This is a genomic window from Paenibacillus sp. OSY-SE (genome assembly GCF_000283315.1).
GTDB classification, from domain to species: domain Bacteria; phylum Bacillota; class Bacilli; order Paenibacillales; family Paenibacillaceae; genus Paenibacillus_B; species Paenibacillus_B profundus.
The window spans coordinates 1-42,105 of record NZ_ALKF01000154.1; the positions used below are offsets into that span (position 1 = coordinate 1).

The 42,105-nt window shown below is 43.0% G+C and carries 40 protein-coding genes and 3 pseudogenes; 33 read left to right on the forward strand and 10 right to left on the reverse strand.

Going from position 1 to position 42,105, the window contains the following annotated elements:
- Positions 1-687: 687 nt before the first annotated feature.
- The 7 genes and pseudogenes from A372_RS38450 to A372_RS35325 all read left to right on the forward strand — a co-directional run.
- Positions 688-795 (forward strand): annotated as a pseudogene (locus A372_RS38450) (SDR family NAD(P)-dependent oxidoreductase); the annotation flags it as partial.
- Positions 796-951: 156 nt separating this feature from the next.
- Positions 952-1,902, forward strand: a complete 951-nt coding sequence (locus tag A372_RS0105740; RefSeq protein WP_026010917.1) for a helix-turn-helix transcriptional regulator — start codon at positions 952-954, stop codon at positions 1,900-1,902.
- 902 nt (positions 1,903-2,804) lie between these two features.
- A complete protein-coding gene (locus A372_RS0105750; RefSeq protein ID WP_157259453.1) occupies positions 2,805-3,608 on the forward strand; it encodes an aminoglycoside phosphotransferase family protein in 804 nt (267 codons plus the stop codon).
- Positions 3,609-3,676: 68 nt separating this feature from the next.
- Entirely contained in the window at positions 3,677-4,459 is a 783-nt protein-coding gene (locus A372_RS0105755; protein WP_019419876.1) for an alpha/beta fold hydrolase, read from the forward strand.
- A 47-nt stretch (positions 4,460-4,506) separates the two neighbouring features.
- Entirely contained in the window at positions 4,507-4,737 is a 231-nt protein-coding gene (locus A372_RS38455; protein ID WP_019419877.1) for a histidine phosphatase family protein, read from the forward strand.
- A 17-nt stretch (positions 4,738-4,754) separates the two neighbouring features.
- A complete protein-coding gene (locus tag A372_RS0105765) occupies positions 4,755-5,537 on the forward strand; it encodes an arylamine N-acetyltransferase (RefSeq protein WP_019419878.1) in 783 nt (260 codons plus the stop codon).
- Positions 5,538-6,255: 718 nt separating this feature from the next.
- A complete protein-coding gene (locus tag A372_RS35325) occupies positions 6,256-6,492 on the forward strand; it encodes a hypothetical protein (RefSeq protein ID WP_051004466.1) in 237 nt (78 codons plus the stop codon).
- Between the two features lie 762 nt (positions 6,493-7,254).
- Here A372_RS35325 and A372_RS0105775 read toward each other — a convergent pair.
- The 6 genes from A372_RS0105775 to A372_RS0105800 form a co-directional block, all read right to left on the reverse strand.
- Complete coding sequence (locus A372_RS0105775; RefSeq protein ID WP_019419879.1) at positions 7,255-7,890, reverse strand: response regulator transcription factor; 636 nt, start codon at positions 7,888-7,890, stop codon at positions 7,255-7,257.
- 179 nt (positions 7,891-8,069) lie between these two features.
- Positions 8,070-8,705: an ABC transporter ATP-binding protein gene (locus A372_RS0105780; RefSeq protein ID WP_019419880.1), complete on the reverse strand. Its 636-nt coding sequence runs from the start codon at positions 8,703-8,705 to the stop codon at positions 8,070-8,072.
- Positions 8,706-8,719: 14 nt separating this feature from the next.
- Complete coding sequence (locus tag A372_RS0105785; RefSeq protein WP_019419881.1) at positions 8,720-9,421, reverse strand: hypothetical protein; 702 nt, start codon at positions 9,419-9,421, stop codon at positions 8,720-8,722.
- Between the two features lie 15 nt (positions 9,422-9,436).
- Entirely contained in the window at positions 9,437-9,925 is a 489-nt protein-coding gene (locus A372_RS0105790) for a hypothetical protein (RefSeq protein WP_157259454.1), read from the reverse strand.
- A gap of 214 nt (positions 9,926-10,139) precedes the next feature.
- Positions 10,140-11,015: a hypothetical protein gene (locus A372_RS0105795; protein WP_019419883.1), complete on the reverse strand. Its 876-nt coding sequence runs from the start codon at positions 11,013-11,015 to the stop codon at positions 10,140-10,142.
- Between the two features lie 78 nt (positions 11,016-11,093).
- A complete protein-coding gene (locus tag A372_RS0105800; RefSeq protein ID WP_019419884.1) occupies positions 11,094-11,492 on the reverse strand; it encodes a hypothetical protein in 399 nt (132 codons plus the stop codon).
- 734 nt (positions 11,493-12,226) lie between these two features.
- On the opposite strand from A372_RS0105800, the gene A372_RS33355 reads away from it, so the two are divergent.
- The 3 genes from A372_RS33355 to A372_RS0105815 all read left to right on the forward strand — a co-directional run bounded on the left by A372_RS33355 (position 12,227) and on the right by A372_RS0105815 (position 13,815).
- A complete protein-coding gene (locus tag A372_RS33355; protein WP_019419885.1) occupies positions 12,227-12,643 on the forward strand; it encodes an isochorismatase family protein in 417 nt (138 codons plus the stop codon).
- An 86-nt stretch (positions 12,644-12,729) separates the two neighbouring features.
- Positions 12,730-13,221, forward strand: a complete 492-nt coding sequence (locus tag A372_RS0105810; RefSeq protein WP_019419886.1) for a MarR family transcriptional regulator — start codon at positions 12,730-12,732, stop codon at positions 13,219-13,221.
- A gap of 18 nt (positions 13,222-13,239) precedes the next feature.
- Entirely contained in the window at positions 13,240-13,815 is a 576-nt protein-coding gene (locus tag A372_RS0105815) for a nitroreductase family protein (RefSeq protein ID WP_019419887.1), read from the forward strand.
- A gap of 95 nt (positions 13,816-13,910) precedes the next feature.
- Here the strand turns inward: A372_RS0105815 and A372_RS0105820 are convergent, their stop codons facing one another.
- On the reverse strand, positions 13,911-15,407 hold the full coding sequence (locus tag A372_RS0105820; RefSeq protein ID WP_019419888.1) for a class I adenylate-forming enzyme family protein: 1,497 nt from the start codon (positions 15,405-15,407) through the stop codon (positions 13,911-13,913).
- A 287-nt stretch (positions 15,408-15,694) separates the two neighbouring features.
- Between A372_RS0105820 and A372_RS0105825 the strand changes: the two genes are divergently transcribed.
- From A372_RS0105825 to A372_RS0105885, 13 genes and pseudogenes are all read left to right on the forward strand, one after another.
- The gene (locus A372_RS0105825) at positions 15,695-16,558 is read left to right on the forward strand and encodes a MurR/RpiR family transcriptional regulator (RefSeq protein WP_019419889.1); all 864 of its coding nucleotides are present in this window, start codon (positions 15,695-15,697) and stop codon (positions 16,556-16,558) included.
- Positions 16,559-16,739: 181 nt separating this feature from the next.
- Entirely contained in the window at positions 16,740-17,654 is a 915-nt protein-coding gene (murQ, locus tag A372_RS0105830) for an N-acetylmuramic acid 6-phosphate etherase (protein WP_019419890.1), read from the forward strand.
- A 33-nt stretch (positions 17,655-17,687) separates the two neighbouring features.
- Complete coding sequence (locus tag A372_RS0105835) at positions 17,688-19,121, forward strand: ABC transporter substrate-binding protein (protein WP_019419891.1); 1,434 nt, start codon at positions 17,688-17,690, stop codon at positions 19,119-19,121.
- A gap of 85 nt (positions 19,122-19,206) precedes the next feature.
- Positions 19,207-20,109, forward strand: a complete 903-nt coding sequence (locus tag A372_RS0105840) for a carbohydrate ABC transporter permease (protein WP_019419892.1) — start codon at positions 19,207-19,209, stop codon at positions 20,107-20,109.
- Positions 20,110-20,129: 20 nt separating this feature from the next.
- A complete protein-coding gene (locus A372_RS0105845; RefSeq protein ID WP_019419893.1) occupies positions 20,130-20,990 on the forward strand; it encodes a carbohydrate ABC transporter permease in 861 nt (286 codons plus the stop codon).
- An 84-nt stretch (positions 20,991-21,074) separates the two neighbouring features.
- Entirely contained in the window at positions 21,075-22,040 is a 966-nt protein-coding gene (locus A372_RS0105850) for a GNAT family N-acetyltransferase (RefSeq protein WP_019419894.1), read from the forward strand.
- 2 nt (positions 22,041-22,042) lie between these two features.
- Positions 22,043-22,747 (forward strand): PIG-L deacetylase family protein, encoded by a 705-nt coding sequence (locus A372_RS0105855; protein WP_019419895.1) that lies wholly within the window; start codon positions 22,043-22,045, stop codon positions 22,745-22,747.
- Positions 22,748-22,817: 70 nt separating this feature from the next.
- Positions 22,818-23,960, forward strand: coding sequence for an exo-beta-N-acetylmuramidase NamZ family protein (locus tag A372_RS0105860; RefSeq protein ID WP_019419896.1), 1,143 nt, complete (start codon positions 22,818-22,820; stop codon positions 23,958-23,960).
- Between the two features lie 49 nt (positions 23,961-24,009).
- Positions 24,010-24,930: an N-acetylglucosamine kinase gene (locus A372_RS0105865; protein ID WP_026010920.1), complete on the forward strand. Its 921-nt coding sequence runs from the start codon at positions 24,010-24,012 to the stop codon at positions 24,928-24,930.
- Positions 24,931-25,345: 415 nt separating this feature from the next.
- Positions 25,346-25,555: pseudogene (locus A372_RS0105870) on the forward strand (GNAT family N-acetyltransferase); the annotation flags it as partial.
- Positions 25,552-26,373: a DUF2785 domain-containing protein gene (locus A372_RS0105875; RefSeq protein WP_019419899.1), complete on the forward strand. Its 822-nt coding sequence runs from the start codon at positions 25,552-25,554 to the stop codon at positions 26,371-26,373. The pseudogene A372_RS0105870 and the gene A372_RS0105875, both read left to right, overlap by 4 nt.
- A gap of 183 nt (positions 26,374-26,556) precedes the next feature.
- A complete protein-coding gene (locus tag A372_RS0105880) occupies positions 26,557-28,536 on the forward strand; it encodes an AraC family transcriptional regulator (protein ID WP_019419900.1) in 1,980 nt (659 codons plus the stop codon).
- Between the two features lie 261 nt (positions 28,537-28,797).
- Complete coding sequence (locus tag A372_RS0105885; RefSeq protein ID WP_019419901.1) at positions 28,798-29,004, forward strand: hypothetical protein; 207 nt, start codon at positions 28,798-28,800, stop codon at positions 29,002-29,004.
- Between the two features lie 108 nt (positions 29,005-29,112).
- Here the strand turns inward: A372_RS0105885 and A372_RS0105890 are convergent, their stop codons facing one another.
- Positions 29,113-29,997: a LysR family transcriptional regulator gene (locus tag A372_RS0105890; RefSeq protein ID WP_019419902.1), complete on the reverse strand. Its 885-nt coding sequence runs from the start codon at positions 29,995-29,997 to the stop codon at positions 29,113-29,115.
- A gap of 168 nt (positions 29,998-30,165) precedes the next feature.
- Here A372_RS0105890 and A372_RS0105895 point away from each other — a divergent pair, with 168 nt between their 5' ends.
- From A372_RS0105895 to A372_RS0105920, 6 genes are all read left to right on the forward strand, one after another.
- On the forward strand, positions 30,166-30,918 hold the full coding sequence (locus A372_RS0105895) for an SDR family NAD(P)-dependent oxidoreductase (protein ID WP_019419903.1): 753 nt from the start codon (positions 30,166-30,168) through the stop codon (positions 30,916-30,918).
- A gap of 167 nt (positions 30,919-31,085) precedes the next feature.
- The gene (locus tag A372_RS0105900) at positions 31,086-31,571 is read left to right on the forward strand and encodes a DUF4358 domain-containing protein (RefSeq protein ID WP_019419904.1); all 486 of its coding nucleotides are present in this window, start codon (positions 31,086-31,088) and stop codon (positions 31,569-31,571) included.
- A gap of 6 nt (positions 31,572-31,577) precedes the next feature.
- Positions 31,578-32,963, forward strand: a complete 1,386-nt coding sequence (locus A372_RS0105905) for an MBOAT family O-acyltransferase (protein WP_026010921.1) — start codon at positions 31,578-31,580, stop codon at positions 32,961-32,963.
- A 21-nt stretch (positions 32,964-32,984) separates the two neighbouring features.
- Positions 32,985-34,127 (forward strand): DHHW family protein, encoded by a 1,143-nt coding sequence (locus tag A372_RS0105910; RefSeq protein ID WP_019419906.1) that lies wholly within the window; start codon positions 32,985-32,987, stop codon positions 34,125-34,127.
- A 141-nt stretch (positions 34,128-34,268) separates the two neighbouring features.
- Positions 34,269-34,862, forward strand: coding sequence for a TetR/AcrR family transcriptional regulator (locus A372_RS0105915; protein WP_019419907.1), 594 nt, complete (start codon positions 34,269-34,271; stop codon positions 34,860-34,862).
- A 93-nt stretch (positions 34,863-34,955) separates the two neighbouring features.
- A complete protein-coding gene (locus A372_RS0105920) occupies positions 34,956-35,192 on the forward strand; it encodes an alpha/beta fold hydrolase (RefSeq protein ID WP_192813591.1) in 237 nt (78 codons plus the stop codon).
- Positions 35,193-35,317: 125 nt separating this feature from the next.
- Here A372_RS0105920 and A372_RS0105925 read toward each other — a convergent pair whose 3' ends face one another.
- Entirely contained in the window at positions 35,318-36,523 is a 1,206-nt protein-coding gene (locus A372_RS0105925) for an MFS transporter (protein WP_019419909.1), read from the reverse strand.
- 253 nt (positions 36,524-36,776) lie between these two features.
- On the opposite strand from A372_RS0105925, the gene A372_RS0105930 reads away from it, so the two are divergent.
- From A372_RS0105930 to A372_RS0105945, 4 genes are all read left to right on the forward strand, one after another.
- Positions 36,777-37,358: a TetR/AcrR family transcriptional regulator gene (locus A372_RS0105930; RefSeq protein ID WP_019419910.1), complete on the forward strand. Its 582-nt coding sequence runs from the start codon at positions 36,777-36,779 to the stop codon at positions 37,356-37,358.
- Positions 37,359-37,702: 344 nt separating this feature from the next.
- Positions 37,703-38,251: an RNA 2'-phosphotransferase gene (locus tag A372_RS0105935; RefSeq protein ID WP_019419911.1), complete on the forward strand. Its 549-nt coding sequence runs from the start codon at positions 37,703-37,705 to the stop codon at positions 38,249-38,251.
- Positions 38,252-38,443: 192 nt separating this feature from the next.
- On the forward strand, positions 38,444-39,271 hold the full coding sequence (locus A372_RS0105940) for an AraC family transcriptional regulator (protein ID WP_019419912.1): 828 nt from the start codon (positions 38,444-38,446) through the stop codon (positions 39,269-39,271).
- A gap of 268 nt (positions 39,272-39,539) precedes the next feature.
- The gene (locus A372_RS0105945) at positions 39,540-40,844 is read left to right on the forward strand and encodes an NtaA/DmoA family FMN-dependent monooxygenase (RefSeq protein ID WP_019419913.1); all 1,305 of its coding nucleotides are present in this window, start codon (positions 39,540-39,542) and stop codon (positions 40,842-40,844) included.
- Between the two features lie 863 nt (positions 40,845-41,707).
- Here A372_RS0105945 and A372_RS0105955 read toward each other — a convergent pair.
- Positions 41,708-42,105: pseudogene (locus A372_RS0105955) on the reverse strand (phosphotransferase enzyme family protein); the annotation flags it as partial.

The following is a 42,105-nucleotide window of genomic DNA, read 5'->3' on the forward strand; positions in this document are numbered from 1 at the left end:
AAATAATTGACCACCTATATTTACCATGTCTTTTTACGAAATGTAAATAATTGACCTTGCAAAAGAAAGGGATGTCCAATACCACCGAAGGCTCCGAAAGTTAGGAGGACTGGATTCGAGGGAAAGATGATGGCGTGACCCAAGGAGATCTTATCCTCTCTGTGTAGACGCGGTAAACCCTGAACAAGTCCGTGACGGACAAGACAGGCTTACGGACGTTGAGGAGTCATACGAAGGGATAGTAGCGAGAAAGCTTGCAGAAAAATCCGCAATGGCAAGTGAGCCTTGAAGGATGCGATCGACACGGGGGCTTTCACGGTTTCGATGCAGCCGCAGGAAGCAGATTTTCTATGTGGGGGTTCGAGTCCATTCACCAGTACCACAAAACAATAAATAAACTCTTTAGGTACTTCTACCGTAGAATCGACAAACAATGAATAAAAAACAAATGCACGAAGTACAAGACACGTTATGACAATAGCAATTGTGTAAAGGAAAAAATAACTTTCCTCATACCAACAATTATGTGATGGGTGCATTTCTTCTGTAATATGACAATAGGCGACATATATCAATGGTTATACTAGACATGAATAGGGATTTGATTTTAAATAAAAAGGGGTAGAGACATGATGAAACATTTACAAGGAAAAGTGGCAGTTGTGGCAGGCTCAACTCGTGGAGCTGAGCTACTACGCCGCACCTTTAAGGACCGCGAGAAAACAGGGATTGATCGTTGAAATTACGGATGGTGTTAATTACAGGTATCGAGGAAATTTGTACTACAGTTTGGCTAATTCATTCATCGCTCGCAGTCAATGTCGAAGGAACTAGGACGGGCAGTAGTGGCGCTTGCTACCGAGGCCAATTTTTGGCTAATGCTTCACTTTCTTCTTAGCGTTCGGGTGAGCGTGTTCGAGTTAGAATTTTGAAAGAAGTGAGGGATGGAAACTGAGGGCGGATCGACTGATTTCCATTTTGTTGTTCTTGCAGAATCGTGGCCGGATGACATCCCGGGAACTAGCAGAAAAGCTGGAGGTATCTGAAAGAACCATTCATCGTGACATGGAAGCTTTAAGTGCGGCTGGCATTCCTGTCTTTGCAGAGCGGGGATCAAATGGAGGATGGGCATTATTTGAAGGATATCGCACAAATCTGACCGGGATGAAAACGGAAGAGATGCAATCGCTGTTGCTTGCGCATTCTTCGAGACTGTTGGGAGATTTGGGACTGGGCGATTTTTTTGATGATGCCTTTCAGAAGCTTCTGGCAGCGTTTCCTGCAACGATGCGCGGAGATGTGGAAATTGTTCGTCAGCGCATTCATGTAGATGGAGCAGGTTGGCATCAGTCTGATGAGTTGTTACCTGAATTGCCTATTGTTCAGGAAGCTATTTGGGAAGAAAAAAAGCTATTTATACAATATCGTCGAGATGACGCTATTGTTGATCGGGTTGTCGAACCCTTAGGTTTGGTAGCCAAAAGCAGCATATGGTATCTTATCGCTATTGCGGAAGGAGGAGATATGCGCACCTATCGGATTTCCCGTATGGTGAGTGCCCGGATGTCAACGGAGTCTTTCGAGCGCCCAGATTCTTTTGATTTGGCCTTATACTGGGAGCAATCCACCAAAAAATTCAAAGCGAGTCTGCCTCAATATCCTTCCCGAGTGCGATTCAGCGATAAAGTGTTATCTCGCATTTCTCAGCAGCGTTATATGAAGATTCTACACACCGAGTCTGTGGACAGCCATTGGTTGGATGCCGACGTTGAATTCCATACGCTCGATTCAGCATGTGAAATATTGCTTGGTTATGGTCCGTTAGTGGAAGTGTTGGCACCGGCTGAGTTGCGCGAAAAAGTATTATCCCAAGCAAAAGCGATTCTCTTGATGTATAGCTAAGGCTGAAAATCCTTTATACATAAAGCCCCCTCGTTTTCACCAATATGACAATAGATGTCTATAACGGTCGTTACACTATATCTATATTTGGTATAAACGACTGGAGGGAATGCATTTGTACCTTTTTCTGTGAATCAAAACAATAATTCAGATCAAAATCACTATAATATATGGTGTATGAAGGAAGGAGAAATGAGTAATTATTTAAAGAGAACAACAAGTAGTAATGGTAACAAATCATACCATTTCTTTAGAACAATTCAAACAAAACTCGATTACTTGGAAGTACTATTTGATTCATATGACGACACATATTTTACTTATAAACGAAATCCCCAAATTAAAATTGAACTAAATAAAGCATTCTATGAATATAAAGGCTTGCCTGAGGAAAAACCATCGGGGTGTGAATATGCTGGATGCATTCACTAAAAAGAGAATTGAAAAAATAATGTTGAGAATAAACGATAGAGGATGTACACAAAAAAGATAAATGAAAGGAATACACAAACATTGAGTTTATTTGTATTTTTAGCAACTCTAAACCATCTACAGAAATGAATCCTACTCGTTACATTAAAATGACAGCAAAAGATATTAAACACATGGAGAATCCACCTAAGGGGCCTGTTCCATAATTACTTAATGGAAGACGTGCCTAATGGAAGTCAAATCGAGCTTTGGTCATTATGGATTGGAGATGATGAACAGAAAATCGATCGTAAGAAATTAAAACTCAAGGAACTAACCGTCATGGATATTGAAATGATAAAGAATCCAAGCTGGTGTATGATGATGGAGTGAATGTGAAATGTGCTCTGATAAATAAATATCAGGGTCATTTTTATATGTAGTATACACAATATTCTAAAACCATACTATGTACGGAATTCGGAGATGAAATGATGAAACCGATTGGTCAGGGCAGAACAGCCGATATTTTTGAATATCAAAAAGACAAAATTATGAAGCTCTATCATCAGGGGTTTCCAGAAGATGCTGTTAATCAGGAGTTTCTTATCAGCAAGTTTATCTATTCTCTGGGCATTCATACACCACAAGCCTATGAATTAACCGATGTTGACAGCAGGCAAGGCATTGTGTTCCAACGCATAGCAGGGTCTTCTTTATTGAATATAATAACGAAGAAGCCTTGGCAAATTAAAAAACATGCTAGAACTTTAGCAAGTTTGCATGCTAACATACATACTCATCATGCTGCAGGGAATTTGAGAAATCAGAAGCAAGTATTGAGCGGCAGCATCCAAGCTACGCCACTCTTAACCAAGGAAGAGAAGAAAAAAACGATTCATTATTTAGAGCAACTGCCTCCCGGTGATATGCTATGTCATGGTGATTTTCACCCTGATAATGTTATGGTCGGCGAGGAGCACTGGATTATCGACTGGATGACTGGCATGTCCGGTAATCCTGCCGGCGACGTTGCTAGAACATTCCTATTGCTCAATCATGGAACGATGCCCGATGGTACTCCAAAGTTATTGAAGGCGATTATTAACTTTTTAAGAAACAATTTGAAGCATGAATATATGAAGCATTACTTAAGTGCATCGGGGCTGGCTTACTCGGAGATTGACAGATGGATATTGCCTGTTGCCGCTGCCAGATTGGTCGAGTGGATACCTAAGGAAGAAAAAGATACGTTAATCATGTTGGTTAAAGATCGATTGAGGGCTTTATCATAGAAGGGAAGGGCAGGGGCCTTACGGCTTCCTTCGCCTATCCATTGATTTAATTGGGGGTAATGGTAAGGATGGGCCTGTACGTTAAAGAATCGGGAAATAAGAATGCTCCAATCCTTGTATTTTTACATGGCGGGGGAGTAAGCGGTTGGATGTGGGAGAAGCAGGTACAATATTTTAAAGAGGACTACTATATCTTGATTCCTGATCTCCCTGGTCACGGTAACAGCGGAAACGAGGAATTTGTATCTATCAATAAAACGGCTGAGGATATAATCAACATCATACAAGAAAGGAAAAATGGTCAAAAGGTTACGATTATAGGCTTTTCTCTAGGGGCTCAAATCGCTTTAGAAATCTTAAGTGTAAAGGAAGATATTATTGATCAAGCGATTATTATGAGCGGGCTTGTACGGCCCTTGAAATATTTCCAAGCTATCTTGAAACCTTTGATCCGGATTTCGATGCCGTTAACCAAGAGCAAATCCTTTGCAAAGCTTCAAGCAAAAGTATTATATGTCGGCGGGGAGCAATTTGATTTATATTTTCAAGATACTATTCAAATGAGCGTAGAGGATCTGCTTAGGGTCTTAGAAGAGAATATGTCTTATCGCATACCAGACGGATTTAAACGTAGTAAAGCAAATATTTTGGTGTTAGTGGGGGAAAAAGAGAAAAAAACAATGGGAAAATCAGCCGTCGTTATCACCAGAAGCAATCGAAATTGCCAAGGATATATGATTCCGAGGATTGGACACGGAATTTCTCTAGCTAACCCCGATTTCTTCAATAAATTAGTAGAAGCATGGATGAATGAAAAAGAATTGCCGAAGGGAATGCGATCTATCGATTAGATATGACACGAGTTGGATTAATAAGACATGGAGAGACGGATTAGAATATGGAGAGACGAGCGCAGGGGCAGAGTGACATCCCTCTAAATGACGTTGGCAGATTACAAGCACGTGCATTGGCAAATCGACTGATGAACGAACAATGGGATTTCCTTTTTTCGAGTGACCTTTCACGAGCAAAGGAAACGGCAGATATTGTGGCTGGAACTTTAAGACGTCTACTCAAGCGGAATATGTCTATTAAAGTATTCGGCATGCAAGCGATGAGATTTATTTAATGAGGGGGTTGATTCACATGAATTCAAATGAAATCGTTGACAACTTCTTAAACTTCCTAGATGTACCGAAACGAGAAAATGATATTAGCTTTTTGAATGATCTGATTAAAAGTCATCAATTAAAGGTTAGATGGGAAAACCTGACTAAAATATTGGACTATGAACGCGGTTATGCAACGGGCGATTATATTCCGCCGATTGAAAAATATTATGACCGCATCATGAATCACGGGTATGGCGGCACTTGCTGGACGATATCGATAGGCTGTTATTGGCTGCTGAAGCAGTTGGGATTCGATGTGCATTATTTGTATATGGACCCTGGCCACTTATGTTTGCGCGTAAATTTAGAGCAGCCTTATTATGTCGATCTTGGTTTTGGCGCTCCGTTGTTCCAAGCTTATCCGCTGCATGAGTCATTCGTCGCCAACGACAACAGGGAAACGTTCGAATATACCGTCTCAACAGATAGCATCAAGATTATCCGAAATCCAGGTCCTGCTAAAACCTTAAATACGAACCCTGTCCTTATCGAAGAGATGCTGCCAATCATCAAAAGCTCCAACAATTGGAATTCGTCTTTTGCGCTTAAAGATATAATGATTTTTGGATATGTCGAGAATATTCCTACTTCATTAACCAACTATACATTAAAACAGTACTTTCCTACCCATAAAAGTGAACAAGAACTGAGTGGAGAAGAGTTGGAGTATTGGATAACAAATCGGTTTCATATGAATTATGAATTATATAAGGCAGCAGTTGAAATATTTAAAAGAAGCCGCACAAACACTGATTGATGGGCAATTGCAGTATACAGATAGCCTTGTCCACTAAGGGCTTTTTCGGTTCTTCGTCTCGATGTTGCCGCGTTGTTATCCAAGGAGAGGAATTTAAAACAGCCTTAATCCAGACTCGGATAAAGGCTATTTTAATCCTTCATAATATGCGCGTGCGGCTTTTTATATCTGGTCTAACCTTTTTCATTTATACAGATTTCTTCACATCAAAACTTACACTTCACAATAAGCAGCTTAACACTTACAGAAGCGGGGAAACCTCGTTCAAGTTGAAAATAATGGCATTTATGGCTGTTATAACATTGTCAAGAATGTGGCGATCTCCGCGTACGTACAGGTATTGCCGTTCACTCTCCCCACAATTCCGTTCAGCGTAAGGTGATATGCAGGATCGTCCGCAGTTACGGTTAGGCACTTGGCTTTCCCGCTGTTGCATCGGTTAGAAGCGGAGCAAAATATTATACGGACGCTGCGGTTATCCAAAGTGGCTTGGTGTACATGTCTCTAGTAATCTTGCTCGCCGGACGATTCAACAACATCACCTTTAGATCACATCGCCTAGCGCATGAGGCAAGCGGGAATCGTGGTTACTGATCGAAGGGGAGAGTGATCGGCAAGGCCGAATGGCGAGAGGATCATAGAAAGTATCAGACTTTTGATTATACAGGGATACCTGAAAATAGAGTGACTGAAAACGAATAAAAATTGGGGGAATTCAATGGACAATATATTAGTTGTTGGTGGTACAGGGATGCTCTCAAAAGCAACTCAATGGTTAAACGCTAGAGGAAGCAGATTAACTATAATTGCACGAAATGAAGAGAAACTAGGAAAAGTATCCGAATGTTGTGAATACCCAGAAAACAATACTATTATCTCTTTGGATTATCAGGACAGTGATAAACTTCAAAATAGTATACAGGAAGAACAAAAGAATATGGAAATTACAATATGATTGTAGCATGGATTCATTCTACGGCCCCTAATGCGCTTAGAATCATAATCGACGAGATTGCTAATGCACAAAAACCATATAAATTGTTCCATATATTGGGGAGTAACAGTGATGTAAAAGAGATTCAGAAGAGATTATGTGTTCCGGCAGAATGTTCTTATCGCCAAATTCAATTGGGCAAAACATTATATTTTCGAAGGATGAGAACAGTGAAAGATGAACTTACATTAGTAGTATTAAATCGATGGAGCATCCATTGGTTTTTTGCCGTCTCTAAGAACGGATGGTGCAATAAAATACTGGCAAGAAATTATTCAACCTGGAGTAAATGTCTGGATAGCTATAAAGAATGATAAATTTGCAGGGACCGTATAATTACATGCAGCATTGAAGCAGAATGCATTCCATGCATTCCATAGAGCTGAAGGGAAGAAGTTTTCGATATTACGAGGAAATACCGAACCCAGACCGATGGCATAAGTTGAATCGATCTGGGTACATTGTCATTATGTAAGGTCATTATTCAGTCTATGTAAGTAGTGCATTTCGATAGCAAATGATCAGGCAATTGTGAGGAGAGCGTCTGCATAGCTTTTGCCCAAGATCACACATTTCATCCAAGTTCTTAAACACGGGCTAATCGTTCTTATATCGGAGGGCGCGAACGCGGAGAGCGGAATGTCAGTTTGCAGAACTCGAACGAATCTCGCATTATGAACGTTTTTTCAAACGGTAAATGTGGTTGTCGATAATATTTTTATTTTATATGATTCCTATGTCGCGGCATTTCTTAACGGCTTCCGCCCGGGATTTCACATTTAGTTTTTTATAAATTTTAGATAAATTAGTTTCAATGGATCTTATGCTCAAATGTAATTCGGTTGCAATTTCCGCATTCGTAAACCCATTGGACACCAAGTCTAATATCCGTTTATCTCGATCAGAATAATGTTCGTTTCCCACGATTGGGTTGGGCGGCTTTCTAGAGCGGTATTCATTGATCAACCAAAGAGGGATGATAGTTTCCCCATTCATAATACAATGAAACAAGCGCTTTATTTGCTCGGGCCGAGAACTTTTTACGATTACCCCGCTAACGCCGGCAACCAGCAAGTCATGATATAGATAAATGTCCTCCTCGTCGATGCAGGTTACAATATGCAAATTAGAATAAGTTTTTTTGATAGTATGTATCATACGAAAGTCTTCAAAATAAGGTACGCTTAACCCCGTAATGACAAATTGAGGATGATGGATAGATATCAAATCGGTCGCTTGCTCGATGTTTTGTACGATATCCAGCACGGTAACATGTCCTATTTGTTCCAAAACCGCTTTTATCCCCATACCTGCGGCAGGACTTTCACCCACAATGACTACTTTCAGTATGATGTTCATAATCGGCGCACTCCTTTCCAACCACTGAAATTATAAAATAGGCCTGTCTATAATCGAAGACGAGGGAAGGGAGGGGAAGGTTATACAAGTAAATTCGGCTATTCCCAAACTGCAAGCAGAGCCACTTTATGAAGTGACTCATTTGCAACTCAGAGCATGTATCTGCTTGGCCTCCTGGATTACCCGCTTACCATACCCGAGTTCACTTTATATACTTCATGGCATAACGTTTCAACATCTGCTCTGTGATGGGAAGTGATTAAAATCGTCGCGCCTCTTTCGTTTTCTTTCTTTACGATGTCATATACATTTTGTACGGAATCCTCGTCCAAACCGTTCATTGGCTCGTCCAATAAAATTAGATCGGGTTCTTCCATAATCGCTTGCGCGATGGCCAACTTTTGCTTCATGCCAAGTGAATATGCTTTTACTCGGCGCTTGTCTTGCGGATCAAGCCCTACACGCTGGATAGCCGATTTAATTTGCTCATCGTTAATTTTCTTTTGAATATCGGCCAGAAATTTTAAATTATCGAATCCGGAATATTGTTCCAACAAGCCGGGTTTTTCCAAAACTACGCTCGTATTTTTCGGGAATGAACTATCTTTATGCAGCCTTTCCCCGAAGACGGATATTTCCCCCGATGAAGGCTTTACAAGTCCTGCGATAATCCGGAACAGCATGGACTTGCCTGAGCCGTTGTGCCCCACAAATCCGACGACCTTCCCTTGATCGATAGAAAGAGTTACATTGCTTAGAACTTCTCTGCCCTTTATTTTTTTGGTTATTTGATGGAGACGAACTTCAGAAGTCAATCCATTATCCCTCCCTAGAAATAATCCATTTTTTTTGCCTTGCGGAGAATCAGCATCCCGAGAACAGCAATCGCCATGCATTCCGCGATAAGCGTCATGATCGGAAAACGGTGGATATTGTCGAACATGCCGTAATAAAGGGGGATAAAAGGTTGCGCCACTCGTACACCCGCATAAAATAAAATCATGACGACGATGTTCGCTGCTTCCACGAGCGAATACACTTTAATCGTTAACCATAACAACGCATGCCAATATAAAGTTAACGTGACATACAAGAAGATGATCAACCAAGCGGGATCCCATATCATCCTCGCATGCAGCAGAAGACAAGATATCCATGTAACGAGAAGTGAACAGCACACATAAAAGCAAGTAAACAGAAAGCCCGTCACGAATTTGATCAGCCAAAACCAATTTGTGTTTTTATAACGCAGCAACTGGTTTATTTCAAACCTATCGATACGTGATTTCCAGACGATCTGCAAAAGGAGCAGATAACCTACGCATAAAATAATCCAATAAATCCAATTCATATAAAGATGATAGGCCGAACCAAATAATGAGCGCAGCACTTCACTGGAGGAGGCGCCTGAATGAATGATGCCATTTCTCGCATAAATCATGATGTTCAAAATAGAGACGACAAGGGTTGAAAATATGATTTTAATGAAATCCTTTCGTAAAAGGCGGTACTCTAACAGGAGGAGCTTCAATCGTTTTCATCCTTACTATAGGAAATCTTTGTATTTAAGTTGCACCCGAGCAATTCCAATCAACATAAACATCAGAAGCAGCAAAGCACTAATCAATTGAAACGGGAAGTGCTGATACCCCAAAGTAAACATAATCGGAATCACAGACAGGGTGAACCGATCGATAACGGTTAAAGCAATGACCAGGATTGCCGCTATAAAGCTATGATTTGTCAATCCTTTCAACAGCACATACAATATCCCGATTGATGACATAACGAGATAAAACAGGATGATAAACAAGATTACAGCAGGTTGCTCCGTTCGTTCCGGGTGATACAGAAAAATAGCGGAATATCCAGGGAAATTCGGATAGATCAAAAATTTGATTATCGTATGGATAAGAAGTCCGAATCCAAAAACGATGAGCGTAAAAAAACCGGCAGTTGCCATTACGAGCACGGTGTCATAAACGGCGATGCGCTCTCTTCGTTCATATCTCCTTACCAAAATCCAATCGTTCAAGTTCGTTAACGATCCAATGAGCAGAATGAACAAGGGACAGTAAAAAAACTCGAAACGAAACGAAAGTATAAATTCGTATAAGGATGACCAGGTTCCAAACGAGCTGGAACTCAGCGGCAGTACGCTCATCACCAAAAAAAAGGGAACGACACTGAGTAAGATGATCATTGTGCTTCGCTTGTACCTCACATCTTGAAGAATACATCGAGTTAAGTTACGAATGGACATCACCATGCTTCCTCACTCCCGCGATATACAGTAAGACCGTAACGAACAGCAACACAATGAAGTCAATGATGAAAGGAAGATAGCTTAAACCAATGACAGGCTGTCTCGGATCCAGGAAATTAAACGGGTCCCAAGCCAACAAACCAAGAAGGGAAAATGTAATCCAGCAACCCAGATAGAGACAGATGGGCATGAACAAAATAAGATAGCGATTGTTAATGAATAATGACGCGGAAAGACCAAAGCACGTATACACACCTGCATACAACCCGCCAATGATGTAGTAGACGATGATATATAAATAAGGAGAAGTTCCGATATATTCTGAAAATAATATTCTAAATTGAGATGATAGAACGTTGTCTGGAAGTACAACGGTTCCATTCATTAATTTATTGTAAACCTGGGAGTAACCCGAAAAATCCCACTGCCCGGTCATTACGTTCATCAAAAGTATCCCTATCATTAAGGGGAAAATAAAAAACAAAAAGGATGCGATAAAAACAAATAAAAATTTCTTGGAAAAATACGAAAAACGGCTCATCCGAATGATCTCATAATGAAGATTGCCGCTCATCTTCTCATTGTAAATCGTATCCACGATCGGCAGAGCAATAAGCAGGGGAAAGATAAAATAATAGAGCGATGAGAAAAAAACATTAGATAGGCCAACCCAATATTGATGGGGCGAAACGAAAGCCAAAGCATCCGGATAATTAGCATACAATTTTTGCGCCAAAGCCCGTTCTTCTTGAAATTCGCCTGCTCCCGACCAGACGGCTGCAATAACTATGAGCAATAACGAACCCATGCTAATGTAGGTGATTTTGTTCTTCACTAACTTCTTGAATTCAATGATCACGCTTAAGCACCTCGTCATTAAAGCGTTTGACTCTCAAGGAAATGAGAGCCAAACGCAATTTAATTACCCAATTTTTAGTTATGAATCCGCTCTAAATTTTCCTCTTATTTCCACGCGAACAATAGTCCAATTGTTCGTTTGTCCTTTTAATGTTACTGACTGGCCGACCGCGCTTGAATCGACTGTAAATGTTGCTTTTTCGCCTTCATCAATCCCCACATATGTGCTGGACACCTTATTACTGCCCTTATAAATCGCTAGGTTGGCTTTATAGTTGCTTCCGATATAGTCTACTTTTGCTTCAGCCTTACTACTGTTTTCTTTTTTATCTGATTTTAATGCTACCCAACCTTGGTATTTAGGCAAGTCATCATTAAAATTTATCCAACTTGTCCCCGCAAATACAGGCAAAGCGCCTAATGACACCGTCGCTAACAATCCGAGCGAAATAATTCCTCTTTTTACTGTTTTATTCATATCCAACACCTCTTTAATCAAGTTATTGGTGCAAAAAAGGAATATCTACCTTTTTAGCAGATTCCATAAAAGAATCTATAAATGATACGGTTAACCTGAGCGTTGCAGCGGGCCCGTAAAAACATGTTTTTTGAGAGAAACCTCTTTTTGCAACAATGTCGACATAATATTCCAATTATAGCGCTACAATCACATTATACTACATATTTCCATTTGCGTGTCCACAAACCTCAATGTGGTTTTCCACAAAGTTTTCATTGAGGGCAATAAGTCGAAACCGTATTTGCGGTATTTCATAAAAAAGTACTTGCGAAACTCGTGTTCATAATGAATCTGAGCGCAGTCTTAGAATCCGGAGATGAAACAGAATGAAGACTCAGGGAGGATACCCGATATTTTTGAAAAAATAACGTTATGAAGCTATAACATGAGGGGTTTTCAGAAGATGCCGTTAATTAGGAGTTTCTTATCAGCCAGTTTATTTATTTTCTAGGCATTTATAACGATTAACCTATGTATTGGTCGAAGTCGACAGCAGGCAAGGCATTGTGTTCCAACGTATAGTAGGGGCTTCTCTACTGAAACCCCAAAAATATACTTGCCTGCACTGTTGGCGCTTTTCTTGCTTCTGCCAACGGCAGTACCTGGAGTGTACAAAGTATTACAATTTTTGCAGGAAATCACGATCTCAATATAGAAGCATTTACCTATCGTAAGAATAGGTAGGTGAGAAAATGAAAGCACTATTAGTAATTGATGTACAAAACGGAATAGTTAATCTTGGTGATTTCCAAGAAGAACTTTCATTGATTGAATATGTCATTAAAGATTTCAAAGAAAGTAATAGTCCTGTAATCTTTATGAGGCATTTGGACGATATGGAAGAAAGCCCACTGTATAAAGAGTCTGTTGGTTCTGAACTACATTGTTCCCTTAACGATTACGCAGACTATGTACTTGAGAAGCAAACGCCAAGCTCTTTCTACAAGACTGAACTATCCAAAACGTTAGAAAGATTAAGTGTAAAGCACCTTTTTATAACAGGTTTTAACACTGAATTTTGTTGCATGTTTACGGCTATTTTGGGATTCGATAGATCAAATGATATTGATTATTATTATCAATATTGCTACAATAAAATTGTTAACTAGTAAACAATATTTATAAGATGATGGCTTTCGTGAAGTGGACAAGGCCATTGGTGGGGAATATATGAGGATAGGAGCAGAGACAAGGAATGGGGTATCCTGAACCGAACAAGCAGTTCATTTTTGGACTGTATTGGAAATTTGCACACTTAAGAGAGCAGTATGAAAGCAGAGAAATCACGGTGTTTCTTGAAAAGGCCTTAGCGTCCGGTGTAACTGACTGTCCGAAAAACATCACCAGCATTCATGTCATTGATTGCATCGGCAAGAACGAGCCGGTAAACAATACGGCCATTGCCGAAAAAATGGAGCTATCCAAAGCGAGCATTACAAAAATCAGCACCAAGCTATATGAAGACGGGTTTGTGAAACGAACGCGCTTGAACGACAACAAGAAAGAAATCTATTTCCGTTTGACTTCCAAAGGAAAGAAGCTATATGAGCTGCATGACAAGCTGCACAAATTAGAAGAAGAGCGTTTTTATCGGTTTCTGGACAAATATTCATCCACAGAGCTGGACTTCGTCAGACAATTTATGCAAGATGCCGTGGGCGAGATGGAACAAAAACTAACCACATAGGAAAGGAATGAAGCAAATATGGCGAGAATGAGTATAACGGAAATTATAAGAGACACAAGACCCGTTCTTCGCTTTAGTGATCAAGCTGTTTCTCGTGAGGCGATTATCGACCTCTTAAACGATGCGGTTTGGGCGCCGACCCCGAACCGCGGTTCTAGCGAGCCCTGGCGATTTATCCTGGTTAGTGATGAAGCAAAAAAGAAACTGGTCGAGATCATGGTGGAAGTTGGAGAAGAATTAAAGCGTTTCAATGTGGAAAATGCGAGAGTGAAAGAACAGTTTATCCAAATGGCGATCAACACCTCAACCTATCTAATCGTTGTCATGAAGGAAAACCCGAAGCAAGAGAAGTGGGAAGACGACTTTGCGACTATATGCTGCATGATCCAAAATTTCCATCTTCTCGGATGGGAGAAGGGGATCGGAATGACGTGGCTAACGGATGATGAATTGTACGAGTCCCCGCAATTTCGTGAACATGCAGGCATCCGAACAGGAGAGAAGGCTGTTAGCATGTTAAACATTGGTTATTACGAGGAAATCCCTAGATCAAAAGCACGCATGCCAGTCGAAAATAGACTTACTATTTTATAATTCCCCAAAATAGATGGGCAGCCAAAATACGTTTGTATTAGGCTGCTTTTGTTTTATTGCGCCATCATAATTGGGATAGGGAACTTCGATCTCGTTCAGAGCGCTTGTTCCCTTAAGATTTGTTTCATCACTTTGCCTAAACTATTTTTCGGCAGAGCATCAGTGAACCTAATTTGCGGGACCTTATAGCTGGCAAACCTTTGCTTGCAGTATTGATGCGCCTCGTCTTCGGAAAGCATACTCCCCGCTTCTTTCACAATATAGGCGCGCGGAATTTCGCCTAAGATCTCATCTGGAACAGCTACTACGGCTGTTTCCAGTACGTGCGGAATTTGCATAATAACGTCTTCCAGTTGATCGGGATATATATTTCTTCCACCAGATATAATGACATCTTTGTATCGTCCCAACACATATAAGAAACCATCCTCATCTAATTTGCCGCTATCGCCGGTGTGGAGCCATCCTTCTCTTAGCACCTTGTTCGTTGCTTCAAGATTATTCCAATAGCCTTTAAAGACGTAGGGGCTTTTTACAACAATTTCGCCGATCTCTCCTACAGGAAGCTCTTCTCCTTTTTCAGGATGGACGATTTTACATTCCACATTTGGCATTGGCATTCCAACCGATTCGGCTTTTTCGATGCCCATTTCAGGAGAATAATAGCTAATTCCAAGTCCTTCTGTGCAACCATATCCGGCTGACATAGTAATTCCCAGCTCGTGATACTGCATGATTAACATCGAAGGTACTTTTGTGCCGCCTACGCTTGCTATTTTAAGTGATGCCGTTTTTCTTCGGCTGTTTTTAAACTCTTGCAACATATAGGTATACATATAGGGAAAAGCAAACATCCTCGTAATTTTTTCTTTCTCAATCATATCCCAAATTTTTGCTGGATCTGATTCAGTTAAAAAGACTATTGTAGTTCCAGAGATGATACTGTATATCATGTTAAAAACAGAACTTAAATGATAGAGATGATGTACGGCAAGGAACCGTTCATTACTATTAGAAGTGGGATAAGAAAAAACTTCTTTAAAGGATTCTGAAAAAACACGATGGATGAGCTCGCAGGCTTTTGGATTTCCAGTGGTTCCAGAAGTAAACATGAAAAATGCCGTATCGCTCTCGCTGACGGATACAGGAGGTTCCGTGACCGGATAGCGCCCCATAAAGATTTCATCAAAAGCAGTTGAAGTCTCCATTCCCTCTCCAACCAGTATGAAAAAGGGGAGCAGCTGCTTATCGGGAAGGACAGCTTCAAATTCTTTATCATAGAAGAGAACTTTGGGCTGGCAGTTTTTTGTTATTCCTTTTAATTCATGAGAAGTATATTGATGATTTAACGGAACAACAATCGCTCCTATTTGTAATGCTGCCATCATGATAGTTGGATAAGGATGATTGTTTTTGCACAAAATCGCAACCCGATCTCCTTTTTCTAAGCCCAATTCCAGTAAATAGTGTGACAATTGATTTACTCTTTCTAAATAGGTGCGAAACGAATAGCGAATATGGCCCCCGACCAGAGCTTCTGTATCAGGGGTTTGCTCAGCGCGAATTTTGAGTATATCGTGCAATGCATACATATGAACAACCTCATTTCCCATTATGTTCCCATCATATTCAAAAAATGGTGTATATTATACTTATCCATCATCTTTTCATAATATTCGGGATTAAATCGCTTAGCGGCACAAACGATTCTACAGAAAGGGCGTTCTTTTTTACTATCCCACATGGTATTTTATTGAATGATTGACAGACAAGCTATTAAAGTGTTTGCATTTAGAAGATTTACGATATAAAATAAAATTAAAATTTTATAACAAACGATTCATTTTGAAATAAAATTTCTGATGAGTAGGGAAGAGATATGTCAATTCATGATAATATTTTGATTAAAATTCGAGACATGAAGGATAGCTTGACACCTGTAGAGAAACTAGTAGCAGAGTATGTGCTGGCGAATTTGGAGGAGATTCCTCATCTTTCGATTAAGAGCCTTGCTCAGCTGACGAAGACCAGTGACGCATCTGTTCTTCGTTTCTGTAAAACCTTGGGCTATACCGGGTACCGCAGCTTTATTGTAAGTATTTCCGCTTCACTCGGATCGATGGATGACGAGCAGAAGGATCAGTACACCGATATACAGCCCGGCGATGATCTGTCCGTGATCATCTCGAATATTTCTCGCAACAACAGTAAATCCATTGAAGACACTCTCAGTGTCATCGATAAGAATGAGATCGCCCGTGCTGTACAAGTGCTGCGTCAGAGCAAACGTATTGCATTTTTCGGGATCGGCGCTTCCGGTCTGGTAGGGATCGATGCGGAACAGAAGTTTTCCCGGATTAACAAGTTGTGCCACACTTATACGGACGGACACAGCCAGCTCACTGCTGCTACGCTTCTGGAAAAGAATGATGTAGCGATCTTTATTTCCAATTCCGGAAATACGATGGAAATTCTCGATTCGCTGGAAATAGCCAAAAAAAATGGCGCATGCATTATTGCCATTACCAAATATAATAAGAGCGAGTTGGCGGATAAGGCGAATATCGTGCTGAGCATTTCCACGCCGGAGGTAACCATCCGCAGCGGTGCCATGGGATCGAGAATTGCTATGCTGACCGTTATCGACATTCTTTTTGCAGGGGTAGCCAGTGCAGAATACAAAAATGTGAAGAAGTATTTGACGAAAACGCACAACATTTTAGTTAGCAAACATCGTAAATGAATGATGCAGACATCGGTTTTTCGTATTAGCTCCGGTGTCTTTTTTTTGTCGAAAAACAAAATAAAAAAACGATAATATATTTTATAATAAAATTTTATTTCAAAAACTGTTGACCGTGATGATATTTCTCGTTAATATGTGTTTATAAGAAATTTTAAACAAACAGGATAGGAGGATAGCTATGGATGAGTATCTGGCGGGTCTGACGACGGAAGAGATTAACGAGAAAACATTGGCGATAGACGAGTGTACAACCGAACAAATGCTGCATCTCATGAATGAGCAGGACGCAAAGGTACCGCATGCGGTAGCAGCAGAAATACCGCAAATTGTGAAAGCGGTTGATACATTGCACCATGTTCTTAAAAACGGCGGCAGAATGTTTTACGTAGGGGCCGGATCTTCAGGCAGAATTGGCGTTCTCGACGCCTCTGAATGTCCGCCCACTTTCGGAACGGACCCTATGATAGTACAAGGACATATCGCTGGGGGAGACGTCGCACTGAGATGGGCTGTTGAAGGTTTTGAAGACAATGCAGAGGAGGGGATCGCTTTAATTGAAAGGTGTGGCGTGACAGACCAGGATGCTGTTATTGGAATTACGGCGAGTGGAAGCGCACAATTTGTCATATCTGCTTTGAAAAAAGCAGGTGAAATTGGAGCGGCCACGATTGGCGTAGTAAATAACAAAAACTCCAAATTGGAGAACGTCTGCAACGTCTGCATTTCACCTGTAGTAGGGCCGGAAGTCATTATGGGATCGACCCGATTGAAAGCGGGTACAGCACAGAAGCTGGTTCTTAATATGCTTACGACTTGTACGATGGTGAAGCTTGGAAAGACGTACAATAATCTTATGGTGGACTTGAAGGCAAGCAATATTAAATTGCGTGATCGTTCCGTTCGCATTATTAAGACAGCTACTGGCGTAGATTCGGATACCGCTATTTCCTATTTAGAAAGCGCTTCCATGAGTTGTAAATTAGCGATTATGATGATCAAAACCGGTTTGGATGCAGCAGCGGCAAAGCAAGCATTGGATCAATGCGACGGCAGTTTGAAAAAGGCAATAGGCACCTTTATCAAAGCTGTATAAAAACATTCGATATCCTTGGGGAGGCTTGTATCAATGAAAAGAAACATGCGTGTATTGGCATCCATCTTAGCTTTAACCTTGGCTTTATCCTCGTTAACGGCATGCGGAAGCTCAAATAACGAAGCGAAGCCGTCAGATTCAGGCTCTAACGTAAGCGCGGATGCAAAGGACACGATTACCGCTTTGCTCCCGCCGGTTTCTGGTAAGTTCCAAGACAAATTCAAGCAATTGGAGAAGGAATTTAATGAATTATATCCGAACTTGACGTTGAATATCGAACCAGCCAGTTGGGAAGATATGACGCAGAAGTTGGATACGCAAGTGAATGCGGGCAGCCCGCCGGATATTGCGTTTATCCCATCTGGAGGAATTCCGAAATATATCCAGCAAGGGATGCTCCTCGATATTACAGATACGGCAACGCCGGAAATGGTAGCAGATTATGATAAAGTTCCGCTTGAATACATGAAAAACGGCAATGGGCTATACGGCTTCCCGGCTTATATGGAAGTTCACGCGCTGGGCGGGAACAAGCAGTTCTTAGAGGAAGCAGGAATCGATTGGAAGAAAGTGCAAAAAGATGGCTGGACAATTGACGAATTCCGTGAAGCAATCAAAAAAGGCGTCGTTAAGGAAGGCGACAAAACGTCCCGTTACGGGTTTGTATTCGCGACGGCTGGCGTTGCTTCCAAAGACTATTTGAATATTTTGCTCAAAAATGCAGGCATGCCTGCACAGTTCAATACAGATTTGAAATATGCGTACACGAGCAAAAACTTCCTTGAAGTGCTCAAAGATATTCGGGCGCTCATTGATGATGGTTCCATGCCGAAAGAGCTTAGCTCTGTCGATGCAGGGAAACGCTGGAATATGTTCCTTACCGGCCAAACGATGATTACAGGTAAAGGCCTGGCTACTTTTGAGAACAACGCCAACGAGAATAATGAAAAGATTAAGGCGAAGGACGGCAGTGAAGTAAAAGGAAGTATTCCAGTTGATTATATCGTATTGCCTGTCCCTACTTTCCTAGGCGAAAAACAACAAGCGAGTGTCGCGGTTGATGGATATGTAACGTTCCGTGGAACGAAGGAACCGACGGCTGAACACAAAGCAAATGTTGTAAAAGCAGCTTACTTCTTAGCTAGCGGCAACGTTGCGGCAACGACCAACAATGATCTCTTTGCTGCGCATATTACCGAATCCGGTAGAAAAGCGGCAGAAACCATGCCATTAAGCAGAAATGAAGACAATAAAGCAGCTGTTGAAACCTTGCTCCAGCAAGCAACGCCTGCACGTCCGGATATCCCGACGGATTTGGGTGCAAAAGCGATCAAAATGGAAGATGAAGTTATCGTGCCAAAGCTTCAGGCATTAATCGCTGGCGAAATTACGCCTGAAGCGATGTATGAAACCGTTAAATCTGCAGCTGTGAAAGCTTTCGGTGAAGATGGAGTTGTGAAAGAGTAGATGTTTGCTTCGGATAGTCGTATGCACGTTCATGCGACTATCCGAAAATGTATGTGACACTGAGTATTGAAAGGGGTTTCGCAATATGACCCAATTAGCTAAACCGTTAAAGAAACGGAGAATTAAAGGTGATGGAGGTTGGGGATATGCGTTTATCGCAGTTGCCTTAGTTGTATTCGCGGTGTTTACTGCATATCCGGTCGTCAGTGCTTTTATTATCAGTTTTCAGGACTACAAACCGCTCGGTTCCACCTTTGTTGGATTTGACAATTATATTGATTCCTTTAAAGACTCTTTGTTCTGGAAATCATTGGTAAATACGGTTGTGTATACGATTCTAACGGTTCCCGTTGCTTTGATTATTTCATTTGGCGTGGCTATACTCATTTTGCCGTTGAATAAGAAGCTGCAGACCACGTTCAAGGCAATCTATTACTTGCCGGCCGTTGCGTCAGGCGTTGCATTATCTGTCGTATGGCTTTGGATTTTCGATCCGATGCCAACCGGCATTCTCAACCAGGTACTTGGCTTTTTCGGCATAAACAACCAGAACTGGCTCGGATCAAGCTCTACGTCTATGTTCTCATTGGTTCTTATGTCCTGGCTATCCAGTCATGGCACGAGCATTATTATTTATTTGGCGGCACTGCTTGGTATTGATGATAGTTATTATGAGGCAGCGGAATTGGATGGAGCTTCATTTATTAAGAAGATGTGGTACATCGTTATTCCTTGTCTGAAACCAACGACGTTATTTCTGTTAGTAACTGGTGTCATCGGTTCTTTCCAAGTGTTCCAGAACGCTTACCTGATGACGGGCGGCGGTCCGGACAACGCGACTACAATGGTGGGTTTGCTAATTTTTAATAACGCTTTCAAATACTTTGAATTCGGTAAAGCTGCGGCACAATCCCTGGTTTTGGCCTTGATTATTGGTGTAATCTCATTGGTTCAATTTAAATTTTTGGGCAAAGACGTGGAATATTGAGGAAGGGAGAGAAACCGACGATGTCACTCTATAACGATCACACCGGACATGTGGCAGCGAAATATATTAGAAATGCTGTCATTATTATCATACTTTTGCTTTTTGCTTTGGCAACGATCTTCCCTATCTATTTTATGATTATTTCCTCCTTTGGGGATCCCGTCGAAGCCGGGGCGATGAGCTACTCGCTCATTCCGACCAAGATATCTTTGGAATCGTACAAATTCTTCTTTGAATATAGCGAATATTCATTGCGCTGGCTCTTAAACTCATTGTTTGTGGCGAGTGTAGTCACGGTTTCGAATGTGTTCTTTGCGAGCATGGCCGGATACGCATTCTCCAAAATTCGATTTAAGGGCAGAACGGCGCTGTTTACGTTGTTGTTGATCGCGATGATGATTCCGTATCAGGTTACTCAAGTGCCGTTGTACATTCTGATTGTGAACATATTCCAAATTCAGAATACGTATAGCGCATTGATTTTGCCGGGTCTCGTTACCGTATATAATATTTTTCTTGCTAAACAGTTCATGAGCAGCATTCCTACTGAAGTTCTGGAATGTGCGAAGATCGAGGGCTGCAATCAGTTTCAAGTATATTTCAGAATCATTCTGCCGTTATCCAAGACCGTTCTGGCCGTGATGGCGATTCTTACATTCATGGATAGCTGGAATACGTTCTTCTGGCCATTCTTGGTAACGAATACGATGGATATGCAGACGATTCAAGTAGGTCTTAAAAACTTTAGATTCGCTAACACGACTTATTTTGCGCCGATGATGGCAGGTGCGACTATCTCTGCTTTGCCTATGTTTATTCTCTTCTTCAGCTTGCAAAAGTATTTCCTGAAGGGCGTAACCGTAGGTGCGGTAAAAGGCTAACACACCCTGCGCATCTAACCTTGCGCCTTCATCGTTGCGATACAGGTTTATGTCCGGCATACATGTGGGAGGTGTCACATCATCATGCTCGTTGCTTGGGATCGGCAGTATATGGATGAGGTCATTGCTGTATGGAACGAAGAAGCCGTGCAAGAAGGATACAAAGAGCTAACGGCAAAAAGCTTCGAAAATATTTTTTTGTCGAGTCCTTATTTTGACAGGGATAATACGTTTATCTTACTGGAATCCGACCAGGTTAGAGGGTTTGCCTGCGGGTGTACAGGAGATGACCTGCCTCTCGGGGACGCGGCCGGATATATCACCTGTATTGTGTTAGCCCATGACTGGAAAACCAACGATAACTACACGATGATGTTAGATGCTATAGAGCGTCGCTTTCAAGCATTGGGTAAAAAGCAAGCAGATATGTTGTTTTTTAACCCGATGATGTTGCCTTGGTATATACCGGGTACCCCGAAGCATGAGCATAATAACGCGCCAGGTGTGCCGTTAAATAGTATGTTATATAAATTTCTGCTCAGTCAGGGGTATATAGAGCGCGCAAAAGAATGTGCCATGTATTTGAACCTGGCTTCCTTCGCCATTCCGGAAGACATAAGAGCCAAGGAGGAAAAAGCGGCTGCTGACGGTTACCGGGTGGAACTGTTCGACCGGGTCAAACACTACGGCGTAGATGAAATGCTGCGCGGATTGGATAATCCTCTGTGGAAGAGGGAAATCGGGCAAGCTGCTTCAGACGGTGTGCCTGTGGTGATTGCGGCCCATCAAGGCAAGGTCGTCGGGTTTGCCGGTCCGGTCATTCGACAGGAGAACGGGCGCGGCTATTTCTCTGGTATCGGCGTAAGCCCTGCTCATGAGGGGCATGGTCTGGGAACGATTCTATTCTTTACACTATGTGAGGCATTTCGGCGTATTGGAACCGAGTATATGTCCCTTTATACCGGAAGCACGAATCCTGCAATGCGTATCTATGAGAAGGCTGGCTTTCAAACCGTAAAACAATTTTCCGTCATGAGAAAGGAGTTTTAGTTATGAGCGAGCAAAAAGTTACGATTTTAGCCATCGGTGGTCATGTGGGAGATATGGAGCTGACAGCAGGCGGAGTGTTGGCAAGCCATTCTCTTAAAGGAGACCGTATTGTAACATTAGCGCTGACAGCAGGTGAGCGTGGGGTTCCCGCGGGCAGAGATATGGCGGAGTACCGCGAGCAGAAGGTGAACGAGGCCAAAGGGTTTGCAGAGATGCTGGGCGGCGAAGCCATCGTATTCGACATACCGGATGGAGAACTGCAGGATAGCGAAGAGATGCGTCTGAAAGTGTGTGATGTCATTCGCCAAGTACGTCCCAATATCATTATCACCCATTTCAAGAACAGCATGCACAAGGATCATATGACGACACACCGCATCGTCAATGACGCACGCTTTTTTGCCGGCTTAGCTTCGTTCCAACGGGAGCTTCCTGCGTTCTTCGCTTCCAGACTCTATTATGCGGAGAACTGGGAGGACGCAGTTGACTACAAGCCTTATGTTTATGTAGATTTCTCCAGAGAAGCCTATGATCTGTGGGTTAAGGCAGTGTCCTTGCACTGGTTCGTGACAGGCAGCGCTTCCTTCCCTTATCTGGAATACTACAAGCATTTAGTTCGAGTTCGCGGCATTGAAGCAAGAAAGGAATATGCGGAAACCTTCATGGTTCCAGAAGAAAGCATGCGTGTGCTTAAAACTGAATTATAACAACAAATGACTGTAACTACGCATCGTTACAGTCATTTTGCAAATCGCAAACGAATGATGGGAGGCAGCTATGATCCGAAACGGTATTGATTGTATTGGACAGTATACTCATCTGTTCAAAGGAAAACGATTAGGGCTGATTACGGCACCGACCGGATTGAACGATGACTTTGTAGCTACGATCCAAATTATGCATGAGAATTTCAACTTGGTCGCTCTATTTTCGCCAGAACATGGCGTACGCGGCGATCAAGCTGCAGGAGCTCAGGTAGATACTTATTTGGACCCTATTACGGGGGTGCCAGTGTATAGCTTGTATCGTAAGGATTCCAAACGATTAAGTCCAGACATGCTGGATGAAGTAGATATGGTCGTATACGATATTCAGGATGTGGGGGTCCGGTATTATACCTTTATTTACACGATGTTGTACGCATTGGAAGACTGTGCTACAGCGGGGAAGGAATTCGTCGTATTGGACCGGCTCAATCCATTGGATGGGGTGACGGTAGAAGGAAATATATTAAAGCCGGGGTATCAATCTTTTGTCGGCAATTATCCGCTATGTGTGCGTTACGGTCTGACGGCCGGCGAGGTGGCGACGATGGCGAACGAGCAGATGAATTGGAATTGCAAGCTGCATGTGGTGCGTTGCGACGGTTGGGAGCGGAAGATGCAATTCCCCGATACCGGGCGTCCATGGGTAATGCCCTCCTTGGGAATTCCGCGGTTCGACACGGCATTGTTGTATTCAGGCACCTGCTTATTCGAGGGCACCAACATTTCTGAAGGCAGAGGAACGACAGCTCCCTTTGAAATCATCGGGGCCCCATTTATCAATGCTGAGAAACTAGCGGATGAAATGAACAGTCAGAAGCTGCCCGGGGTCATATTCCGCCCCGTTTATTTCAAGCCTTCTTTTTCTAAGTTTCAGGGAGAACAATGCAGTGGCGTGCAACTTCATGTGATCGATAACCGTTCGTTTCAGCCTTTGGAAACAGGGGTCATGCTGATGTATGCCATCAAGCGTAACTATGAATTGTTTACCTTTTTGCCGCCGCTAAAGGAGAATTCCAGACCTTTTATTGATTTGTTATGCGGAGATAAGCTATATCGGAATGAATCCGTAGATGTTCCGGCTTTGTTGGAGCAATTCCGTGAAGAGAGTCGGGAGTTTGCTCGCATGAAGCAACAATATCATCTATATGAATAGTTCGTGTTCCAATGAGCCGCACAGGGTAGAGGAAGGATGTGAGCCTATGTTGAGATATGTGGCAGGACTGGATGGCGGCGGCACGAAAACCGCCGTAACCGTGGCGGACGAGAAGGGAGTGGCCGTGCACGCCTTTACATCCGGCGCGATTAACTATAATGGGCAGGACGAGGCCAGTATCCGAGGCAGCTTGCGGGAAATATTCGAAACGATAGCCAAGGTATGCGGGGGATTGGATCGTTGCGCTCAAGTCTGCATCGGTGCGGCTGGTGTTAGCAATCCAACGGTCATTACCCGCCTGGAAGCGAGTGTCCGAGCATGCGGGTATCAAGGAGGATTATTCATTACGGGCGATCAGGAAACGGCGCTGTGCGGCGCGCATGATAGCGAATACGGTATTATTCTCATTGCGGGGACCGGGTCTATCTGTTATGGCAAAAATGAATCCGGCCGTTCTCATCGCACTGGCGGTTGTGGTCACCTCATTGATGATGAGGGCAGCGGTTACAGTATCGGTCGGGAACTCATTTCAGCTTTGGTGCGCGCGCATGACAGGCGTATACCCGCAACAGCAATCACTGGAATGGTGTATGAGCAGCTTCAATTGGAATCGGTTCAGCAGATTATTGGTTTTGTGTATGACAAACGCACCAATAAAAAGGACATTGCGGCTTTGGCTCCGATCCTGTCACACGCTTGCGCACTCGGTGATGAAGCGGCTCTGTCGATTGCGAAAAAAAGCGCTTGTTCCTTGTTCGAACTGGTAGTTCCAGTTGTAGAGAAGCTGTCACTGCAGGCTGGAACCCTTGCGATGGCAGGAAGCGTTCTGCTCAACAACACCTATGTGCAGACTGCTTTTGCAGACATGCTGATACAGCGCTATCCGGACCTGAAGTGCATAACTGCCAAAAAAGATGCATCGCACGGTGCGGTTCTAATGGCATTGGCAAAGCTCGCTGCCCGCTCATAGACATTTCATCTGGCGATCCTGTTGGTTGCATAGCCGTCCGCATTTCGATAACGGAACAAGTAATTGAATGTTTAAAGCGAAAATTATCGATTCCCCATTCGAAATAAAAGGATCTGGACAAGCTTGATCCCATTTTGATACATGAACAAATTCAGAATTTTGCTAAATTATTGGATAAATTCCAATAGTTGAGACAAAAAAGGGCCGTATTCCCACCAAAGGAATCATGACCCTTTTTTCTGTATACAAGGCAAGTCGTTGCCAGTACACTAATAAATATTATTGAGCTACGGAGTTACTATTCGAGTGACAAATAAATTGATCGTATACAAAATATATTATATGGAGGAAGCCTATGTTTAGTCATAAGATAAATGATGATATTCAATTGAAGATACTTGAAAAGCGATATGCTGACAGAGTAGAGATCAGGGCAGCTGTATTAAATTCGAAGAGCAGGGCAATCCCTGAAAGACTCCATTTTGTTAAAGGTACAGTCAGACGAGCTGAATGGCTCTATAATCATTATGTTGATCATGTTGTCTACGGGATGTTGAAGGACGATTGGAATGCGAATTTAGCAGGCAACCCTGTGAAGTGCGAAGAAAGAGAGGAGAATATATGAAAAGCAGGAATTCTATTAAAAATCTTCTTTTACAGATTAAGCAAGAACAGTACAAGGTTCCTAAAGAAATATCCGCATTCGAATTGGCATTAGAGATGATGACTCAAATCGGAACCGTTGATGCTGAGCTTCGAGATAAGCTCATCTATTCCACGCTGTGTAAATGGTTTGAAAATAATGAATTTACACCAGAGCAAATGCGAAGTTTATTACAGATTAGCCTTAGTGATAGTCACCTTTTTTGCGGGATAGGCGAGACGGAGACGGATACAGTTTTTACTCGTTCTTTCTCTGTATTAATCGTGCCACTGGCCGTATATGCCCATAAACAATCCAACTATTTAACTGAAAATGAAATCAGTTATATGAAAGAAAGATTGATTCTATATGTAGAGCTTGAGAATGATTTAAGAGGGTATGTGACTGGGAAGGGCTGGGCTCATGCCATTGCACATGCTGCCGACGGTTTGAATTCTATTTCAACCTTACCATCTCTCAATCATGTTGATCTTCTCGATATCCTGCATATCATACAGAACAAAATATGTATAGACAAATACTTATATATTAATGAAGAAGATGAAAGAATGGTCACTGTCGTGAAAACTATTATAAATCGTGAAATAATTGAAGAAGATATATGTATTGAATGGATAAACAGTCTAGGTTTGATAAATAAGAATGGAAAGTTTCCCGAAGATGATATTTTAAAAGGAAATACGAAATGTTTATTAAGAAGTCTGTACTTCAGATTATTTGATCAAAGTAAATTCAATAAGTATACTGATGCAATCATAAAATCTTTAAGCACATTATAATACGGCTGTGCGGCTCCTACGGAGTCTAGGTGTGCAGCAAGCCGCTAAATGAGCGGTTTCCAACAAGCATTTCCCTTGCTTTGCAAGGGTTTTTCGTCGTTCCCGCACCTTCGGTTGTTAATGAGAATAATTATCATTTATAATGGTTATTGAAGCAGCGGGAATTGAACCGGAGAGGGTTGAATGGACACGATGATCGAAAATGACCATATATTGCTGTGGAATCATGCTTCCATTACGGTGCTGGATGTGCGCCATATGATGATGAGAACGGGCGAAGCCTTACGTTCTTACAGGCTGCCGGCCAGTGTGTTTCTGCTCGCGACGCGCGGCGGCGCCCAAGTGCGGCTGGACGGCATGGAATATATCATAAAGCGATTTCAAGTGATGCACAGCGGCAAAGGGGCATACCTGGACATTTTCCTGATAGAAGAAGAATTTGAATATTATATGATTTTCTATAAAGCACAGATTCCGCTTCCAAGACGTCAGGACATGGTGAGCCTAATGGAGAGGAACAGTCCGTTTCATATGCAATACAGTTTTTTACCGAACTACCCGATTTCACTTTTTCACAAAGTTAAATTAATGGATCAGGAATGGAGACAGTCAGGGCCGCTGGAGCGGTTCCAGGTGAAATCGTTGTTTTTTCAATTCGTCTGCAGTATATTGCAGCAGCTTCATAGACAAGGGATTGATATGAAAGAGCCGGATCTTGCTGCTCAAGCGATCATGTACATCCAGGAGCATTATTCGGAGACGATCACTTTAGAGTCGCTTGCAGAAAGCCTGAACTACAGCGTTCCGCATTTATCGGCTTTGTTCAAAAAGAGTACCGGATACAGCCCGATCGAGTATTTGATTCGGATACGGATCGATATGGCGGCAAGCCTGTTGGTGGAAACGGATGCGACCTTGCGCGAAATTGCTGAAAGCGTGGGATATAAGGATCCTTATTATTTTGGCCGGCTTTTCAAAAAGTACAGGGGGATTTCGCCTGCCCGGTTTAGAGCCAGGGAATCGGGGCAGCGCAAAGCAGAAGATAATCCCTCTACAACCATTCGATCCTCCATTGTTGTCCGAAGATTTCGGCGTTATATTGATGATGATAATCGTTATCAATATGAGAGAGTGGGAGATATACCGATGTACAGACAATCCAAGTCAACTGCTGCGGCAACATTATTGCTTTGCCTCGCATTGCTGCTCAACGCTTGCTCTGGGGGCGCTTCGAACACGAGCACGTCAACCGGGGGGGAGCGATCGCCCTCAAATTCGGTGTCGGCACCGCAAAGTTCGGCCCAATCCAATTCCGGCCAGACTTCCGATAACCTGCAAACCAAAGTGGTATCGACGATTAACGGTGAAATAGACATCCCGGTTAATCCCAAGCGCATTGTAGCGGATCAATATTTAGGCAGTTTCATTGCGCTCGGCATCACTCCGATTGGAACGCCTGGACTGCACCGGAAAAATCCGTATTTCGCCGAAGCTCTCAAGGACGTGGAGGATATTGGCGATGTGAATGGCTCTTTGGAAAAGGTGATCGAGTTGCAGCCGGATCTGATAGTGACTGGGGCAACACCCGACCAGAGCAGATATGAGCAATTATCCATAATCGCCCCTACTGTATCTGTTCCCTATGGCGAATTGAAGAACGCGCATGAAGAGTTGACCTACTTCGGCAAGCTGCTGGGCAAAGAAAAGGAAGCGGAAGCCTGGCTTGCCGAATACGATCGCCGTATTGCCGCTGCAAGAGAAAGTGTAGGTGAAGCAGTACCGTCCGACGCGACGTTTTCTATCTTTGAGTTGACGAACAAGTCGACCTATGTTTACGGCGACAATTTCGGACGGGGCGGACAAGCCGTATACCAGGCGCTGGGCTTCAAACCGCCTGCCCATATCGCGGCGGAAATTTTTGATAAGCAGTGGGCGGAGTTGTCCAATGAGTTATTGCCGCGATATGCCGGCGACTATATCATCCTGACGTCTAACGACCGCACCTTGGAGGATATTAAAGCCGACCCGATCTGGGCTACGCTTGATGCGGTCAAAAACAATCGCGTGTACGTATGGAAAGAGGAACGTTCTTGGTACTTTGATCCGATTGCGGTTCTGTCGCAGACGGAGGAAATCGCTGCTTGGCTGACGGGACAGCACTAAATATGTGTACGTGTTCAACATGGTCATGGATAGAATAACTGCTTATCCATTCGAAGCTTCCGGCCACTCTCCCTTTCGATCAGTAACAACGATTCGCGCATGTTCAGGCGCCAAGCGGTGTGAACTAACGGTGATGTTGCTGTATCGTCTGAGAAGCAATGTTACCAGAGACACGCACACCAAAGTTAACCCCAGCAACGAAAGGGATGCCTTTCTGAACAAGAGGGAGAGTGGAGAGAAGTACTTGGCAGCGTATATTAATTGATACTAAAATTGCTGAAAGACCTGCAATTAATCGTTTTCCAGAAGAAGTATATCGAAGGGATGATTTCCGAACCGATCTGGCGCGATCTGCCGGCCGTCAAAAAAGGCAACGTTTATTTTATTAGCGGTGCCCTCGGCATCTCCACGGATCCATGGGCCAGGGAGAAATTAATCGAGGATTTGCCGGGCATTTTGCGTAAATGAGAATGATTCGGAATAGCTGATTTGGTGCGCAAAATCAGAATGGATTTCATTACCTTATGAAATCCATTCTGTTGTCTGAAATATGATACCTTTCGAGTTCATTGAAAATTACAATTCGAATTTAAGCCTGTTAAGAAATCTCTTGGAAACCTGAGAAGCGTGCTTCTCTTCAGGCAGCACCCATCCGTAATAAATGGGCTCGGTATTTGGTGATTCCAGCTCTAAGGGAATAATATGCGGTCCATCGCTTTTAAACGAATAATCAAGTCCAATGGTAAGCGCTAACCCTTCTGTGACCGCATTTTGGATAGCCTGCGTATTGTTGCTGATAAAAAGAATGTCAACGTCCCCATATGTAGAAATAAACTGTGTCATGAATTCACGAATGTGCTCATCATCATACAAAACTAACGTTTGCCCCACTAATTTTTCTGGCGTTATCGTTTTCTCCAGCAAAAGAGGCGACTGTTTATTTACCCCGACGACTATTTTCCCTTCCAGCAATCGTTCAAAGGATAGAGAATGATGTTTTTCTATTAGATTTTCGGATAGAGCGATTAACCCGATATCAATTTTGTCGTGCTTCATTAGATCTAATATTTCCTTAGGCCCCTTTTCGAATATTTCGATTTTGACATTGGGAAAATCCCGCTTGAAATTCGATACGACGCCCACCAGCAAATGCATGGGCCCGGGTATCGTGGCTATTCTTAATTGTCCGCTTAAGGTATTGCTATATGATTGGGCTTCTTCTCTGAGCTCATTTATTTTCAATAATACTTCACTGGCCTTGCTGATGATAGCCTTGCCCTCCGGCGTCGGGACAGCTCCCAAGCCGCGCGAGCGGTTGAATAAACTTAACGCTAACTCCGATTCGAGCAAGGATATCGATTGGCTAATCGCCGAGAGGGTGACATGGGAATTTTGCGCAGCCTTCGTTAGAGAACCGGTTTTTGCCACTTCAACGATGTATTCCAATTGTTCAAGATTCATGTGCTCACACCTCCTCTTAAGTATTTCTTAACTATAATTTAATATATATAAATTTTAGTTAATAGAAAGCGATGCTACAATAAGAACATAAAAGAATATTTGCTGTCAGTGATTATACTCACTATAGAACAAAAAACTGAGAAATGTAAGATAAGGGAGGAACAAGAGATGACATCAATTAAAAGAGTTGCCGTCATTACGGGTGGAGCCAGCGGGATCGGAAGACATACGGCTTTAAAATTTGCGAGTAAAGGCGATCGAGTCGTTGTCGCAGATTTTAACGAAGAAACAGGAAATGAAATCGTCGAGTTGATTAAGGCGGAGGGCGGGGAAGCGATCTTCGTCAAAACGGATGTATCCAAACTTGAAGATGTAGAAGCGTTAGTGGAAAAAGCGGTAGAGACATTTGGAAGAATTGACATCATGTTTAATAATGCCGGGATAGGACGTGTAACGCCTGTTTTGGATCAAAATTTGAATGATTATCATAGCGTAGTTAATGTGAATCAACATGGAGTGGCCTACGGAATTATTGCAGCAGGCCGAAAAATGAGAGAATTGGGCATTAAAGGCGTCATAATTAATACAGCATCTGTGTTTGGATTTTTGGCGTCACCTGGAACCTTTGCCTACCATGCAACAAAAGGGGCCGTTATTATGATGACCAAATCAGCAGCACTCGAGTTAGTTGCCTATGGAATTCGTGTTGTGGCAGTTGCGCCAGGAGCAGTAGATACGCCAATTATTCAAGGATACAAGGATAATGGTTTAGTAGATTCGATGAAAGCCAAGGTCATGGGCAATAAATTGACCCAACCTGAACAAGTAGCAGATACCGTGTATTTGATTTCATTAGAAGAAGCAAGCGCTATCAATGGCAGTGTTGTGATGGCTGATGAAGGATATGCTTCTTTCAAGTAATTATTGATCGGAATGAATATGATAGAAAACTCAGGCTGGAATCCGGCTTGAGTTTTTTTATATTTGCGCAAAAACTGGGAAATATATATTTAGTGAAACTTTTTATAAACTCCATACGTCGATAGGCCTGAGAAATTAAAACAAACACACTAAGGAGAGTGCACAGAATGAAAAAACATAACTTCGTTCTTATGTTGATAATCATATTAAGCTTGGTGCTTAGTGCCTGTTCCAGTAACAAGGAAACACCGATTGAAGCAACGCTGCCTGCGAAAGAAATGGCCGACCAGATGATTGCACAAGTGGAGCAACCCGCGTTAATAGAACTGCAAGCGGATATGGTGAAGGAGTTATACCATCTAGACCCTGCTTTGCTTGAAGAATATACCATTAGAACCCCGATGATGAACGTGAAGACCAACGAAATCGCTATCTTGAAAGTCAAAGATGCGAAAGATATCCCTGCTATCGAAACCGCTATTAAACAACGCGCGTCAGAAGTGCAAAAGCAATTCGAAACGTACCTGCCTGACCAATACGAGAATGCCAAAGACTATAAGCTTGTCACGAAAGGCAACTACGTGCTATTCGTTATTTCCGAAAATGCCGACGAACTTGTAAAAACATACGATAGCTTCTTTGATCAAAAATAACCGTCTATGCTATTCAGCAGCCTACTTTTTCTATTCTTGTTCTTGCCGGCCGTCCTTGCTCTTTATTACTGTTCGCCATGGCGAATTAAAAATCTCATCTTATTCTTAACCAGCCTCATCTTTTATGCATGGGGCGAACCCGTTTACATTGTAATTATGTTGCTGTCCACCATTACGGATTACAGCTTCGGCCTACTACTCAGTAGGCCAAAGTTGAACACTATTCAACGCAAGTGGATTGTCGTGTTCTCCGTTGTCGTTAACCTAGGGTTATTATCGTATTTCAAATACGCGGATTTTCTTATTCTGAATGTGAATGAACTGCTTGGAACGCACATCTCTTTAACGGAACTACCGCTCCCTATCGGAATATCGTTCTACACGTTTCAATCCATGTCCTACATTATAGACGTGTATAGAGGAACCGCAAAAGCACAGCGAAATTGGATTGACTTCGGTACCTTCGTCGCCTTGTTTCCGCAATTAGTAGCAGGTCCAATTGTTCAATACAACACCCTCGCAGAGCAATTGCGTAAGCGTTCGGTGAATATCGAGAAATTTGCGGAAGGGGTCAGGCGGTTCATTATTGGGCTTGCGAAAAAGGTGCTTCTTGCCAACAATATTGGACTGCTCTGGCACACCATATCGAGCTCCAATCTGGATTCGATGCCTGCTTTAACCGCTTGGCTTGGCATCATCGCCTTTGCTTTTCAAATCTACTTCGACTTTAGCGGCTATTCCGATATGGCCATCGGTCTCGGTCTTATGTTCGGGTTCGAATTTAACGAGAACTTCAACCAGCCTTATATCGCGCAGAGCATTACCGACTTCTGGCGAAGATGGCATATTTCTCTTAGCAGTTGGTTTCGCGATTACGTCTACATCCCGCTTGGCGGTAATCGCCGGGGACTAGGCATTCAATTGCGCAATATTCTCATCGTGTGGTTGCTTACAGGAATTTGGCATGGAGCAAGCTGGAATTTCTTCTTGTGGGGGTTGTACTTCGGCGTTATTCTCATTATTGAAAAATGGTGGGGATTAAAGCTGCTGAATCGCCTACCGCGCTGGGTAAGGCACCTTTATGCGCTCTTGCTTATTCTCATTGGATGGGTGTTGTTCGCCTTTGACCAACTTCCTATGGTGCTCCGATATTTGCAAGCAATGGTGGGATTCAATCACCAACCACTGTGGGATAACAGTACTCTATATTTCACTTACACGAACGCGATTCTGATCCTCGTGTTGATTATTGCCTCTTTGCCAATGAAGCAGTCACGGAGCAAAAACACTAGGTCGCTTCTGCCTCTCGTTTGGCATGGCGTGCTATTCTTCCTATCCGTCGCCTACTTGGTAGACGCGACATTTAACCCATTCTTATATTTCCGGTTCTAACCATTAAGGAGGTTGTAGATTATGAAGCAGAGGGCAGATCGATTATTGGTAGTAGGATTTGTCGTAACGCTGTTTCTCATGTCTCTAACCTTTCTCTTACTGCCTGCTCAACGTTTCTCCGATCTAGAAAACCGATATTTACAGAGCGCCCCGCATCTGTCATGGGACAACCTTTTGTCCAAAAAGTATGCCCAAGAGGCCGAGAGCTTCGTGACAGATCAGTTTCCTTTTCGTGCCAAGTGGGTATGGGTGAAATCCGCTGTTGAGCAATTACGGCTGCAACAAGAGAATAACGGGATTTATAAGGGGAGAGATGGCTATTTGTTCGAAAAGTTCGTAGCGCCAGATTATTCAAAAATTCAGCAATATACAGAGGCTGTAAAACAATTTGCCAGCAACCACCCAGAAGCGAACACCACCTTCATGCTTGCACCTACATCGGTTGGCATTTACCCTGAACGTCTGCCATGGCTAGCTCCAATTTACTCTCAAGCTAAGGTCAATCAATATATTGCTGAATACGTACAGGGTAGCGTATCGTTTATTAACGGTTTTGATTTCCTGAGCCCGCATGCTTCAGAACCGATTTACTATCGGACCGATCATCATTGGACGACGAACGGCGCCTACTTGGCTTACGTAGCCTATGCTGAGAAAATGGGCTGGCAGCCTATGTCCAAGAAGGAATTCCATATTCAAACCGTGAGCGATTCGTTCCTAGGAAGCTACCATACCCGGAGTCAATTCAATGGCATAACCCCAGATTCCATTCAAGTTTACACCCCCATTAAACCCGTATCGACCGAGATGTATATCGCAGATACAGGTGAAACGTTTATGAGCATGTACGATGCCAGCTTTTTAGAGAAGAAGGATCAATACTCCTATTTCTTAGGCGGGGTCCATGCCCTTATGAAGCTCACAAGCAAGCTTGATCCGCAAGATGTCAAACAAGAGAAGTTGTTAGTCATAAAGGACTCCTACGCTCATAGCGTAATTCCTTTCCTAACACTAAACGTACCAGAAATTCAAGTTATCGACATCCGTTATTATAACGGTAGCATCAGCGACTATATGTCCGAGAATGGAATTAAGAACGTGCTGTTACTCTTTAATACAGCCACTTTTATCGACAATGCCGCACTCTTGAAATTGAATAAATAGAGATAAGAATATCCGTTATGGCCATCCCGTACAAAATTTATAAAACAAATGAATATCCCTTGAGAAAAACAGGAAAAGGATTTATAATGCTTTTAATGACTATGAATCGAATTATTGGTCAATAAAAAAGGAGGGGGATTAATGCCTAAGATCGTCAGTGAACGCGAAAAAGAGATGGTGAGAGAAGCCATGCATATAAAAGGAATTGAGCTGATTCGTAAAAAAGGGGTGAAGCGGGTCACGGTTGAGGATATCACAATTGCGGCTAATATCGGTAAAGGCTCCTTTTACTCTTACTATAACTCCAAAGAAGAGCTGCTCTATACGATCATAAAAAAGTGTGAGAGCAATATGTTCGAGCGAGTGGAAGCCATGTTGTCCGAAAAAGCAGAAGTAAAGGAAAAATTAATAAAGGCATTAAAGGAAATCTATCTGGCGGAGGACAGCATTGTTTTTTACGTTGCTCCATCGGATATTGAGTATCTGCTTCGCAAGCTTCCTGCTGCAGCTGCGGACTGGGAAGCAAGGAAATCAAACGACTATTTCAGCAGGACTTTATCGCTTTGCGGAATTGATGAATCTGATTGCGACTTTGATGTGCTTGCCTATTTAATGAATGCGCTCCATTTTATTGGGGCGGCCGATACCCCTTCCGGGGAACAAGGAAAAAAGAAGGCCTTGGATATTCTCGTCCATTCCATTGCCGGTTACATGGCGGGAGGAGCAAAGCAATGAGAGATCGCAATTATTCGGTACACTCAGGGACGGAGATGCTTTTTCCGCACTGGAATTGCCAGCGAAGGTCAGCGTCAAATTGTGAAATTTCTGATGGAATCATTCGATCTGTCATCACTGGGCACAGAATATGAAATACCTGTCTTTTATATCCAGGGTGAAAGAGACTGGCAAACACCCTATCCATTAGCAAAACAATTTTTTCCGAAAATAGCAGCGCCGCTCAAGCTATTTTATTCGATTCCAGATGCGGGACACATTCCGATGATAGACCAGAAGGAGAAATTCAACGAGGCGTTATTTGATATTTTGGAGCAGATAAATAATTAGGCTAACTTCAAACCATATTCGTAGTTTGCTCTGTATCGAATGGAAAAGGAAGCGCCCTAGATAATTCTGTCTCTAGGGTGCTTCATTGGTTCACATTACAATATGTGTTACCTATGGACCTTGATTTATTTCGATGTTGAAGACGGCAGCCAGCGGGTTAATGCCCAGAAGAGGAGCGCGAAGGCACTGACCGCGGCACCCAGCAGGCACACTCCGGTCCAGCCGGCAAATGCGTACATGTTGGTCGATGCGATCGAGCCGGCGGCACTGCCGATGGAATAGAAGATCATGTAACCTGCGGTAAGGCGGCTCTGTGCCTCAGGCCGTACCGCATAGATCATACTCTGGTTAGTCACATGCACGGCTTGCACTGCTAGGTCAAGGATAATGACACCAATAATCAAAGCGGATAGCGATTGTTCGGTATAACCGATGAGCAGCCATGATGCCAGCAGCAGCGTCAGGGCAACGCCGGTGGTCCGCTGTCCTAACCCTCGATCGGCGAGGCGGCCTGCCCGGGCCGCCGCCAATGCTCCGGCAACGCCTGCGAGACCAAACGCTCCGATCTCGGTATGCGATAGCGATAGCGGCGGCGAGCTGAGAGGCAGCACCAGCGAAGTCCACAATATGCTGAATGCGGTAAAAATCAGCAGAGCGAGCACGGCGCGGATGCGCAGGGTTCGCTCTTGCGCAAATAGCATAAGAACTGAGCGCAGCAGTTGTGGATAGGACAGAGACGTTCGATCAGGTTCATGATGCGGAAGCACACGGAACAACGCGCTGGCCATTATAAGAGTCAACACCGCAGAGACGAGATAGACCGAACGCCAACCCGCGAGATCGGTCAATATGCCGGCAACGGTTCGCGCCAGCAGGATGCCGATTACCACTCCGCTTGTCACCACCCCGACTATCCGCCCGCGCTCGGCCGGAGCCGCTAAAGATGCCGCGAACGCTACAAGCGTCTGCGTCACTACTGCAAGCAGTCCGACCGCAGCCATGCCTATGAGCAGCATCGTGCTGTTGGCGGCGGTGCCAACCACAATAAGAGCCAACACAGACAGCAGCATTTGACCGGCGATGAGCCGCCGCCGATTCAGAAGATCGCCGAGCGGCACCAGCAGCAGCAGTCCCAGCGCATAACATATCTGCGTGATGGTAATGACAATGCCAACGGATGAATGGCCGATACCGAACTCACTTGCTAAAGTGTCGAGCAGCGGTTGCGCGAAGTAGATGTTGGCGACAGCCAGCCCGCAGGCGGTTGCAAACAACAGTGCCACATAACGCGGCATTGAAGAGACGGTTGCCTTTTCTTCAAGCTTCCCCATTTTTACACACTCCCCCCTATCAATTCGTTATTTATATACCGATAAGTATAATATACTGAACGGTACATAATGTTTGTAGGTAAATTTAACTTGAAAAACCGGTCATGTCAAGAAGTTATTTGCAAGTCAGTATAGGGAAATACCGTTTTCTATAAGAGGATTAATAAACGAAAAGGAATACCCATAAGTTGACAACGTATCCTTTAAAGAATAAAATCATAACATACTGAACGATATGAAAAGAGGGGTTGTCATGGTTCGGCCAAGGGAATTTGATGAGGAAAAGGCATTAGACGCAGCTATGCAAATTTTTTGGGAGAAGGGGTTCGATGCGACTTCACTAACCGATCTGACGACCGCAATGGGCATTCAGCGGCCAAGCATTTATTCAGCCTTCGGAGACAAAAAAGAATTATTCGAAGCCGCGCTGCGAAAATATACGCGCTTCCACGCTTCTTATGTTCGAGCTAAACTTCAAACCAGTCCATCTGTAAAAGAATCATTCCGCGCTTTTTTTGAAGGTATGGTGTCAGAGCAATATGAAGTAGGTTGCAACCGGGGATGCTTTTGCCTCAATACGATGGTGGAGCTTGCACCCCATGATGAGAAATTTGAAATCCTTACAAGGGAACATCAGATGTATCTTGCGGCCATATTTCAAGAGACGATTGAAAGAGGTATCCGATCAGGTGAGCTTGAAGAGGGGAAGAACGCAAAAACGTTAGCGCAGACACTAGTTGTGTCATTAATCGGACTTACCGTGATGATGAAATCCCGTCCAGAACGATCATTTGTCGATAATTCTGTGGCGGTCATACTTACATTGCTTGAGTAGTCATCACCATTAAGTATACTGAGGGGTGCGCATTGACTCAAAATCCTGAGACGTTAACACATTCAATCATTTCTTTAAAAAAGATATCGATAAGTATACATATAATGATGAGTCCGTTCAATCGCTGCATGAGTACATTTGTTGCCGAAATATATATAAATATTTCTAGAAACAGAAGAGGAGTATCTATATTTTACCGAGCAATGCAAGACGGTTGCCGTGCGGATGTATAACCAGACGGGACCCAATCCAGATACATATGGATTACCTGAAGGACATCAAAACGTTTGGGAAAATGGTTTATAAGTGTGTCCGAGAAGTTAAACCTTAAAGGTGGGGATTTTATGCTGTCAAGAAAAGAAGAACAGAGCCTAAGCAAGTTTATGAGTAAAATACTTCGTCACACCCCTCACGAATTCGGCTTATCCTTAGATCATCACGGATATTGCAGGATTGAAGATTTGCTTCATGCGATCCGAAGTGAACAGAGATGGATCAGCGTGGAACAAGAGGATATTAAATTAGTCGTGAACCATTGCGATAAACAACGTTACGAGATTATGGGCGAACATATTCGCGCTAAATACGGTCATAGCTCTGAGCGTTTGAACTATAAAGCTTTGCAGCCTCCCGAAGTTTTATATCATGGGACGAATAGTAAAGCAGCGGACCGTATATTTACCGAAGGGATCAAACCTATGGGCAGAAAGTATGTTCATTTATCAGAAAAGCTGGACTTCGCTATCATTGCCGGTAAAAGAAGAGGCGAGTTAGTGATCATTCAGGTTGATACGAGCAAGGCGTTGTTGGATGGAGTCGAATTTTATTTTGCTGAAAATGGGGTGTGGTTAGCTGATTATGTAGCGCCCCAATATTTGGCGTTATATGAGTAGTTTTTCACTTCACTCCATTCTCCCTATCATTCAGAATGGGAGGGTGAGCGGAAACGCCGACAGATTTCAGCCTTTGATGTTCAAGAAAAATGAAGAATTAGACTGAGATAGCGGCGAGGCTGACACCCCGAGGAGTAGATGTATCGTTTGGCATTATTGAAAGTAACCCAGATAGGAAGCAGGTGTAGTACAATGATAGATTTGGATAAATTAGCCGAGATATTTGCTAGTGGTTCCTGTGATATAGAAGGTACCTACCGTTTAGTCATCCAGCCGAAAAGTATATTGCGTGACTTTAGGACCGTAAAGCATGGATTTCTTTTTATCATTCGTGGAGAAGCTAAAATGTGTGTGAACGGAACTGCCTACGAATTACTTCCAGGATCAGTATTTCATGCGGCTCCAGGCATGCAAATGGACTCCCAAGTTATAGGACAATCAGAGTTCGAGTACTATTCACTTTTTTATCGATTGGACAAGTTAGGTGATGAAAATAGAGGTCATGAATGCGACTCTCATTTCAAGCTTGAACCGGGAGCAAATCCGAGAGTGATAGAATTACTGATCATGCTCCATCAGAATGCCCATACACTTGGAGGGATTGGGAAACTTCGCGTCAAGGAATTATTCTTAAGCATCGTGCATCAAGTTCTGGTGGGTTGCAGGTATCGGGAGAGTGGCAGTTTTCCAAGTAAAAGGGTGATAGAGGAGGCCATTGCATACATTAACGGGCATTATATGAATCCGTTGACACTCGACGAGTTAGCTGAGTTGCATGCAATGAGTCCCAAACGCTTCTCATACTTCTTTCATAAATATACGGGGTTCCGTCCCATCGACTATGTCATTAATTATCGTATGGAAAGAGCGAGTGAATTACTTAAAGCAGGCCATTTTCCCATCCGCGATATTGCTGTCAGTGTCGGTTATGCCAATCAGCTATATTTCAGTAGAGTATTTAAAAAGAAATTCGGTGTGTCTCCCTCCGCATACACACATAAAATAGATAATCATACATAACCACACAGCAAGCCTGGATTAGATAATCATACATATAGCATTCGCGATTTGTGTATTTTCATTTTTTTTAGTCCTTGCTACACTTATATTGATAATGAGAATCATTACTAATATTTCTGGGGTCGCATTATGATCACCGGGCGCTTGATGCCATGGAGAGGCGTTGGTGCTGGATGTTCAATCGGTTAGCTTCGCCTTTTTGAGCATGTACTGATCGGAATATTTCCTAGGCGCAAAACTATTTTATTATATAGGGAGGTTAGTAGAATTGACTACAAATAGACAATTATGTATTGGATTATCCTTATCCGCAACTTGGATGAAAGGAGTCGGCTGGCGGCACCCAGACAGCAATGTGGAAAAAATGGAGTCAATTGACTATTACATTGATTTGGCAAAAATGGCGGAGAAGGCAAAGCTCGATTTTCTTTTCAAGGCGGATTATCTTTATGTTAGCCCGCAGATGCTGGGCGATTCCGCTAATTTTGGCAGCCCAGACCCTACAATGATGTTTGCGGCGATTGCTCGTGAAACCGAGCGGATTGGACTGGTTACAACTGTTTCCACTACTTTTAATCCACCGTATGTTGTTGCAAGGCAGCTTCAGTCGTTGCATTGGCTCAGCAACGGACGTGCTGGCTGGAATATCGTAACTTCAATAGAAGGCGCAGAAAATTTCGGTGATTCACCTATGCCTTCACCGCAAGAAAGATATGCGAAAGCAATGGAATTTACGGATGTCGTACGCAAGCTATGGGATAGCTTCCCGAATGAAGCAATTGTGATTGACCGTGAGTCAGGCATCTTTTCTGATACGGATAAGGTTTCCTCCATTTATCATTCAGGTGAGTTTTTCAGTGTCCGGGGACCGCTTACTTTGCCTGCCCATAAATCGGGATCCATCCCGTTATTTCAAGCAGGCGCTTCAGATATAGGACGAAATTTCGCCTCTTCAGTAGCGGATGCTATTTTTGCAGCGATGCCGGACCTTGAGTCGGGAGTGGAATTACGAAATGATCTGAGAAGAAGGGCCAAGGAACATGGACGCAATCCGGACGCAATCAGAGTTTTGCCTGGATTATATTTTTTCTTGGCTGAAACTCGCGAGGAAGCGCATGAATTACATAAGGCTGCACACGCACATTTGAGTGTGGAGCGCAGACATGCATCGCTCCAATCAGTGCTGGGCCTTGATTTAAGCAGCTTTGCTTTGGATCATCGCGTAACTGCCGATATGCTCCCCGATCCGAATCAGCCAGTCCGCAGTCGGACACATGCTGAGCTGTTGCGCCGATATATTACAAACTATCAGCCTACAGTAGAAGAGGTATTGGCAAGGCCGGAGGTCGTCGGATCTGCTCACTGGGTTTCTGTTGGAACGGTTGAGGACGTGTCGAACGATATTATTGAGCGATTTAAGGCTGGAGCGATTGACGGATTTATAGCTCTTCCAGGCGGCTCAGAACAATCGATGGAAATATTTTTTGAAAAACTGATGCCGCAGCTGGTTGAAAGAGGATTGTTCAGAAGCGAATATGCAGGCTCGACTTTGAGTGCACATTTGGGTATTTAACATCTGATACTTATTAAAACATAGGACAGCCCTTCTAAGCTGAAAGCTTGGAGGGGCTGCCCAGTTTGTTTAAATAGGAAGCCGATGTTATCACCATAAAATTGTTGATTCGATGATGCCGCAATTAGATAATTATACATATAGTATTCGTGATTTGTGTATTTGCATTTGTTTCAGTCCTTGCCACCCTATATAATGCCAAGTTAATCGATTATGGGGTAGGTCAGAGGCTCTGGTATGTTGTACTACCGTCGTCAGCCGACGCTCCATACGAGATTGAGGCAATTAACGGCGAAGGGACGAAAGTTGCCAGCAGATCGTTTGATGATTCGCGCGATCTTGCCAGTGTTCTCATGTCTAAGTAGCAGGGCGGCATTAAACGAACGAAGAACGATAACTCAATGAAACAGCGGTAGTCTAGGACTTTATTTTCCCATCCAAGGCTGCCGCTGTTTCTATTATTGTGGTTAGTCTAATACTTGTTTTACGAAGTCTGACGGTTTTGTAATTCGAAAAGCCGTGTAGGATCAACATAGCTAGTCTAATGTAGTGTAGTGCTTAGAAAATTTAATTTAGCCCATTACTGTAAATTGGAGGCTTCTTTATTTCCAATTTACAGTGTAATGGGCTATTTATGTTTTATTTAAGGCAGAAGACATCATCATCAGCTAACTCATCTGCCTGGCGTTCGTAATCCTCTAAATTAGCCGGGATCTTTAATCTTACTTTATCGCCATCAAGGATTACTCCCATTTTGCGGATTACTCATATTAATATAAGCTATAGAATGAATTACGTCATTATTACTGGTTACTAATTCTTCTCCTTTGGGTATGCTTATTAAGTAAAAAGTATAGTAAAGACTAAATATTTCGTTCCTCATACTCAAAGGGTTCTTCACAAGAGTAAATCTCATGGAAAAATCCCATATACGGGATATCGTCTTCCATGCACTTGATGAGATACGACAGCTCCTCATCACACTCAGGCTCTTCACCATTATCACGCATATCCTTGAATCGCTCTACAATATTTTCCATGAGGGTTACTTTGATAAATAGAGGCAACTTATCCAACATCGAATCTTCGATCTTGGTCTCGGTCTCGGATCTGTATCCCTCGAGGACTATTTTAAAATAATCATCCATAAACTTTTTACGTTTGCCGGCATCTGGTTCAAATTGTATCCAGCCCACTGCGCCTCTCCAGAGATCTGCCAGGTCATACATATACCAACCGAAACATGAATTATCGAAATCAT

What these genes read in the sequence shown, in the direction of transcription:
- A372_RS0105910 (WP_019419906.1), top strand. Translation starts at nt 32,985, where the DNA reads ATGAAGCAGAGGGCAGATCGATTATTGGTAGTAGGATTTGTCGTAACG.
- A372_RS0105920 (WP_192813591.1), top strand. Translation starts at nt 34,956, where the DNA reads ATGGAATCATTCGATCTGTCATCACTGGGCACAGAATATGAAATACCT.
- A372_RS0105875 (WP_019419899.1), top strand. Translation starts at nt 25,552, where the DNA reads ATGAAAAGCAGGAATTCTATTAAAAATCTTCTTTTACAGATTAAGCAA.
- A372_RS0105765 (WP_019419878.1), top strand. Translation starts at nt 4,755, where the DNA reads ATGAATTCAAATGAAATCGTTGACAACTTCTTAAACTTCCTAGATGTA.
- A372_RS0105915 (WP_019419907.1), top strand. Translation starts at nt 34,269, where the DNA reads ATGCCTAAGATCGTCAGTGAACGCGAAAAAGAGATGGTGAGAGAAGCC.
- A372_RS0105895 (WP_019419903.1), top strand. Translation starts at nt 30,166, where the DNA reads ATGACATCAATTAAAAGAGTTGCCGTCATTACGGGTGGAGCCAGCGGG.
- A372_RS0105825 (WP_019419889.1), top strand. Translation starts at nt 15,695, where the DNA reads ATGTCAATTCATGATAATATTTTGATTAAAATTCGAGACATGAAGGAT.
- A372_RS35325 (WP_051004466.1), top strand. Translation starts at nt 6,256, where the DNA reads ATGGACAATATATTAGTTGTTGGTGGTACAGGGATGCTCTCAAAAGCA.
- A372_RS38455 (WP_019419877.1), top strand. Translation starts at nt 4,507, where the DNA reads ATGGAGAGACGAGCGCAGGGGCAGAGTGACATCCCTCTAAATGACGTT.
- A372_RS33355 (WP_019419885.1), top strand. Translation starts at nt 12,227, where the DNA reads ATGAAAGCACTATTAGTAATTGATGTACAAAACGGAATAGTTAATCTT.
- A372_RS0105880 (WP_019419900.1), top strand. Translation starts at nt 26,557, where the DNA reads ATGGACACGATGATCGAAAATGACCATATATTGCTGTGGAATCATGCT.
- A372_RS0105810 (WP_019419886.1), top strand. Translation starts at nt 12,730, where the DNA reads ATGGGGTATCCTGAACCGAACAAGCAGTTCATTTTTGGACTGTATTGG.
- A372_RS0105900 (WP_019419904.1), top strand. Translation starts at nt 31,086, where the DNA reads ATGAAAAAACATAACTTCGTTCTTATGTTGATAATCATATTAAGCTTG.
- A372_RS0105905 (WP_026010921.1), top strand. Translation starts at nt 31,578, where the DNA reads ATGCTATTCAGCAGCCTACTTTTTCTATTCTTGTTCTTGCCGGCCGTC.
- A372_RS0105800 (WP_019419884.1), bottom strand. Translation starts at nt 11,492, where the DNA reads ATGAATAAAACAGTAAAAAGAGGAATTATTTCGCTCGGATTGTTAGCG.
- A372_RS0105925 (WP_019419909.1), bottom strand. Translation starts at nt 36,523, where the DNA reads ATGGGGAAGCTTGAAGAAAAGGCAACCGTCTCTTCAATGCCGCGTTAT.
- A372_RS0105935 (WP_019419911.1), top strand. Translation starts at nt 37,703, where the DNA reads ATGCTGTCAAGAAAAGAAGAACAGAGCCTAAGCAAGTTTATGAGTAAA.
- A372_RS0105755 (WP_019419876.1), top strand. Translation starts at nt 3,677, where the DNA reads ATGGGCCTGTACGTTAAAGAATCGGGAAATAAGAATGCTCCAATCCTT.
- A372_RS0105940 (WP_019419912.1), top strand. Translation starts at nt 38,444, where the DNA reads ATGATAGATTTGGATAAATTAGCCGAGATATTTGCTAGTGGTTCCTGT.
- A372_RS0105775 (WP_019419879.1), bottom strand. Translation starts at nt 7,890, where the DNA reads ATGAACATCATACTGAAAGTAGTCATTGTGGGTGAAAGTCCTGCCGCA.
- A372_RS0105930 (WP_019419910.1), top strand. Translation starts at nt 36,777, where the DNA reads ATGGTTCGGCCAAGGGAATTTGATGAGGAAAAGGCATTAGACGCAGCT.
- A372_RS0105820 (WP_019419888.1), bottom strand. Translation starts at nt 15,407, where the DNA reads ATGTATGCATTGCACGATATACTCAAAATTCGCGCTGAGCAAACCCCT.
- A372_RS0105750 (WP_157259453.1), top strand. Translation starts at nt 2,805, where the DNA reads ATGATGAAACCGATTGGTCAGGGCAGAACAGCCGATATTTTTGAATAT.
- A372_RS0105815 (WP_019419887.1), top strand. Translation starts at nt 13,240, where the DNA reads ATGGCGAGAATGAGTATAACGGAAATTATAAGAGACACAAGACCCGTT.
- murQ (WP_019419890.1), top strand. Translation starts at nt 16,740, where the DNA reads ATGGATGAGTATCTGGCGGGTCTGACGACGGAAGAGATTAACGAGAAA.
- A372_RS0105850 (WP_019419894.1), top strand. Translation starts at nt 21,075, where the DNA reads ATGCTCGTTGCTTGGGATCGGCAGTATATGGATGAGGTCATTGCTGTA.
- A372_RS0105860 (WP_019419896.1), top strand. Translation starts at nt 22,818, where the DNA reads ATGATCCGAAACGGTATTGATTGTATTGGACAGTATACTCATCTGTTC.
- A372_RS0105855 (WP_019419895.1), top strand. Translation starts at nt 22,043, where the DNA reads ATGAGCGAGCAAAAAGTTACGATTTTAGCCATCGGTGGTCATGTGGGA.
- A372_RS0105890 (WP_019419902.1), bottom strand. Translation starts at nt 29,997, where the DNA reads ATGAATCTTGAACAATTGGAATACATCGTTGAAGTGGCAAAAACCGGT.
- A372_RS0105845 (WP_019419893.1), top strand. Translation starts at nt 20,130, where the DNA reads ATGTCACTCTATAACGATCACACCGGACATGTGGCAGCGAAATATATT.
- A372_RS0105835 (WP_019419891.1), top strand. Translation starts at nt 17,688, where the DNA reads ATGAAAAGAAACATGCGTGTATTGGCATCCATCTTAGCTTTAACCTTG.
- A372_RS0105840 (WP_019419892.1), top strand. Translation starts at nt 19,207, where the DNA reads ATGACCCAATTAGCTAAACCGTTAAAGAAACGGAGAATTAAAGGTGAT.